This window comes from Methylomonas sp. (assembly GCF_023228165.1).
Lineage (GTDB): Bacteria > Pseudomonadota > Gammaproteobacteria > Methylococcales > Methylomonadaceae > Methylomonas.
Genome location: NZ_JALOBS010000024.1, coordinates 1 through 57,671, shown reverse-complemented (window position 1 = coordinate 57,671; position 57,671 = coordinate 1). Strand labels below are relative to the sequence as shown.

The 57,671-nt window shown below is 43.5% G+C and carries 53 protein-coding genes (1 of these 53 running past the window's edge); 14 read left to right on the top strand and 39 right to left on the bottom strand.

Annotation, left to right across the window (positions count from 1 at the left end; translation table 11 throughout):
• The 8 genes from M0R33_RS17310 to M0R33_RS17275 form a co-directional block, all read right to left on the bottom strand.
• Positions 1-291, bottom strand: partial view of a hypothetical protein gene (locus M0R33_RS17310; RefSeq protein ID WP_292572104.1) — the beginning only. It extends 753 nt beyond the left edge of the window; 291 of the gene's 1,044 nt are visible here — the first part of the coding sequence; its start codon is at positions 289-291; its stop codon lies off the left edge, out of view.
• A 7-nt stretch (positions 292-298) separates the two neighbouring features.
• On the bottom strand, positions 299-2,014 hold the full coding sequence (locus tag M0R33_RS17305; RefSeq protein ID WP_292572101.1) for a hypothetical protein: 1,716 nt from the start codon (positions 2,012-2,014) through the stop codon (positions 299-301).
• A gap of 41 nt (positions 2,015-2,055) precedes the next feature.
• Positions 2,056-3,294: a hypothetical protein gene (locus M0R33_RS17300; RefSeq protein ID WP_292572099.1), complete on the bottom strand. Its 1,239-nt coding sequence runs from the start codon at positions 3,292-3,294 to the stop codon at positions 2,056-2,058.
• Positions 3,295-4,341 carry a hypothetical protein gene (locus M0R33_RS17295; protein ID WP_292572096.1) on the bottom strand — a complete coding sequence of 349 codons (1,047 nt, stop codon included), beginning with the start codon at positions 4,339-4,341 and terminating at the stop codon, positions 3,295-3,297.
• Positions 4,301-4,702, bottom strand: coding sequence for a hypothetical protein (locus M0R33_RS17290; RefSeq protein ID WP_292572093.1), 402 nt, complete (start codon positions 4,700-4,702; stop codon positions 4,301-4,303). The genes M0R33_RS17295 and M0R33_RS17290 overlap by 41 nt, the downstream gene beginning before the upstream one ends.
• Entirely contained in the window at positions 4,699-5,853 is a 1,155-nt protein-coding gene (locus M0R33_RS17285) for a hypothetical protein (RefSeq protein WP_292572090.1), read from the bottom strand. The genes M0R33_RS17290 and M0R33_RS17285 overlap by 4 nt, the downstream gene beginning before the upstream one ends.
• Before the next feature lie 90 nt (positions 5,854-5,943).
• On the bottom strand, positions 5,944-6,774 hold the full coding sequence (locus M0R33_RS17280) for a hypothetical protein (protein WP_292572087.1): 831 nt from the start codon (positions 6,772-6,774) through the stop codon (positions 5,944-5,946).
• Positions 6,701-7,252 carry a hypothetical protein gene (locus M0R33_RS17275; protein ID WP_292572084.1) on the bottom strand — a complete coding sequence of 184 codons (552 nt, stop codon included), beginning with the start codon at positions 7,250-7,252 and terminating at the stop codon, positions 6,701-6,703. Before M0R33_RS17275 ends, M0R33_RS17280 begins: the two co-directional genes overlap by 74 nt.
• Positions 7,253-7,324: 72 nt before the next feature.
• Here M0R33_RS17275 and M0R33_RS17270 point away from each other — a divergent pair, with 72 nt between their 5' ends.
• Entirely contained in the window at positions 7,325-8,518 is a 1,194-nt protein-coding gene (locus M0R33_RS17270; RefSeq protein ID WP_292572081.1) for a hypothetical protein, read from the top strand.
• 85 nt (positions 8,519-8,603) lie between these two features.
• Entirely contained in the window at positions 8,604-9,290 is a 687-nt protein-coding gene (locus M0R33_RS17265; RefSeq protein WP_292572077.1) for a hypothetical protein, read from the top strand.
• A 941-nt stretch (positions 9,291-10,231) separates the two neighbouring features.
• Here the strand turns inward: M0R33_RS17265 and M0R33_RS17260 are convergent.
• Together M0R33_RS17260 and M0R33_RS17255 are read right to left on the bottom strand one after the other, a co-directional pair.
• Entirely contained in the window at positions 10,232-11,080 is an 849-nt protein-coding gene (locus tag M0R33_RS17260; RefSeq protein WP_292572074.1) for a hypothetical protein, read from the bottom strand.
• A gap of 130 nt (positions 11,081-11,210) precedes the next feature.
• Positions 11,211-12,047, bottom strand: a complete 837-nt coding sequence (locus tag M0R33_RS17255) for a hypothetical protein (protein WP_292572071.1) — start codon at positions 12,045-12,047, stop codon at positions 11,211-11,213.
• A gap of 110 nt (positions 12,048-12,157) precedes the next feature.
• Here M0R33_RS17255 and M0R33_RS17250 point away from each other — a divergent pair, with 110 nt between their 5' ends.
• Positions 12,158-13,504 carry a PIF1 family ATP-dependent DNA helicase gene (locus tag M0R33_RS17250; RefSeq protein ID WP_292572068.1) on the top strand — a complete coding sequence of 449 codons (1,347 nt, stop codon included), beginning with the start codon at positions 12,158-12,160 and terminating at the stop codon, positions 13,502-13,504.
• Between the two features lie 184 nt (positions 13,505-13,688).
• On the opposite strand, the gene M0R33_RS17245 is transcribed toward M0R33_RS17250, so the two are convergent.
• Positions 13,689-15,119 (bottom strand): primase-helicase family protein, encoded by a 1,431-nt coding sequence (locus tag M0R33_RS17245; protein ID WP_292572065.1) that lies wholly within the window; start codon positions 15,117-15,119, stop codon positions 13,689-13,691.
• A 125-nt stretch (positions 15,120-15,244) separates the two neighbouring features.
• On the opposite strand from M0R33_RS17245, the gene M0R33_RS17240 reads away from it, so the two are divergent.
• Positions 15,245-16,219 (top strand): hypothetical protein, encoded by a 975-nt coding sequence (locus tag M0R33_RS17240; protein WP_292572063.1) that lies wholly within the window; start codon positions 15,245-15,247, stop codon positions 16,217-16,219.
• On the opposite strand, the gene M0R33_RS17235 is transcribed toward M0R33_RS17240, so the two are convergent.
• From M0R33_RS17235 to M0R33_RS17190, 10 genes are all read right to left on the bottom strand, one after another.
• Positions 16,206-17,390, bottom strand: coding sequence for a Dam family site-specific DNA-(adenine-N6)-methyltransferase (locus M0R33_RS17235; protein WP_292572060.1), 1,185 nt, complete (start codon positions 17,388-17,390; stop codon positions 16,206-16,208). The genes M0R33_RS17240 and M0R33_RS17235 overlap by 14 nt on opposite strands.
• 93 nt (positions 17,391-17,483) lie before the next feature.
• Positions 17,484-19,553, bottom strand: a complete 2,070-nt coding sequence (locus M0R33_RS17230; RefSeq protein ID WP_292572057.1) for a hypothetical protein — start codon at positions 19,551-19,553, stop codon at positions 17,484-17,486.
• A gap of 84 nt (positions 19,554-19,637) precedes the next feature.
• Entirely contained in the window at positions 19,638-20,936 is a 1,299-nt protein-coding gene (locus M0R33_RS17225; RefSeq protein WP_292572054.1) for a hypothetical protein, read from the bottom strand.
• A gap of 194 nt (positions 20,937-21,130) precedes the next feature.
• Positions 21,131-21,556: a hypothetical protein gene (locus M0R33_RS17220; protein WP_292572051.1), complete on the bottom strand. Its 426-nt coding sequence runs from the start codon at positions 21,554-21,556 to the stop codon at positions 21,131-21,133.
• Between the two features lie 76 nt (positions 21,557-21,632).
• Entirely contained in the window at positions 21,633-22,130 is a 498-nt protein-coding gene (locus M0R33_RS17215) for a hypothetical protein (protein ID WP_292572048.1), read from the bottom strand.
• Positions 22,131-22,151: 21 nt separating this feature from the next.
• On the bottom strand, positions 22,152-22,685 hold the full coding sequence (locus tag M0R33_RS17210; protein ID WP_292572046.1) for a hypothetical protein: 534 nt from the start codon (positions 22,683-22,685) through the stop codon (positions 22,152-22,154).
• 124 nt (positions 22,686-22,809) lie between these two features.
• Entirely contained in the window at positions 22,810-23,838 is a 1,029-nt protein-coding gene (locus M0R33_RS17205; RefSeq protein ID WP_292572044.1) for a hypothetical protein, read from the bottom strand.
• Between the two features lie 119 nt (positions 23,839-23,957).
• Positions 23,958-24,893 carry a hypothetical protein gene (locus M0R33_RS17200; RefSeq protein ID WP_292572042.1) on the bottom strand — a complete coding sequence of 312 codons (936 nt, stop codon included), beginning with the start codon at positions 24,891-24,893 and terminating at the stop codon, positions 23,958-23,960.
• 42 nt (positions 24,894-24,935) lie between these two features.
• Positions 24,936-25,625: a hypothetical protein gene (locus M0R33_RS17195; RefSeq protein WP_292572039.1), complete on the bottom strand. Its 690-nt coding sequence runs from the start codon at positions 25,623-25,625 to the stop codon at positions 24,936-24,938.
• Positions 25,626-25,635: 10 nt separating this feature from the next.
• A complete protein-coding gene (locus M0R33_RS17190) occupies positions 25,636-25,965 on the bottom strand; it encodes a hypothetical protein (protein ID WP_292572037.1) in 330 nt (109 codons plus the stop codon).
• Between the two features lie 145 nt (positions 25,966-26,110).
• Between M0R33_RS17190 and M0R33_RS17185 the strand changes: the two genes are divergently transcribed.
• Entirely contained in the window at positions 26,111-26,611 is a 501-nt protein-coding gene (locus M0R33_RS17185; protein ID WP_292572034.1) for a hypothetical protein, read from the top strand.
• A gap of 639 nt (positions 26,612-27,250) precedes the next feature.
• Here M0R33_RS17185 and M0R33_RS17180 read toward each other — a convergent pair.
• From M0R33_RS17180 to M0R33_RS17170, 3 genes are all read right to left on the bottom strand, one after another.
• Positions 27,251-28,036, bottom strand: a complete 786-nt coding sequence (locus M0R33_RS17180; protein ID WP_292572031.1) for a hypothetical protein — start codon at positions 28,034-28,036, stop codon at positions 27,251-27,253.
• Positions 28,037-28,119: 83 nt separating this feature from the next.
• Positions 28,120-28,905 carry a hypothetical protein gene (locus M0R33_RS17175; RefSeq protein ID WP_292572029.1) on the bottom strand — a complete coding sequence of 262 codons (786 nt, stop codon included), beginning with the start codon at positions 28,903-28,905 and terminating at the stop codon, positions 28,120-28,122.
• A gap of 24 nt (positions 28,906-28,929) precedes the next feature.
• Positions 28,930-29,760 carry a hypothetical protein gene (locus M0R33_RS17170; protein ID WP_292572027.1) on the bottom strand — a complete coding sequence of 277 codons (831 nt, stop codon included), beginning with the start codon at positions 29,758-29,760 and terminating at the stop codon, positions 28,930-28,932.
• Between the two features lie 82 nt (positions 29,761-29,842).
• Here M0R33_RS17170 and M0R33_RS17165 point away from each other — a divergent pair, with 82 nt between their 5' ends.
• The 3 genes from M0R33_RS17165 to M0R33_RS17155 are packed head-to-tail and all read left to right on the top strand — an operon-like array spanning position 29,843 to position 33,250.
• Positions 29,843-30,943 (top strand): hypothetical protein, encoded by a 1,101-nt coding sequence (locus M0R33_RS17165; RefSeq protein ID WP_292572024.1) that lies wholly within the window; start codon positions 29,843-29,845, stop codon positions 30,941-30,943.
• A 40-nt stretch (positions 30,944-30,983) separates the two neighbouring features.
• Positions 30,984-32,093 carry a hypothetical protein gene (locus M0R33_RS17160; protein ID WP_292572022.1) on the top strand — a complete coding sequence of 370 codons (1,110 nt, stop codon included), beginning with the start codon at positions 30,984-30,986 and terminating at the stop codon, positions 32,091-32,093.
• A 38-nt stretch (positions 32,094-32,131) separates the two neighbouring features.
• A complete protein-coding gene (locus M0R33_RS17155) occupies positions 32,132-33,250 on the top strand; it encodes a hypothetical protein (protein WP_292572020.1) in 1,119 nt (372 codons plus the stop codon).
• A 36-nt stretch (positions 33,251-33,286) separates the two neighbouring features.
• On the opposite strand, the gene M0R33_RS17150 is transcribed toward M0R33_RS17155, so the two are convergent.
• The 5 genes from M0R33_RS17150 to M0R33_RS17130 form a co-directional block, all read right to left on the bottom strand.
• Positions 33,287-34,465 carry a hypothetical protein gene (locus M0R33_RS17150; protein ID WP_292572018.1) on the bottom strand — a complete coding sequence of 393 codons (1,179 nt, stop codon included), beginning with the start codon at positions 34,463-34,465 and terminating at the stop codon, positions 33,287-33,289.
• 662 nt (positions 34,466-35,127) lie between these two features.
• Positions 35,128-38,913 carry a hypothetical protein gene (locus M0R33_RS17145; RefSeq protein WP_292572016.1) on the bottom strand — a complete coding sequence of 1,262 codons (3,786 nt, stop codon included), beginning with the start codon at positions 38,911-38,913 and terminating at the stop codon, positions 35,128-35,130.
• A 650-nt stretch (positions 38,914-39,563) separates the two neighbouring features.
• Entirely contained in the window at positions 39,564-41,837 is a 2,274-nt protein-coding gene (locus M0R33_RS17140; RefSeq protein WP_292572013.1) for a primase-helicase family protein, read from the bottom strand.
• 128 nt (positions 41,838-41,965) lie between these two features.
• On the bottom strand, positions 41,966-42,268 hold the full coding sequence (locus tag M0R33_RS17135) for a hypothetical protein (RefSeq protein ID WP_292572010.1): 303 nt from the start codon (positions 42,266-42,268) through the stop codon (positions 41,966-41,968).
• A gap of 385 nt (positions 42,269-42,653) precedes the next feature.
• On the bottom strand, positions 42,654-43,019 hold the full coding sequence (locus M0R33_RS17130; RefSeq protein ID WP_292572008.1) for a hypothetical protein: 366 nt from the start codon (positions 43,017-43,019) through the stop codon (positions 42,654-42,656).
• 151 nt (positions 43,020-43,170) lie between these two features.
• Between M0R33_RS17130 and M0R33_RS17125 the strand changes: the two genes are divergently transcribed.
• Positions 43,171-43,680: a hypothetical protein gene (locus M0R33_RS17125; RefSeq protein ID WP_292572005.1), complete on the top strand. Its 510-nt coding sequence runs from the start codon at positions 43,171-43,173 to the stop codon at positions 43,678-43,680.
• 395 nt (positions 43,681-44,075) lie between these two features.
• On the opposite strand, the gene M0R33_RS17120 is transcribed toward M0R33_RS17125, so the two are convergent.
• Complete coding sequence (locus M0R33_RS17120; protein WP_292572003.1) at positions 44,076-45,767, bottom strand: hypothetical protein; 1,692 nt, start codon at positions 45,765-45,767, stop codon at positions 44,076-44,078.
• A 160-nt stretch (positions 45,768-45,927) separates the two neighbouring features.
• On the opposite strand from M0R33_RS17120, the gene M0R33_RS17115 reads away from it, so the two are divergent.
• Positions 45,928-46,509, top strand: coding sequence for a lectin MOA-related protein (locus M0R33_RS17115; RefSeq protein WP_292572001.1), 582 nt, complete (start codon positions 45,928-45,930; stop codon positions 46,507-46,509).
• A 39-nt stretch (positions 46,510-46,548) separates the two neighbouring features.
• Here the strand turns inward: M0R33_RS17115 and M0R33_RS17110 are convergent, their stop codons facing one another.
• The 3 genes from M0R33_RS17110 to M0R33_RS17100 all read right to left on the bottom strand — a co-directional run bounded on the left by M0R33_RS17110 (position 46,549) and on the right by M0R33_RS17100 (position 48,715).
• Complete coding sequence (locus tag M0R33_RS17110; RefSeq protein ID WP_292571999.1) at positions 46,549-46,977, bottom strand: hypothetical protein; 429 nt, start codon at positions 46,975-46,977, stop codon at positions 46,549-46,551.
• Positions 46,978-47,037: 60 nt separating this feature from the next.
• On the bottom strand, positions 47,038-47,970 hold the full coding sequence (locus M0R33_RS17105) for a hypothetical protein (protein ID WP_292571997.1): 933 nt from the start codon (positions 47,968-47,970) through the stop codon (positions 47,038-47,040).
• 370 nt (positions 47,971-48,340) lie between these two features.
• Positions 48,341-48,715 (bottom strand): hypothetical protein, encoded by a 375-nt coding sequence (locus M0R33_RS17100; RefSeq protein WP_292571995.1) that lies wholly within the window; start codon positions 48,713-48,715, stop codon positions 48,341-48,343.
• 134 nt (positions 48,716-48,849) lie between these two features.
• Here M0R33_RS17100 and M0R33_RS17095 point away from each other — a divergent pair, with 134 nt between their 5' ends.
• Positions 48,850-50,301 (top strand): F-box protein, encoded by a 1,452-nt coding sequence (locus tag M0R33_RS17095; RefSeq protein ID WP_292571993.1) that lies wholly within the window; start codon positions 48,850-48,852, stop codon positions 50,299-50,301.
• A gap of 13 nt (positions 50,302-50,314) precedes the next feature.
• Here M0R33_RS17095 and M0R33_RS17090 read toward each other — a convergent pair whose 3' ends face one another.
• Positions 50,315-50,737 carry a hypothetical protein gene (locus M0R33_RS17090; RefSeq protein ID WP_292571991.1) on the bottom strand — a complete coding sequence of 141 codons (423 nt, stop codon included), beginning with the start codon at positions 50,735-50,737 and terminating at the stop codon, positions 50,315-50,317.
• Between the two features lie 154 nt (positions 50,738-50,891).
• Positions 50,892-51,347 (bottom strand): hypothetical protein, encoded by a 456-nt coding sequence (locus M0R33_RS17085; protein WP_292571989.1) that lies wholly within the window; start codon positions 51,345-51,347, stop codon positions 50,892-50,894.
• A gap of 20 nt (positions 51,348-51,367) precedes the next feature.
• Between M0R33_RS17085 and M0R33_RS17080 the strand changes: the two genes are divergently transcribed.
• Positions 51,368-51,904 carry a hypothetical protein gene (locus M0R33_RS17080; RefSeq protein ID WP_292571986.1) on the top strand — a complete coding sequence of 179 codons (537 nt, stop codon included), beginning with the start codon at positions 51,368-51,370 and terminating at the stop codon, positions 51,902-51,904.
• 210 nt (positions 51,905-52,114) lie between these two features.
• Here the strand turns inward: M0R33_RS17080 and M0R33_RS17075 are convergent, their stop codons facing one another.
• From M0R33_RS17075 to M0R33_RS17060, 4 genes are all read right to left on the bottom strand, one after another.
• Entirely contained in the window at positions 52,115-52,618 is a 504-nt protein-coding gene (locus M0R33_RS17075) for a hypothetical protein (RefSeq protein ID WP_292571984.1), read from the bottom strand.
• Between the two features lie 299 nt (positions 52,619-52,917).
• On the bottom strand, positions 52,918-54,240 hold the full coding sequence (locus M0R33_RS17070; protein WP_292571983.1) for a transposase: 1,323 nt from the start codon (positions 54,238-54,240) through the stop codon (positions 52,918-52,920).
• 131 nt (positions 54,241-54,371) lie between these two features.
• A complete protein-coding gene (locus tag M0R33_RS17065; RefSeq protein WP_292571980.1) occupies positions 54,372-54,560 on the bottom strand; it encodes a hypothetical protein in 189 nt (62 codons plus the stop codon).
• A 73-nt stretch (positions 54,561-54,633) separates the two neighbouring features.
• Entirely contained in the window at positions 54,634-55,029 is a 396-nt protein-coding gene (locus M0R33_RS17060; RefSeq protein ID WP_292571978.1) for a hypothetical protein, read from the bottom strand.
• A 36-nt stretch (positions 55,030-55,065) separates the two neighbouring features.
• Between M0R33_RS17060 and M0R33_RS17055 the strand changes: the two genes are divergently transcribed.
• Both M0R33_RS17055 and M0R33_RS17050 read left to right on the top strand, forming a co-directional pair.
• Positions 55,066-55,614: a hypothetical protein gene (locus tag M0R33_RS17055; RefSeq protein WP_292571975.1), complete on the top strand. Its 549-nt coding sequence runs from the start codon at positions 55,066-55,068 to the stop codon at positions 55,612-55,614.
• 496 nt (positions 55,615-56,110) lie between these two features.
• On the top strand, positions 56,111-56,578 hold the full coding sequence (locus M0R33_RS17050; RefSeq protein ID WP_292571972.1) for a hypothetical protein: 468 nt from the start codon (positions 56,111-56,113) through the stop codon (positions 56,576-56,578).
• The last annotated feature ends 1,093 nt before the right edge of the window (positions 56,579-57,671 follow it).

Genomic DNA, 57,671 nt, shown 5'->3' with positions numbered 1-57,671 from the left:
ACTAAATGCAGTTTTCTCGTCTCCAATGGCGGATAATGCGGCGCCCGCTCGCGCCAAACGCGAATAAACGCCCAAAATATTATCGCCCATTGCCGAAACATTCAGCCCATCGGCGCCGAATGCGAGCGTTTTTCCATTCGTTTCAAAAAACAAAGAATCAATATTCGCGCCGATTCGCGTATTGCCGAATATCACTTTCGCGTCGGCATCCATTTGCTGCTCGCGTACAAATGCGACAGTCTTCACTGTGCCATATTGGCAACTCGCGCGTTCTCTCGTAATATTTAACATTTCTGTCTTAATGGATGAGTGAGATGACACCTGCCAAACTCATAATATATATTAAACCCGCACAGTCTGATATCGAAAAATCAATCGCGCCGGGAATGTTTTGCAAATTTAACCGCTGCCATGCGAGGACTTGGCGCGAATAAATGCTAAACGTGCCGTCAACTTCAAGAATGCCGATAGCTTTCCCATCGGCGGATATTGCCAATTTTGCAATTGCGGCATTTGTCGGAATTACCCAATTAACGCTATAAGTTCCTCCGCAAATATAATCGAGAATAACTGCACTTTTTCCTTGTGCGAAGACGATTGTTTCTGCGGATACAGAAACTGCAAGCGCATTAATCGCGGAATCGGCGGCGTAAATTTCGCGCGTTGTTTCGCCGAAAAAGATTGCAATAATTTTATTCTCGCTTGTTATCGCAAAGATAATATCGCCACTGCCGCTACACGCAGATAACACAATTGCGGGATTTGCGAAAATTGTAGTCCGCGTCCAAATATGTTCTGCGTTTTTCCGCGCGAGAATTAATTCAGTGCTTGTTTGGAATAATATTTGCGAGCCGGCATCAGTAAGCGACAGAGCGATTGCCGGCGCGGATAATGGGGAAAGTATTTCTTTTTGCCAGATTTCGCCATCGCGGAGAAACAGAATACATTGTTCATTAAGTGTAACAACTGCAATATTGCCTAATGCGTTCAATACAAAATGCATTTCGGCAGTCGCAGCGGGCGCAATTTCGATAAGTGTCGCAGGGCGTGATGCAATTTTTGCCGCGCTTGTAAATGCGACGAAAAGCGCCGGCAATTCTGCGAGTCCATTATCGCCGTGCGTTGTTGTGATAATGCCAATCGTATTGCATTTTGCGCATGCTGCAATGCGATGAAATTCGAAGCCGCCGATATTCGCAACGATATTCGCTTGTGAGATTGCAGGAAGTGAATAGACTGAATCTTGGCGAATCCAGGCTTTCTGCGATGAATCCCACAACACTTCGATGGTTGGCATGCCGCTCCACAAATGCACAGAGCCATATGGGTCGAGAGCGATAAGCACTTCGCGCCCGCGAATATGTTTTAGGCTAATTTTCAACGCGAGAATTTCGTCTGGGTCAAATTGCTGCGTTGGGCACGATATGGCGATATTCGCAATGGAATAATTCGTTTCGCCATGACTATTATCGAGCAGAATATCGCCGCCGTCTGCCGCAATTGCGACGCCACTTTGCACTATTTCTTCAAGATTAAACATTCGCGGCAAAATCGTTTCGTATGTGCGCGAAATGCTGCCATTTACGCGCAGTGTGCCATCGACAGTCACAGGAGTATCGGCGATTTGCGGCTGAATGCGGTTCACAAATATCACTTCTTGTTGTTTGTTTACGATATTTTCGTGCACATATTTCGTGATTGCCGCGCGTGTCATCACAGATTCAGCGTCAACTCCATCAACAGATTTAATAACAGAATCGCCGAGTTTAAATCCTCCGGGCAATTCAACGAAATTATCTTTGCCGAATTTCGCGACAATCACGCCATTTGATGAAATGCAAAGCTTCTGGGAGGTGTTATCAAAAAATAAGCCTATCTGCACTTGCCCATCTGGCGACTTTATTTGAATAGATGGCGTTTGTTGGCTTCCGCCGGAACACAATAATTCGCGTGCGGAAAGCTGTTCCGAGATTGTAAGGCGACTAAATTCTGCTGGCTTTATAGCAGTGCTCATGGCTTCGGTACTGCGTATGTATATATTTAGATATGTGATTGTTAATATTTTTTCAAGAAAGAATGCGAATCATAAATGATATCCTTCGTCGTATAAGCGGCAACAAAATCACGTTGCGTGAAATATGTGCAAGTCCAACCCGCAAATGGAATGGAAAACTGCGTGATTTGTGTAGCAGAAACGCAATTAAACGCATATACAACAATACGAATTAATGATTCTCCATCGCAATGAAATGCCGCCGCAATGCGCGTTCCATCGGCGTTCATCGAGAGCGAAACCGCATTTTCATTCTCTTGGGCAATATTGTGCGCGATTACGACACTTTTGCCGACCCACGGATTCGCCATATCAACGATTGCCAAGCAAGTTTCGATTGAATCCGCGAGAATGCATCGAAGAATAATGCATGAATACGCGGAATTGAGAGATATTCCCACAAAATTGCTTATTTCAGTGATTGGTCCGCTCAATAGATTGCTCATGCTGTTTCCGCGACATGCAAATTCGAAATAACGCGAAGAAAAGAGGTACCGGTGCGCTGCAATAAATGAGCGAATGACGCGATTCTTTATTTGAACCATTCCTTGCGATACTTGAATCGCGAGAGGCGAATTTTTTGTATTATTATAATCGGCGGATATTTGCGTCATTGGCGAGTTAAATGCAAGCCCTCTGCGGCAATATGCGATGCGCGTGTGCATGTCTTCGCGAATAAGCGGCGGAATATGCCAATTCAACTTGCAGTTTTGCCCGAGCTCAATTATGCTTCTGCCTGATATGCATCGCGCGACATTTCGCGCAGAGATAATATCGGATTGTTGCGTATCATCCAATAGTAAATCTCCGCGATTTTTCGCGGCGGCGAATGCCGTGGTCCTAAGGCAGATATTCATGCCGTCTAAATACTGCATCGTCGCTGGGCGAATGATTCGCGACCCACAGATTTTCAATTGCCTGCAAATCATATTCGCTTTCATCTGCAGACCCAATAATTTTCTGGGGACAATCTTTGCACATTTCGCGAAATTATCGCCAAGTGAGCAAATAAACACTTTTGTTTGCGCAGAATTGCCAGCATCAGTCACAGGAATGCCAGCAATTTTAAGCCCCCACGAAGTGGTCGAGGCTTTGCCGAGCGCCTTTCTCGCGACGAGATTTTCACGCAAAGAAAAACTACCGACGATTATATCGCCAACGACAATCTTGCATTTGCCATTTGCCGTTATTTGTGCGTGACATAGACATTTCGAGAATTGGCGAATTCCTGGGTTAGCCATTTATCTTAGATGCGGCTCTATATATGGTATATCCAATTTGGTGAATAATTCTCGCTCACTTCCAATCGCGATTTTCTCGATGATTCGCGCGTTTGCCTCTGTGCGCTCTCTTACCAATTCATTATTTTTTGTTACGGCAAGATTTCTTTCCGCAATGCGGTCTTTGACGCGCTGCACAAAAGTAAAAGGTCCAGTGTCGAATAAAAGCGTCACGTAGTGCGCGAGAAATGGAACATATTTAATATCGACGCGTACAATCCGCGTAGAGTTGTAGCGATAAAGAAAGGAAATATAATTTTTGGTGATTGTAATCCAACACACATAAGCAGGCGAATGCCGCAGGAAATTATGTAATTGCCTGCAAAATGTCGGCTCAAATGTAATTCCCGTTGTAACAATTAATTCTATGCCTTTGCCATTTGAGCCGCATTGATTATCTTCAAGAATAGATTTAGCTGGTAAGGTGGCTTTTCCACGGCGATATGGACCCGTTGGCGATATAATAAGATGGCGAATAATATAATCATTCATTTGCGAGGTTGCGTATTCGGCGTGACCACTATGTGAATATTCCATCGACTGCTTAATCAATTCCACGATTTGCGCGAGAATTTCACGTGCGCATAATGGCGATATTTCTTCCATTAGTTGCGAATGATACCTTAATCCGTAATTTTGAAGTGGCGAAATAGAAACTAATCCTTTTTGCTCAAGAAGACTTATATCTCGCGCAGATTGCGCACCGAATTTTATCCAGTCGCCAATCGAACTTGCTCCCGCGCCAAGAATTCGCGAAAGTGCGATTTGTGCAGAATATTTCTCGCGCAATTGCGAATCGTGTGCAACCCGCAGAAGCATCGTCGCCAATTTTGCGCAATCGATTGCAATCGTGGAAGAAGATGGCGGCGCGCCAATGACGTGCCAAAATAATTTAGTGTATATCTTAAAATGTCCCATTGCGTAAGCATTCATCGCGCAAAGAATGACGAGAGATTTGTCAAAATATTCACTTTTCGGTTGCTTTTGTATGTGCTGGTCCTGTTCCATCTGATACAATCTCGCCGCTGTGTTTATTATATTCACGCTCTTGGCGTATTTCGGCAAATGAGACTTTTTTTCGAGGAGAAAGTGGCGGATTTTCAATCAGTGTCGATGGAATCGTGGTCGGAACAATATGAAGTCCTATATTCTGAATGTCTGATGGTTCATTTAGCAATTGACTTGCATCTCTTTGCGTTGTTGCAGTATTTTTGACATGGCGATATTCATCGCCGCGTTCAATATCGGTGAACACGCGCTCATCCGGAGAATAATCTCGCGGATGCGCTGTTTCATTAGGAAAAATAAAAGTGCCTCCACTGAGAAGGCAAATAATGACGAATATTGCGACAATGATAAATTCAATCATTTATCGAGGCGATATGTTTTGTATATTTGCCCCGGCGCAATGTTTTTAACGTTGTGATACTCAGCAAAAACAGGATTAAGCATCATTTGGTGAATTGTTGGTATTTTATCCGCATTGGCTTCTATAACATCTCTGGCATTGTGCAAATACATTTGTGTTGGTTCGAGCTGGTTTAAAATGCCGATTATGTTGTATGTATTTTTGCCTCGAGTCTTGTCTGATAAAACTTGCCCGGAAATATTGTGGAAAAGTGCAACCATGTCAAACTCCGTTCGATGATAAGAAAGCTGGAGGTCATCGGAAAATGTGTTTAAGATTCCAAGTTCGGGAATTTGTCCAAAGCCGAAGTCGATTATCTTTGTTATCATACCGAAGAAAGGCACTTCAAACACGACTTTACACGGCTTATAATCATAAACCAGGAATCGCTGGAATAATGGCGTATAGCGGAAATCTTTGTCAAATTTAATCATAATATTTCCCAGATGCAAATCATAGTGGCAGAATTTCGGATATTTGTATTTCAAGGCGAAGTATGTGGAAATAACCTGGAAAAGTATGCTCTTAAATAACTCAATGCCGAGTATTGGTAAATCAATAATATTATTAAGAAGTTCCGACAATGATATGTCGCATCTCTCCATGACAACGAATGCACATTTGTCATAGTTAAGCCCATGATTAATAGATTCAATAAGCTGGCACATTGCGAATGTAAATAAATCTGCTTGAGATGAAGTGCCTTTGATTTTGAGCTGCATGCATTCGGACTTTTTTATGCGAAATGTCTTCGACGGGCGCTCACAAACGCGATGAGTAATGATTTCAAGAATTCCAGGCGAAATGCCGGCTTCAATTATCTCTTTTTTGAGCGTCGTTAAGATGCGGATTTCTGCATCGGTGTGTTGGAATTTTGTCGGACTTGGACCTGATTTTGTATAGAGTTCTGATGATGGAATCGCATAGAATGCCAATTTTACAAAGAATGGGACACCTTTATAGTTGCATTCGAATAGGGATGGATGACTATATGACGAAACTCTATACGCTTTGATAATCAAGTTCGCAAATTTATTAAGATGTTCGCAGTCAAAAAGCTTATCGGGGTCGAGTGTCGGTGCAGATATTTGTTTCTTTGGTGAATGTGGCATTTTCTATATATGAGCACGGATACTTGATTTGATGGAAAAGCGTGGTGATACACAAAAAAAGAATCGGTGCGAATGTCATTGGACATTTAATTACGTGACCGTCCACTGCCTGTGGCAATGAATGCACTGAACGCATAATGATGTCGGCTCATCGGCGCGCAAAATTGTGCGCTCCGTAAATATCGTGTCATTTCCACCACAGCGGCAATGAAATTCCTTTGATACTTTCGGCTCTACTTTCCTCGAGCGGCGTAATTCAATTTCGGCTTTTTCATGCTGTCCAACTTCTGGGCATAAATCATGCAGTGTGTATTTCGGAAATGTCGAAATTTCATCCAGCGGGCAATTTAATATGCGCGATACAAATGTCGCGGATTCATCGCAGGGCGAATAATCAAGCGCGGCAATCATTTTGTGAATCAATTCGGCATAATATCGAACGTGCTGCGGATTGCGCGAATCTAATTTTATTCCAACATTCGCATAATACATAGTCGCGGTCCTTATACAGCCGCGGTCTATTTCGCAGCAAATCTCATCTGCTTTTTCTTGCGATAAAGGAAGATTGAATTTTACGCAAGTCGCGCGAAGAACATCAAGAAGAAGTCCTCGCGCCGTTTTGCGCAGCCGCGATACTTCTTGCGGAGGGCAAGATGGCGCATTAGGCGGTGGTGCAACAGTAGTTGTCATTATTATATTAATCTTGATTATTGATTTCAAAAAGAAGGACTCACGCGCAAATTGCGCGCGATTGTTCTTCTTACGTGAATTGCGCGAATTGCGCCACAATGCGTATAGCCGCGCAAAAAAGAAATCAAGTATCCCTGCATCGATAGTAGTCCATACTTTAAAGCCCCGTGTACGCGCCAACGAGCCCCATCCATCCGCCTTTATCCTTCTCAAAATAAGCAGAAAACTCATTCCGCATCGTGAGAGCGGTATTCTTATTTGTGCTGGCGAATTTCGCGGAAAGCGCGTTATTAAGCGTGAAGAATTCTTCGAGAAATGACTTTGCGGCATTGAATAAATCACGGGCAATTTCTTTGACTCCGGCGAAATATTTCTCATTCGGTATCGGAATATCCAGATTATAATCAATTGGTACGCTTTTTAGCCCTAAATGAAGAATTGCCGGCGTTTCAGTAAAACTAATGGAGAAAGTCGCAGAATTCTGCAATTTATTAAAACTGCCGGCAGATGGATATTGCGCGGATTTTATATCTTGCTCGAATTCTGGCGCGTAGGCAATTAAAGCGCGTGCTACTGAAATGCCGACCATTTGTTCGCATGATTCGATGATTTGTTGTTTAGTTTTCGTCTCTTGCTGGGGATTCGCGCCGGAAGATTGATGATTTGCGTGTGAATCTTGCGGCAGAATTTTACCACAACATTGCGACATTTTGGCGTATATATAGTGGAGAATCACTCGCTTCAATTTAAGCGAATGATGAGGAATGCTATAATCTCGCAAATGGATAACCCTCCACAGCAATCGGCAGTGCCGGAAATGCCGCAGCATAAACAAGAATATTATCAGACTATCATCTATAATGGTGAATCTATTTTTGAGTCTTTTATCGCTGCTGCTGCAGAATCATGCCAAATGGTGCCGAGGCAATTAGTTGATTCTGCTCTCGAATATGTTACGCCGATTATCATTATTCTTGATGGCTGCGCATCGCAAGAAGATATCAAGAAATATGTGGGCTGCAAATTTGATGTCATTAAGATACTTATCCCCGGCGAAGAATTGTCCATTATTGGCGTGCCAGATGAAGATGCACCAAAGGAAGATTCTGCATGTATTAAATTTACGCCCGAAAAACTCGTCGACCATATTCTGCTGCGCCATAATTACACTATTTCGCATATTTTCGATTTGCTCGCAATGAAGTACGTGCGAAATTATAAGCCGCGATATCCTGAGACAACTGGAATGAATGCAGATTATTTTATTCGCGGATTGGGCGCCATTGGGATTATCAATTATACCGAATATTTCCGCACGATTACTTCATCTTTGATGTATAATGAAATTGCCGACGATATAATCAAAAGCGGAATTATTCTCGAGCAGCATATCGAGGATAAAGCGGCAATAGCCGCAAATCTATTCACAACATATAAGACAATTACTATTCGAGAAAAAACTTATAAAATCGGCATCGCGAATTCCTGTTATTATGGAGAGCAAATATTACGCGCGATGTTGCGCCAACCAATGAGCAGTGATGAAGTGATTGCGCCTACAATCGATATTCTCGGAAAGTCAAGCAAAGGATGCCACTCTTTTTGGCGGCAAATAGGCGGAAATGCGGATATCGCAATCGTTTACTTTGCGACGGCGGGCTCAGATGAATGTCGTTTCTTTGTTGATGGAAAAAACTCTGGCGAAGCTCGGCAAAGCCTCGACACCTCCGGTGGAGCTGAGATACATCTTTCGGACTTATTTGATTGCGGATTATTATCAAAAGAATACGATGGATTGATTTTGGGAAAGCCTCCCGAACAACAAGCAAATGAGGCAATGCGGCGTCTCAATCGCTCTGAAAAACATCCGCCGTTATCGCGCGAATTAGAACAGGCGTGCTTTATGGCATTTACAGCTCCGAGAGAAGTGCTGAAAAAGCTATGTGAAAAAATTGAAATCCCGTTTATCCTGTAATATAATAGCCAAAAGCAATCAGCTTCCCATAACTTCAAGGGAAATAGTAGGGTCTTCTAAAGAAATAATTAATAGCATATAACAGATGGCAGCTGCCGGAAAGGAAGACGTAAAGATGTCTCGTAAGATTGAAGAACTCTTCGAAAAGATTGAAACGACTATTGAGGCGAAGCTCGAACGAATTGATAAAACCATTGATTCGAAAATTCAGCCGATTAAGATAGAAGTTGAGAAAAATACTCACGGAATCCGCGATATGGACGCGAAACTCGAAATAATGAGGGAAAGTATCATTGCGTTGAGAGTCCTCGTCGAAGGAAATGACACGACTGGGAAAATTAAAGAATCGAAAGAAAAGCGCAAGAAGGCAGAAGCAGCCGCGGCGGCTGCTCCAGCAGTATGTGCGGCGGCAGCTTCCGCTTCATCTTCTGCAGCGCCGGCAACAGTGAAAAAAGCAAAAACGCCAAAACAATATTTCATTGAGCAATACAAGGTGAGCGAAGAATTCCGCGCAAGGTACATCATTCCAGCGGTAGTTGAAGCAACGCAAAAGAAAGAAGGATTCGCGGCGCTCAAAGAAAACGCAAAAAATATCGAAATTATGGATGCAATTTATTCGGCGATTACATCAATGCCGGATTACAAAGCCAAAAAAGAGGCATTCGCAGCTGAACATCTTAAATACAAAGAAAAATTCAGTTCTGCGGCATCATCCAAGGCGCCAGCACCGGCAGATGGCTGCGATGACAACGAATTCGTTGCCGATAGTTGAAAAACGCATTTGCGAATTCGCATTTATTTTTTTGTATTTGAGTCGATAAAAAAGAATGAAGAATTGTATTTTTGTAAATCTGATTAATTGCCGCGGCGAATTGCGCGATTTTTAAGTGTCATTTTGGCGCGGTTTTGGAAATGGCACAAGATGGCGCAAGAATTCACCGGACACAGATTGTTCGATATTGTTGTGTATTTTTTTATAATTTTTTGCTGAATTTCCTTGCCGAATGCTTCCGATAATATTGCGTATGAGCACCATGCTAAATGGCGGCTGCACCATATTGATGCTTTATTTTAATGAATTTCACAGATTCAAAAAAAGAAACCGCGAATACGCGCTTATTCGAGCGCCGTGTTACAGCGATAAATGGCGCGACTCATTGCACGCCGCTGATAACAGCAGCTAACGAATGCGCCAACGCTAAATGCCAGACTAAATATAATACCAAATGCGACGAATGCGGTAATTATCGCTGGTGTGTATTGTCGCGCAGAATCAATATAAATGTCGATATATCCGTTTATCTGCGTAGATTCGAGTAAATTCTCATTACTGATAACAATGTGTGTTCCGTTCGGCGATTTACAGTTTGCACTCCACTGAAGATTTCCATTTTTTGATGCTCGCATGCCGCAATCGGTTACATATTGTGTCGCCGGGCACGAATAAGTTGGCGACGGAATAACTGTAATTTCGCCGCTATTGCTTGTCAAATCATATTTCAGTGAGGAAAAAGACGGTAATGGACCAATTGTATAGCATCGAGCTGCAGGTAACGCGTATTGTCTGAATATAAAGCGATCCGCGATGGCGAATTTAGCAAGAAATGCGAAGGCGAAGATTATTGCCAATGAGTCATGATTCTGCATTGCTGCGGAAGTATCGTCTACTTTAATGGTAAAGTTGTTTTCAAAAAAAGAGCAACATGCGGCGTATTAATTGTTTGCTTGCCATTTTTCTGCCAATTCGCGTATCGCGTGATTTTTGCAGATAATGGCAAGTTCGCGCATTCTATTGAAATCAGTTGCGCCCCAATTTTTGGCGAGAATGCAAATGTTCGTGTGTTTATAAAATGCAGCCGCACTGAGCGCACTATTAAAATTTGTTGCACCCCATTCCTTTGCGAGATGGCAAATCGCCGATTGCCCGCCTACAGCCGCGAAATAAAGCATGCCATTAAAATCCGTTGCATCCTTCAACGAAGTTGTTGAGGCTTCACCGGAGGTGTCGAGCCTTCGGCGAGCTTCGCTAAGCCATTCTTTTGCAAGACGGCAAATAGATTCTTGTCCACTTTGCGCCGCACTGCTAAGCATCATTTCGAAATATCTCGCTCCCCATTCTTTTGCGAGGAGACAAAGTTCCGCATTCCCGCTTTGTGCAGCACCACCGAGCATTTCATTGAACGCCGTTGCTCCCCATTCTTTTGCAAGCACACATAATTCAGCATGCCCACCACATGCAGCGAAATAAATCATCATTTGAAAGTCTGTTGCTCCCCATTCCTTCGCGAGTGCGCATATTTCTCGACAGCCTCCTCGCGCAGCATATTGGAGCATCCAATTGAAGCTTCCCGCGCCTCTTTCCTTTGCGATTACACAACGGCGAATTTGTCCGTTTTCCGCAGCTTCACAAAGTAAATTGTTCGGCACATATTTGACTGGCGGCGAAATTACTGCCGCGAATCGTCCGCAAACTTCGCGAAGAACGCACATTTCTTCGGGATAACCATGCGAATAAATTTCACGGATGAGAAGGTCATCTAAATCGGCGAATAATTGCGCCATTATCTTTAAGAATCTTATCGGTTCAAAAAAAGAAATACGGATATTCTTTACATTGAGCCAAATTCAAAAAAAATAAAATACAACACCTCGCGCCGTGTTTTTAAACCGTGTTCATTGACTCCGGATATTATTAAATATTCCGCTCGAGATAATCGCAGTCAAAACCCCATTCTTTCGCCAAATTAATTATGTCCCTGTGTTTGTATTGAAACGCGCCGAGAATCATTTCATCAAAATAAGCAGCGCCCCATTCTTTCGCAAGGATACAAAGATTTTTATGCCCGCCTTCAGCAGCAGAACAAATCATGTCATCGAAACAATTTGCGCCCCATTCCTTTGCGAGGACACATAAATCTAAATCTCCGCGAAATGCGGCATAATGCAGCACTCCTTCAAAATCAGTTGCGCCCCATTCCTTTGCGAGTGTGCATATTTCTCGTTCCCCACTTTTCGCAGCGCATCGAAGCATTTCATCAAAATTAGTTGCGCCGTTATTTTTGGCAGTGATACAGTCCTCACGAGATCCGTATGTCGCAGCAGTCTTTAATTGACCACGGGCTTCATATATCGCGCGGCGTTCTTCATTAGGATAATATTCATCAAACACGAATACAAATTCAAATCCATCTGTTTTTCGGCTATTCGCCAGTGTGATAGTAAACCACCTCATATCGGCAAATTTAGTAAATGGCATTGCATCGAATTTATACACGCTCTCGTGATTTTTTCGGCAAGAGAAACCTTCGACGATTAATTTGCCGATTGATATTTTCTTGCCTTCAGCGACTTCATCCAGAATTTCAACCTCCAAACGCGCGCTTCCGGATGGATCGACTTCGTCATTCGCGCAATAAACGCGCAATTCACGTGGAAATATTTGCGAAATTGAAGCACCTTCAGTTACACATATAAGATTACCTTCGGCTCTGCCCGTGATTGGCACCTCGTGGATTATTCTGTGATCCATAGCGATTATATAGCAATGGCTAAGATGTCGTTTAAAAAGCTTGCGAGCTGCTTTATGTTTTACCTTTAACACAGTAATAAAATGAATAGTAATATTAACAAGAATAGGAGATGGCAGATCCACGATGCGAAGCGCTTGAAGCAACGCAGCGTCTAACCTTATCGCCCTCGCAAATGGCGGCGTTTGAATGCGCGCTGGCGGGCAAATCATTATTCCTAACTGGCTGCGCAGGAAGCGGTAAATCTTTTCTTTTGAGCAAAATAATCGAAGCCTTGTGCGAAAAATGCGGCAAAGAACGCGTTTTCACAACCGCGGCAACCGGAATCGCCGCATGTGCAATCGGCGGAACCACTCTGCATTGGTTCTTCGGCGTTGGATTGGCAAATGAAGAAATTGGCGATCTTATAAAAATTCTTAATCGCCCATATAAAAGAGAAGCGCGCGACAGAATTAAATCAGCGGCAGTGCTTATTCTCGATGAATGCTCCATGATTAACGCAGAATTATTCGATAAATTTGATGAAATTGCCAAACAGTTGCGAGGAAATCTTCTCCAGTTTGGTGGCATTCAATTAATCTGCAGCGGTGATTTCTATCAATTGCCGCCAATATCACGCGATAGCGGCGCATCACAATTTATTTTCGAAAGTGCACGGTGGCTTGCGTTAATGGAAAATCGTTTCTTCATTTTGCGCGAGATTTTTCGCCAGCGTGAGCCGGATCTCGTGGAATTCTTGGCAGAGATTCGCCGCGGCAGGATTACGCCAAAAGGAAATGCTTTCCTCATATCGCGGCGGAGAAGCACCAGCTGCGCTGGCGCGGAAATCGCGAATAAAGTCTGCCTTTTCTCGCGCCGCGATAAAGCGGAATCTATGAATATTAAAGAATTATCTGCGCTCCCTGCAGAATCCGAGAAAGTTTTCGATGCCGCGGATAGTGCTCGTGGAAATAATAGCCATCTTCTGGAGCAACTAATCGCGCCGGTAAAATTAGTGTTGCGCATTGGGGCGCGAGTGATATTGCTTATTAATAAAGATCAATGTTGTGGATTGGTTAATGGGGCAACTGGCGTTGTTACTGGATATACGCAAGATGGATATCCTATTGTGAAATATGAGGTTACGAGATTTGTCGATGGAAAAAAAGTAATCGCCGAAATAGATGATGTCGCCGAGCCGAATACGTGGCGAATCAAACAAGCGGGCAAAATAATCGCTCAGCGCACGCAGATTCCGCTCTTGCTCGCGTGGGCAATAACAATCCATAAATCGCAAGGAATGTCAATCCCGAATATTTGCGTCTGCGCGAGCGGCATTTTCGAAAAAGGGCAATTTTATGTCGCGCTTTCTCGCGCAGTGACGACTGATGGGCTGATTATCATTGGAAATTTGCCAGATGCGCGTTTATTGCGCCCTGATATGCGTGCCGCGCGCTTTCTTGAGAAAATCGCGAAATAGCACAGATTTGAAGAAAAATAATCCAACTGGAACTGGGGGCATTGTGGTTCTTTTTTTGTTAGAATTTAAGTGCGGGAAGATTTCAGTTCGGCGGAGCCGTCGAGCCCTCGGCGAGTTCGGCGGAGCCTCAACCGCTACGCGGGAGTTCGCAAAAAAATAATCTTGATTTGAATAAGTGTGCCATTTATCTGTGCTCAATAAGACCTTTTTCTGTTAACCAATTTATTGCGAGCGGCAAATTTATATCATATTTGCGATATCCGCTCGAAATGAATGACCTAATTCCGCATTCGGTTTCTGGCGCGTCATTCATCAATGACCTGATGCTTTTACTCATTTGTATCGAAGATATAATATGCGTGCCATTAGCGGCAGCCTGCTCTGTGTATTTTGCGTAAAGGTCCTGGTGCGTTATTAAGAATCTTATATTTCCTTGATTACGCGCATATTGCTCGCGAATAAAATTGCAGAAAAAGCGAATCTCCGGTGGAATCGGCTCGCGCGCTTCATACTCTTCTTCGAGCTCCGCCGAAGGCGTCGAGGCTTCGCCGAGCTCCTCTTCTTCTGTGTCGGTATTCGGGCGAATTGCAACCAAATCCAGGTCTTCGGTAGCTTCCGGTTCATTTTTTAGCATCTCAAATAGCAGTCGAAGTGCTTGTATATTTTTTGCGGCTGCAGCAACGGCGAAATAATACGAATCCGCTTGCCGTTGACAATGCACGGGTATTGCGAAAATACGTTCATCAACAGGAAGTGATTGCGCTCTCATCGAGCTTGTACACATTAAATAACGCGAATAATTTGGCATATCATATTGTGACCTATTTTTTTCACGCACCGTTAAGCCTCTTCGCGTAATGAGATATCTCATTCGATTCGCGAATCCTTCTGTTTCATGTAAAATATCCATATGACTTCGCGTTTCATCCGCCCTTGATAATAATATACCAAATTCTTCAAGACAAATTAGCAATTTATCACTAATTATCGAGTTAAATTTGCCAAAAATGGAATTCGGATTATCGATACTTATCGCCAATGATTTACCAAATAGATTTTCGAAAATACTGTATAAAAGCGATTTGCCTATTTGCTGAGCATTGCTGTGTAACACGAACATTATGCGAGATTGTTTGCCAGGAAATTTAACCATATCCGCAAACCATAACCACATATAGCGAAATAATATCTCATCGTTATTTGTCATTAGCCGTATGTGGCGAATCAGTAATTGGCATCCTTCACACGCGACAGTGTCTTCCGCTGGTGGAATTGGATATTGCTCAATATAAAACCCTAACCATCGATTAAATTCATCATCTCGGGGAATAAGCGGCGGAGGCGCAAAAGTTAATCGCGCATAACGCCGCCGATTTGGATCTTTTATCCATTTATTAATGAATCGAAATTTCTTCAAACTATGGTGCTCATCAAACTTTGAGTATTTTATTGGTCTATAAACGATGGAGAACGCTTGGTAAGTGCGCGCTCTTAATTCGTAATCATCTGGGCTATGGATAATCTCATAAACCATCGCATCTTCTTCACAGAAAAATACAGTCTGCTCGAATCGCGCCTTAGTGGACTCATATGGAACTAATTCTCTTCGTAACATTGGATCCATTTTATAGTGAACGCTCTATGTATTTCGAAAATACTCAGTTTCATATACGTGATTTATCACCGTTACTTATTTGTTTTGTAATAAGTTTCAGTCATTGTAATAATTCTTAACGACCAATGAATACTGTAAAAATTGAAATGCCAGTAAAGTATAAACATCATATGCAAAAAATGCCGTGTTCTATTTGCGGAAAGAAAGGACATAATAGAAAAACATGCGGTCAAGTTTCGCAAATTGTCACAATTCCGCGCATAATCCCAAAAATAGAAATACCAAAGAAACAAAGTGATACGCCTGGTCAAGTGACCGCCATATCTCAACTTATGGAATCATCGAGTAAAACTTCCAATGAAACAGTTATTATCTCATGTGCAAAACCATTAACAAGTATTTCAGATACCAATGTAACACAGCAAATATTATCAATCATTATCGATAAATTTATAAATGTGGTACAAAAGATAAATAATCCGCAAATTATTCTTCTTGCAAATCGCGAGGTACTTCGATGGCTTATAGGTGATTTATCATTTCTTCCTCAAAGTATTGCCAAAACAAAACAATTGATACAATCACAGATGAAAGCCAATGAAGATGTATGGGGAAGGAAAGTAATGAAAATAAAACGCCCCGATTTACAACTTGCGCAACAATGGACAAATAAATTTGGCGAATATATTTGCGAAGAATTATGTTTGTTACTTCATATGACACTTCTCAAACCGGAAGTAAAACAGCATCATAAACCAGATGTTGAAACAACAAACTTTATTTGGGAGGCAAAAGCCGAAACATTCTTTACTACTGGAACTGCCGGCGAAAAAATACTCGGAGTTCCATTCAAATATGCAGATATACCAGAATTATATGGAAAACCACTACGCATTATATGCATTGGTGGTGCTGAGAAAATTTGCCGAGAACAATATGGAAATCTTCCTGAATCTGACACACAAATATTCAACATATCGCACGATAAAGTACGGACAGTGTGTTCGCAAAAAATAAAATTTTTAAAGTTTTTCAAAGAGAATCAAATAGAATTTCTCGGCGCAAGCGACTTAATCGGCACTATTGCTAATTCGAAATGAGTAATTCTCGCGCTGTTGCAGCGGGATTTTGCGAATTAATAGCGCGCCGGCATATAATCTCGCGAATGCGAAATCGCGCGTCATTCACGAATGCATCGCATACTTTTTTTGTGGCGGAATTGCTTAACAATACGCGAATCTTTTTATCGCTGCATACGTGAATCATATCGAATAATCGCTGGTGCGTTGTATCATTAAATCCCGCCGCAGAATAAGATGTAAATGATGTTGCATTTTCTTGCACATAAGGCGGATCCAAATAGATGAAATCGCCGGCTGTGGCATCTTGAATCGCGGCGTCAAATTGGCGAACAGAGAATATTACCGGCTGAAATAACTCTGATAATCGCCGGAAATTCTCTTCTATTTCGCCCGAAATGAGAATCGCGTTTTTATAATGCCCGTATGGCACATTAAATTTGCCACTGCTATTCTCGCGATAAACGCCGCGAAAGCCGATGTGATTCAAGAAATAGAATTGCGCCGCGTGATTCGCACCATCGCCGATACGCTCCCCCGGAGGGGTCGATCCTTCGGCGTTCTCATTGAATCTGTCGCGGATGGCATAATAATATTCATCTTTACTTTGTTTTGCTGCGGCGGCTTTCGCATTAACCATTTGTGCCTCGGCAATATCGGGGCAATCGCTGAATTCATTCGCAATTTGTCGCAGCGCATCAACGAACGCGGGCAAACCGACTTGAATACATTTATAAAAATTAATAAGATGCGGATTGATATCACTCGCGAATATTCGTCCATTCGCGCGATTTTGGTAATCGGCGATGATGCCGTTGCTGCGTATTCGCTGTAGAAATCCAATCAGCACGCTTCCGCCGCCTAAAAATGGTTCGCGATACGCGAAGTGATTTGCTAAGAATGTGCTGATGAAATTTTCCGGAAACGCGCCGATGATTTCTTCGAGGATTTGCGATTTTCCGCCGAGCCATTTTAGCGGCGGATGAATATCTTCGCGCGACGCGAGACTCAAGCGCGATAATTTTTCTTCTAATCCGCTTTCGGCACTTTGCGCGAGATTTCTATCTTGCGAAATCGGCGCGCGAATCGCACATGGCGTTTTACGCTGATTGTGTTTTTGCAAATGACTGCGATATTTGAAAATCTTGCCGCATAACGCGCATGTTGTAGATTGCGCCACGGAGTCTGCCATTAGTATATCTTTGTTTAATTGTGATTTCAATTTATTAAAGACGATTCTCCGGTTTTTGCACCAAAAAATAATACTGCACCATTATTTAGCGACTTACTTACTTTCACGCGTCCATTTTTCAGCAAGTGCGTAAATTGTCTGCTGCCCATATTGGAGCGCAATGGCGCGCATCGTATCGATATCAGTTGCGCCCCATTCCATGGCGAGAATACATAAATCTCTTTGTCCGCCACGAGCAGCACCATAAAGCATTTCATTAAAATTTGTCATGCCCCACTCTTTCGCAAGAATACAGATTTTTTTCTTTCCATATTGAGCAGCAATGTAAAGCATTTCATTAAAATTTGTCATGCCCTCCAACGAAGTTGTCGAGGCTCCACCGGAGGTGTCGAGCACTGCGGAGCAGCGACCCCTCTGGGGGAGCCTTCGGCGGGCTTCGCCGAGCATCGCCTCCGGCGGCGACACTGCGTGGAGCCATTCTTTCGCAAGAGTACAGATATTTTTCTTTCCATATTGAGCTGCAACGCGAAGCATTTCATTAGTTGCGTCCTCCAATGAAGTTGTCGAGACTCCACCGGAGGTGTCGAGCCTTCGGCGAGCTTCACAGAGCCATTTTTTTGCAAGATTGCATGTGTTTTCTTTTCCATATTCCGCTGCACTGCGAAGCATTCCGGCAAAATCTGCCACGCCCTCCCGCGTAGCGCTTGATGCTTCGAGCCATTCTTTTGCGAGTTCGCAAGCGGATTCATCTCCTCCACTTGCAGCACCACGGAGCATTTCATCGAATGCCGTTGCGCCCCATTCTTTCGCAAGTTGGCATAAATCTAAATCTCCACAAACAGCAGCGGAATGAAGCATGCCGTCAAAATCGGTTGCGCCTAATCCTTTCGCGATTACACATAATTCAGAATGTCCTTTGATAGCCGCACTACGAAGCATACAATTAAAATCCGTTGCTCCCCAGTTTATTGCCAATTCACACAACACTTTATGCCCGCCAACTGCCGCATACGATAACATATAATTGAAATTAGTTGCGCCCCATTCCCTTGCGAGGATGCATAAATCTTCGTGTCCGTACCACGCGGCAATGCCGAGCATCTCATCGAAATTCGTTGCACCCCATTCCCTTGCGAGCGCGCATAAATCCCTTTGTCCGCCTTTTGTGGCTTCACTAAGCATCATATTGAAATTTGTGGCGCCCCATTCTTTTGCCAGAACACATAAATCTTTATATCCACCACACGCGGCGTAAAACATTTTGTCGAAATCCTCCCATTCATTGGCGAGAACGTACGATTCCTTATGCCTGCCGAACATAGCGTAAAACACTTCGTCGCAATGCACAATGCCCCATTCCCTTGCAAGCATGCACAATTCCTTATGCCCGCCTGCTGCTGCGCCATATAGCATACCACTAAAATCAGTCGCACCCCATTTTTTGGCGAGAATGCAAAGGTCAATGTGTCCGCCAATCGCGGCTTCATTGAGCATATCATTAAAATTAGTTGCGCCCCATTTTTTGGCGAGAACACATAACTCTTCATGCCCACAATACGCGGCTTCACTAAGCATGGTTTCAAAACGTTTCACACCCCATTCTTTCGCGAGAATGCAAACATTTTCATGCCTGCCATTAGTGGCTTCGATAAGCATATCATTAAAATTAGTTGCGCCCCATTTCTTCGCAAGAATACAAATTTCCGCATGTCCATTTTGCGCCGCCACATTAAGCATGTCACAAAATTCATCCTCGCCGAGCACCTCCTTTGGAGGCGAGGCTTCACTGAGCACCTCCTTTGGAGGCGAGCCTTCGGCGAGCTTTTTTGCGACGATACACAGTTTTACGTGATTATTTTTTGCTGCATTTATCAATAAATTGGTCAAATTGCGTTTTTCCCGCGGAATAGGCAATATCTCAGCAAACCGAGTACAAGTTTCACGCAGACGACGCATATCTTTGAAATCACCACCTTGCGTGTAGATTGCTCGAATAAGAAGGTCATCTAAATTAGTTAATGATGGCACTTCTTCTATTTTATTATCTTGTGGGATTGGCGTGCATGGCGTTTTGCACTGATTGTGCCTTTGCAATTGACTGTGATATTTGAAAATCTTGCCACATCGCGCACAATGAATAGGCGATGCTGCAGGTTCCGCCATCGTTATATTTTAGCTTAATCGCGATTTCAATTTATTAAAGGCGATTCGCCAGTTTTTCATCGAAAAAATAATACCATACTGCGCTTATTCTTCGGCGATTCGCGCATTTTTGCGCAGCCATTTTCTGGCAAGCGCGCGAATAGCGCGTTGTCCATATTGAAGCGCAATGGCACGCATCGTGCTAATATCAGTCGCACCCCATTCCACGGCAAGAATACATATCTCTTTTTGTCCACCGCGCGCCGCGCCACAAAGCATTCCATTAAAACCAGTCTCTCCCCATTTTTTCGCAAGAATGCAGATATTTTTCTTTCCATATTGAGCGGCAATATAGAGTAACTCGTCGAAATTCGTTGCGCCCCATTCCTTTGCGAGTATGCATGTGTTTTCATGTCCATATTTGGCGGAAACGCGAATAATCTCATTAAAATCAGTTGCGCCCCATTCTTTTGCGAGGGTGCAAGCAAATTCATTCCCTCCGCTTGCAGCGCCGTGAAGCATCATATTGAAATTTGTCGCGCCCCATTCTTTCGCAAGTTGGCATGAGTCTAAATTTCCATTAATCGCAGCACTGCGAAGCATACCATTAAAATCACTTGCGCCCAATCCTTTCGCAATTATACACAATTCGAATTTCCCCCTGACAGCTGCGCAGCGAAGCATATTATTAAAACTCGTTGCTCCCCAGTTCATAGCCATCTCACACAGGGATTTGTGTCCGCCGAACGACGCGTATGATAGCATATGATTAAAATTGGTCGTTCCCCATTTCATCGCGAGTAAACACAAATCTTTTTGCCCTCTTAACGCTGCATTACCGAGCATACCATCCAAATCTGTCGCGCCCCATTTCTTTGCAAGTTGGCAAATTGCCAATTGTCCGCCATATGCAGCATCACGGAGCATTCTATTAAAATCACTCGCTCCCCATTCCACGGCGAGGATACATATTTTCGATTTTCCTTTTTGTGCCGCCCAACCGAGCATTCCATTAAAATCAGTTGCACCGCGATTTTTGGCAATCGTACATCGCGCTTGTTGACCATTTCTTGCGGCAATGATTAGCAATTCATCTGGCGAACATCTTACTGGCTTCAAAAATATTCTCGCGAATCGCTGGCAAACTTCGTGAAAGCGATACATCTCCTCGGGATAACCCCAAAAATAAATAACGCGAATAAGAAAATCATCTAATTGCATAATAGTCAGTTCGCCTTCGGCTCGACCGCTACGCGGGAGTTCTTCCATTTTGCTATCTTGGGGAATTTCGCTAATTGTCGCGCATGTTATAGATTGTGCCGCCGAGTCGGTCATTAGTATATCTTGGCTCAATTGTGATTTTAATTTATTGAACGCAAGTCGCTCATCAAAAAATAATACCACATCGTGCTTATTCTTTGGCGATTATTCAGCAAACGCGCAAATTCACATAAAGTTTTTATGCCCGCCACATGCTGCATACAATGATGCCTCATTGAAATTAGTTGTGCCCTCCAACGAAGTTGTCGAGGCTCCACCGGAGGTGTCGAGGCTTCGCCGAGCTTCGCCGAGCCATTTCTTTGCGAGTGTACATAAATCTAAATGTCCGCTATATGCGGCACCATTAAGCATAAAATCATAGCATGTTGCACCCCATTCCTTTGCAAGAATGCATAAATCTCTTCGTCCTCTGTATGCCGCATTGCAAAGCATTTCGCCAAAATTAGTTGCGCCGAATTTTTTCGCGAGTTTACATATCTTCCGATATCCTTTTTGCGTTGCAATGCGGAGCATTTCATTGAAATTTGTTGCTCCACGATTTTCGCAATGACACAACGCGCGTATTGTCCGTTATTTGTGGCATCAATTAACAATTTGCCAGGTAAACATTTTTCTGGTTTAGGAAGCAATTCTGCAAATCGCTTACAAACTTCGCGGAAGCGATACATTTCCTCAGGATAGCCCCAAGAATAAATGGCACAAATAAGAGAGTCGTCCAGATGCAGTAGAGTCAATACTTCCATTTTATTAGTTTGTATACGCGCAGATTCAAAAAAAGAGCAACATCGCGCTATTTCACTCGAATCGGCGAAATTGGCATCACTGAGATTCTGCAATCCACTTATCAGCCAAATCGCATATTTCGGAGTGACGTTTCCTTGGCGCCATGAGAAGAAATACGCCAAGATACCCCGACGGAGACGCACAATCTTCCTCTTTACCATTTTCCGCATGAGCGAGCATTCCGGCAAAATCAGTTGCGCCCCATTCCCTTGCGAGAATGCATAATTCGCGATTTCCGTGGCGTGCTGCCTTGCGCAGCATACCATCGAAATCAGTCGCGCCGAAATTCTTCATAAGGACACATGTATCTTTTTGTCCTTTGCGTGTTGCAAATTTTAGTGCGCGATTAAAATCGGTCGCTCCCCAATTCTTCGCAATCTCGCACAGAGTTTTGTGTCCGCCAGCGGCTGCAAACCTAAGTATATCATTTGGATCTACAGTACTCAGCGTTGTCTCGCTTGTTTTATAAGTGCTCCAGTTTTTCGCGAGGACACATAATTCAATTTGACCATTTTCAGCTGCAATGTTAGCCATTGAACGAAATTCAGTTGCTCCTCATTCTTTTGCGAGCTTACATAATTCGACATGCCTGCCGGTAGCTGCGAAACGCAGCATTTCATTCGGATATACAATTCCCCATTCTTTCGCGAGAATGCAAATTTCTCGCCGTCCGCCATTTGCAGCAGCTGCTAACATCATGCTAAAATTAATACTATCACCGCCCCATTCCTTTGCGAGTTTACATAATTCTTCATGTCCATAATACGCAGCTTCATAAAGCATGCCATTATAATCATTTGAGCCCCATTCTTTCATGAGAGAACACAATTCCACACTACCGCTAATTGCTGCCCGACAAAGCACATCGTAATCTGTCGCACCTCGATTTTTTGCGATAATGCATCTGCGTATTTGCCCACTCTCCGCGGCTTCATTTAGTAATGTGTTTGGTTTGTATTTTTTTGGCTGCGGGATAATCGCCGCAAATCGCCGGCAAACCTCGCGAAGTCGATACATTTCCTCTGGATAGCCACATTCGTAAATTGCGAGAATAAGTGCATCATCAAGATAGAGTGTTAAATCCTCCATTTATTACTTATTAATTAATGCCGATTCAAAAAAGAATCAATTGAGCATCTCCGAAATGATTGGAATAACTTTTATCTCGGTCCTTTCGAGAAATATCAAGAATGCAGCAATAAATTCAGAGAATTTATCGCGCTTGATGTTGTGCTCTTAAATTTGTTAAAAATTCGCGAATCGTAGCTAACGGCGCCTCGTCAAGCCTTGGTATGGCAGGCAATGACTCGTGCATCGTTCTATTAATATCATCTCTGGTATTTATTATTTCCATTACTTGTTGGAGCGTTTCGGCGGAATTCGTCGCACCCCAATTTTGTGCGATGATGCAAATATCCAATTTTTCATTTACCGCGGCATGACTCAGCATTCCGTCAAAATCCGTCGCACCCCATTCCTTTGCGAGTATGCAGAGCTCTTTATTTCCAGAAAATGCCGCGTTTCGTAGCATTTCATTAACGTCTATTGGGTCTTCCGGCGGAGTTGTCGAGCTAATCCAATCACGCGCGAGGATACACATTTCTATATCTCCAACGGCAACGGCGAGACGAAACATTCCCACAAAATCAGTCGCGCCCCAACTTTTCGCCAGTACACAGAGTTCTTTATTCTCTGCGAGCGTTGCACTGCGTAGCATTTCATCAAAATTAGTTGCGTTCTTCTCTGGCGATGTCGAGGCTTCATCGAGCCATCTCTTCGCAAGGAAACAAATCTCCATTTGTCCGTCTCTCGCAGCGTAGCTGAGCATTTCCTTGAAATCAATGGTACTTCCGCCCCATTCACGTGCTAACGCGCAAATTTCCGCTTGACCGGTGAGCGCGGCTGCGTAAAGCATTTTATTAAATTGTTTTGCGTGCCAACTCTTTGCGAGCGAACAGATTTGGCGCCATCCATTTCCTGCGGCGCAAAGGAGCATCATTTCGAAATCAGTCGCACCATGTTCTTTTGCGAGCATGCATCGGCGCATTTGCCCCTTTCTCGCAGCTTCGGCGAGCAATATATTAGGGTTGTATTTCACAGGCGGTGAAATTATCCTCGCGAAACGCCTGCAGACTTCGCGAAAGTGGCACATTTCCTCTGGATAGCCGCATTCATAAATCGCGTGAATAAGTGTATCATCGAAACTATCAAATAGAGAATCCATATTATTATTTTGATGCACAGTCAATTCAAAATAAATCAACCCATGCTAGCCATAATCGCCGCTGAAATCTGGTCAAATCACACTCGCATAAATACATTTTTTTATCTTCGCGAATGGCGCGCAAAAAAAGAACCGAACTACTGAGTTACTTCTGCGCTCCATTTGTCCGCCAATGCACACAAATCCTTATTTCCCTGTGCCATCGCGATGAAGCGCATACTATTGAAATCCGTCGCGCCAAAAGACTTCGCAAGAAGACATAGTTCATAGCAATTTATCGATGCTGCGCGGAATAACATCATATTAAAATCTGTTGCCCCGAAAGATTTGGCAAGGATGCACATTTCGCGATTTTTCCAGAGTACGGCGGATTCTAGCATGCCATCGAAATCCGGGTTCGCTGAAGGCTCCCGCGTTGCGGTCGAGCCTTCAGCGAGCTCCACCTTTGGTGTCGAGACTTCGTCGAGCCACTCGTGCGCGAGGAGACACATTTCTGTACTTCCAACGGCTGCGGCAGTGCGAAGCATGTCGTTGGCATCAATCGTTATCCATTCTTTCGCAAGGAAACAGACTTCTCGCCGAGAATGGCGCACAGCTATGTGGAACATTCTATCGAACTTTGTTGCGCCCCATTCTTTTGCGAGTCGGCATATTTCGACTTGTCCACCTTCTGCTGCTCCGCGCAGCATTTTATTAAATTTTGCCGCTTTCCACTCTTTCGCAAGACGGCAAAGCTGAATTTGACCGCCTTTTGCAGCGCCGAAAAGCATCATATTGAAATTGCGCGCACCATAATTTTTCGCAAGTAAACAAATTTCGCGACAGCCGATTTCCGCAGCGCAACACGTTGTATAATCAAAATTCTCATTTGCGAGGGCATATCGGCGCGGCTGCCCCTTTATCGCGGCGTCATAAAGCATGCGAATTGGCGTGTATTTCGTCGGTATTGGGATTAGCGCGGCAAATCGTTTACATGTTTCACGAAGGCGATATATTTCCTCAGGATAAGCACTCACATAAATCGCGAGGATAAGAGAGTCGTCTAAATATTCAAGCGAAAACTGCAATGCCATTATTATCCTTCTTGCGCGGATTTCAAAAAAGAGAGAAAATCTTCAGGGATTTCGCTCAATTTCGCGTGAATTAGCAGTCGCCTCAATTTCTTCGTTTATCCGTTGTTCTGCCAGTTCGCGCATTTCGCGCAACCACGTCTCTGCTAATTCGAGCAATTCAGTGTTGCCACTTTGCATTGCATTCCACCGCATCAAGTAGATTCCAGTCGATGTGACGCCCCAATTCTTTGCAAGAATACAGAGCTCTCGGTTTCCAATTTCGGAAGCCGCATCCAACATTCCATCAAAATTAGTCGCGCCCAATTCCTCTGCAAGTGCGCAGAGTTCTTGGTTTCCGCGTTGTGCCGAGATGACTATCATAAAATCAAAACCAGTTGCCCCGAAAGATTTGGCAAGAATACATAAATCGGCGTTTTCTCGTATGGTCGCGATATGGAGCATTGCGTCAAAGTCAGTTGCGCCATTCTCTTTTGCGATAATACATCGGCGTATTTGATGCATTCCCGCGGCTATGTATAGTAAATTATTCGGGTTATATTTCGTTGGCGGCGGAATTACGTTCGCAAAACGCTTGCAAACCTCGCGAAGGCGGTACATTTCTTCTGGATATCCCCAAGAGTAAATTTCGAGAATGAGAGCATCATCCATGTCCATTAAAGATGCATCGCCCATTTTATTATTTTGTAGGCGCGCAGATTCAAAATGATTATACACAAAAAAAGCACACTTCATCGCGCGCGTATTACGGTTGCTGCATCCACTTTTTCGCAAGGACGCATAATTCTTCATTTTGGTGTAATGTCGCGATACGCAGCATTTCGCCAAAATCGTTCGCGCCCCAACCCTTTGCGAGAAGACAAATTTCTACGTATCCGCCATCAACCGCGCTGCGAAGCATGCCATTAAAATCATTCGCTCCTTGTGTCTTTGCGAGAAAGCACGCATCTTTTTGTCCTTCTTTTGCGCCGTGACAAAGCATTGCATTAAGATAACTTACATTTTGTTTATCAGCAATGGTTCTCCCCATATTTCCACTTTCAGCAGCGCAACTGAGCAAATCGCTGATATCCATCGTATTGAAATATGTGCACCGTCATTTAAAATAGTGACAAATCATCATTCGCGAATTTGGAAGTTGAAGGGGGCGATTGCCCCATCTTCTTTTGAAAATAGGATGTACATTCTAGTCAAGAAGTATACTTTACAAAGGAAAGTTCATGGCAGTATTGCCGCCGACTCTTATTGTCTCAATTCCGCAGCGCTATAAACAAACGTATACTATTCCGGATGCCGCAGATGATTCGCCGAGCGCGCAAAAACTTTCTACTGCTTATTCGAAAGCGGATATCGTTGCCAATTTTGTCAAAGAATACATGGATGATAAAACGCGCTGTTGTGGTGGCGATTTATTCTACATAAGATTTTTATTTGAACAAAATGCAAAAACGATACCGGCAATAGACGAATTTGGCGAATCCCCATTGACGCGCGAAATTATGGCAAAAGGCTTCGATTTCACCGTCATCGCGACTATATTCCGGCAAAATGAAGACGAAGCGACAACGCTATCTTCGGCGTGCATTTCGCAATTGCAATCTATGACTCCAGGGAGGCACAAACGCTTTAATGTCAATATTGACCCACTTCCACAGCAGATATATATCAGCGAATTTGTGGGCAAACGCTTTACGAGAGAAACTCAGATATTTTTCTTTTGAATTTCGAAATGATAGAAGTAACAGAAGTATAGCATAAAGGCTTCGCGACTATTGCTCAATAAAGAGTCAATATATACACTCAATAAATATGCCCTGCGACAAAAAAAGCACTTCGCAAAATAGTAACAATATGGAATGCGAAATAGAACCCGTCGTTCATGCGCGGCAAATAGCTGAGTATGTTGCAGAATATATCTGCGATGGAAATCGCTGTAATTGGGCAAACTATTTCATCATCCAATTTACGGATGAAAAAGAACCAACTGTTTTAGTATGTTTCGCGCGCAATAGTACGTCATTTTATCTCGACACAGAGAGATTGGCGCGCGATATTGAAACGCATGATTCCGGATTTCTAATATCCGCATTTTGCTACGCACGAGACAGAGATATAAAAATAGTTTCAAGTCTGCAGCTGAAAGTTTGCGAGCCGGTGGCGATATCACTTTCTCCACTCGATGAGCAGATTTACGAGCCGCATGCGGCGTACATTATAGAACACATAATGTAGTTCGCCGACCGCTTCGCGAGCTCCACCGAAGGTGTCGAGCCTCCGGCGAGCTCGCGCATATAAAATCAATCGCGTTTTGCACACGCGCAATTAACAAAAAAATGAATCGCCAATGAGCGATTATTTTTTTAATCCACCGCCATATCCGCCAGGGAATCGCAACGAAGATAAACTTCTGCGGAGTCGCCTTTGCGGATTATACATCCTTCGCCATTGTAAATGAGCGAGCCGATATCATATCCCCAAGTGCCGAAACGCCCGCTTATTCTTTTGCGCAGTGTGTCGTGCATTTTTTCCCCATATTCCGCTTCGAGGCGAAATATCTCTTTATAAACAGCCGCATGTGCGTAATAAAGCGAAACCAGCGTCATTGGCACTTCTTCGCTGAATTTCACGCAAAAAGTAGCCACATCATCCAGCGGGAAATCAACGCAGATAAGTATCTGTGTGTTTTGAGTTAATCCCACTATTGGTTGGCGAAGTTGGCGAATTATTTCCAGCGCATTTCGCGCCGGTGAATGCTCCATAATTTTCGAAAGTTCTGCGATTGTGATATCTGTACAATATTTTTTGATTTGCCGATTTAAAAATCCCTCGGAGAGATTGTTTCGCTGATATTCATCGAATAATGGTGCAATAATTCTCACATCATCGCGTTTTCTCCCTGATAAATCGACAATCTCGCGGAGTGCAATCTTCCAGATGGCAGAATGAATTTTCTCTTCGAAATCATAAATATCTTCGAATTTTTCGCTGGGATAGGCAATGTACGCCCCGAGAGATATCGAAGTTTTTGTGCAGCCGTCGGGAACTGTTTCTGCCGGCGGCGCATTGGCGAGTGTTGCTAATTTATATATGCTTTTATGCTCAGGGATATATTCCATGCTCACAATGCCGCGAGGAAGATTCGCCATCTTTATATCCAAAGCGCGCGTTAATTCAAAAAAATAAGAGTTTGAGAATGATTCGATGAAACGACCCTCCCGCACTCTTTTTATTAAGAATCGCAGTCAAGATAGACTTCAATCCATTCTCCGCTCAGCGTCGGATCGCGAATAATATCTCCGTCTCCATTGTAGATAAGGTCGCCTAAATCGTGACCCCAAATGCCGAAGTGCGTGCATGCATTCCGCTGAGCGCCATCTATCTCGCTCGATTCGCGCTGTTTTTCGTACTCTGCTTCAAGCCGATATATTTCTCTGTAAACCGCGGAGTGCACGTAATAGAGAGTTAACAGTGATATTGGCAAATCTTCGCCGAATTTTACGCAAAAAGTTGCCATGCCATCGAGCGGGTACTCAATGCAGAAATTTATACGCGTTTCGCGAGTTACTCCGGCGATTGGCTGATTAAGTTGGCGGATTACATCAAGCGCTTTCTGTGCGGGCGCGCATTTCATAATTTCCGAAAGTTCTGCGATTGTAATATCCAATTCGCGTTCCTCGATTTGTAAATTTAAATTTGCCTCGGAAAGATTACCCCGTTGATATTCATCGAATAGCTGCGCGATAACCTGCACGTTATTGCGCTTTTTTTCGGATAATTCTACGTTATGCTCATCCGCGAGATCATCGAGTGTGGTTTGCCAAATAAGCGAATTAACGCTCTTTTCGAAATCGTTAATGTCATTGCATTGGTCATTCGGGTATGCGATATAGGTACCCAAAGCAATTGGAGTTTTACGGTCGGCTGGAATGGTTTCGCCCTCGGGTGATGCACCATATGCGCATTCATATTCTGGAATGTATTTAATGCTTACTATGCCACTGGGAATCTTTGCCATCTTTATATCAATGTAGACGCGATTTCAAAAAAATACGCTTTGGCACGCGTTATACGGATGGCAATGCTGTGTAAATTTTTTCCAGCATGAGCCTATAGTACGCGAATTCATCAAAATAAAATTTTTATCGCCGCGAAACAGGATTCCGCCAGATTCGCAGGCTTCGGAATATTGCCGCCCTGCATTATAAAGCATAGCGAGTGATTGAACATTTTGTTCATCAGTTGCGTTTTCGTCAATTTCTAATTCAAGCGCCTCAATTGGGCGAATTTGCAGCGATTCTATCCCGCCAGTAATGATATATTTTAATCCACTATGGTGGCAATCATCGATGCGCGCCGCGAGCACTGTGAAATTTGGATAAACTTTTTCTTCACCGGCAACAATTGAGCCGGCTGCAACATCAAGGCTAATTAAATCCTGCTCGGGAATCCACCGAATCGCGCTAATTCCGGCGATTTTCACGCATTCCATTAGATGATGTACTAATCTCGCAACACTAATAAATTTAACAACTCGCGCGGTGCCGAGGCTCTGCTGAGAGTTTGTCGCCTCGTGCTCGCCACTCATTTGCGCGAGAAGAATGCCGACGATGCGATTGCAATTGACGATTCGCACTAATTCGCGTTTCGCGAGCTCCACCGAAGGTGTCGAGGCTCCGCCGAGCTCCACCGAAGGTGTCGAGGCTCCGCCGAGCTCCACCGAAGGTGTCGAGGCTCCGCCGAGCTCGCCGAAGGCTCGACCGCAACGTGGGAGCTCGCCGAAGGCTCGACCGCAACGCGGGAGCTCGCGCAAAGCGCTCGAGCCAGAGGCGAGCTTTTCTATTGTTTGATTATAAGTGGCTGTCGTTGACATTTCTATATATTCTTTGCGCCGATGCTATTCAAAAAAAGAAGCTGGAGGAGATTATTTTTTGAAAGGAGTTATGCGAAATATAATGGATTCCATCACTCTTTCGCCTTTCGCCTGGCAAGGGGTAATCGAGCAAATTGCCGATTATCGCACTCTTTGGCGCGTGAGAGCAGTTTCACGCGATTTTCGCGATATCGCGGATAAGATTATTGCGAAGAAAAGCAGGTTTACGCTCGATCTGGCAATGGCAAAACGCGAATCGTCATGCAGCCACTTATATTTTCGAGATGTTGGCAGATATTGTACGTGTGCCGATATTACACCTTTGGTGAAATCGGGCGATTTCGCGAACAAATTTTATGACAAGGTGTTCCGCGGCGCTTGTTGTTTTGGAAGGACGGATATATTCGATTTAATCCACGAACTGTTGAAATTGTATTGCTTTGTCGATTTTGTTAAATATGCGTGCAAATATCGCAGAATCTCTATCATGAGTCGTTGGTTTATTCATATCGGGAATACGAAGAATATTTGTATGAGATTATTCCCACCGGGGAAAAATGTTTCGGCAGATGCAAATAGAGCTTATCTCGCGTGGCATCACGAGACTTTCTCCAGGCGTGACGATTACGCAGTAACAATCGCAGCATATGCGGGGAAAATTGGTGATGCGTCATTTTTAGAAAAAAATGGAATAAAGGCAGATGAAAGACTTGATACGCTATTTTGCATAAATGCAATCGAATATGGACACGTCAGCGCTATTAAACATCCGATTGATTGGCACGATGAAGAGTGGATCTTGCGTTCGGGCGAAGTATACAAAAGTCTCGATAGGGATTTAATCAAGACTTTTGAACTTATTCATGGTTATTCCATTAAAAATCGTCACGGTCATACATTGCCAGCCGCGATCAAGAGAAATAGACAAGACATTATTGAATGGATTTTATCCGAAACTGAGACGCTCGGAGACCTCTCTGATATGTTGTTTTTCGCCGCGAAGAAGAGAAATTTCACTGCCATTTGTGCGATTTTGGCAAAAAGCGATCCACCATCCACTTATTTGCATGTTGCAGCGCTGCGTAATATTTTAGAACGGGTCGAATATTATGGCGATATGTTTGTTATCGGGAATCTCAACAAGATAATCAGCGAATTAAGCGCAACATCGCCGGAGCATTAATCTTTTTTTTGAATGGCGCATCTCGGAGATTAACTGAATAATGGATATTTGCACGCTTTCGCCATTTACTTGGCAAGAAATAATTGAGAAAATCGTCGATTATCGCGTGCTTTGGTGTATTCGAGCCGTTTCACGCGATTTTCGCGATATTGCCGATATGCTTATCGCAAAGAAAAGCCGGTTCACGCTCGATCGCGCACTGGCAAAACGCGAATCGCCGTGCCGCTATTTATATTTCCAGGATGTCGGCAGATATTGCACTCGCGCTGATATCGCGCTTTTCGTAAAATCGGGTGCAAAACTGAGTGAATGTGAATATATTATTCGGGGTGTTTGTAGTTTTGGAAGAATCGATTTGATTGATTTACTGCATACAAGTCCGTTGTTACTCGAATTATGCGATTTTACTAAGCCGGCGTGCAAATATCGCAGAATTTCGATTATGCGCCGATTATTAGATTATTACGCTGGAAGCGAAAATAAATGTATGAAACTATATCCGCCGGGAAACGGTGTTTCAGCGGATGCGAACGCGGCTTATCTTGCATGGCACAAAGAAACTTTCTCCGGAAGATTTATCGATTACGCAGAAACAATCGCGGCATATGCCGGAATGATTGGTGATAGAACATTTTTAGAAAAATGCGGACTAACGATGGATAGCGCAAAATACAAATTATTTTGCTTTAATGCAATTAAATATGGACATACGAGTGTCATCGAACGCCCAACCAATTGGGAAGATTGTTTTTGGAGCTCTCATTCAATCGAAATATACGAAAGTCTTGACAGAAATCTAATCGAGACTTTTGAGCACAATTATGGTCGCGATGTTAGCAATCTTCATTATCATACTCTACCAGTCGCAATCAAGAAAAATAGGCAAGATATCATCGATTGGATTTTATCGGAAACCGAAATAACGAGCATTCCCACTGGTTCACTTGTGAACGCGGCAAAGAGAAGCAATTTCGCAACTTTTTGCATACTTTTAATAAAATGTACCCTATTGCCGGGAGCTCCAAAAATACTCAGTGCAACGCTGCGCGCTATTTTTGAAATAATGGAATACCGCGGCGATACGGACGCTATAGAAAAACTCAATAAATTACTAAATGGCGAGCCAAGCACAACTTCGCAGGAACATTAATCTTTTTTTGATTTCGGTATCTAAAAAAACAATAAAGAATGGGTGCGATTTCGCCTTTTGTTTGGCAAGAAATCATTGGGGAGATATCCGATTACCGCACTCTTTGGCGCATGAGAGCTGTTTCGCGCGATTTTCGCGATATTGCCGATGCGCTTATTGCAAAGAAAAGCCGATTCACACTCGATCTCGCGCTGGCAAAACGTGAAACGCCATGTTCATCGCATTATTTCCGGGATGTTGGCAGATATTGCATTAGATCAGATATCGCGCCGCAATACAGAATATATCGCAATGGTGCGAATTACAACATTTTTCGCGGCGCCTGTGATTATGGGCGCACGGATATTGTTGATTCATTTCGCAATGTTACGCAACAAGCATATGATCCACACAAACCAGTAAAATATGCGTGCAAATATCGAAGAATAGCAGTTATGCGACGGCTAATTCGTCATTTTGGATTTAACACTTGCATGATACTTTTTCTGCCGGGTAAAGGCGTTTCTGCAGATGCCGATGCCGCATATCTTGCGTGGCATCATGCGACTTTTCGCAAACATATCAATTACGCGGCGGCAATCGCATCGTACGCGGGAAAGACCGGTAATCTCGCGCTTTTGGAATGCAACGCATGTAGAAATTCTTCAATAAATCTAAATCACTACTTCTGCGAAAGTGCCCTGGAATGTGGTCATCGCGAATTAATCAAACAAAACGCCGCTGGGAGAGACTGTATTGCCAAATGTGATTTGTGGACGGTGTGTCATAGTCTCGATAAAGAACTAATAAACGAGATAGGACGTCATATGTCAAGTCCAAATAATATCAGCGACATGATGCATTATTGTTTACACGCGGCGATAAAAAGAGACAACCATGGCATAATTGATTGGATTTTGACATTTGCAGTTGAAATTAATTACACTTTCGAAATCATTTTCGCGGCGAAAAAAAGAAATTTCATTGCACTATTCAAAATACTCGCGAAATGGAGCACGAATATCGTGTACGCGCGATTAACAGCCGATTCGCTGCGTTGCGCTTGGGCGCGCACTGAATATTTCGCAGACTCAAGGATAAATGCGATTTTCAGCAATGCGATTGCCGATTTGCAAAACGCAGACTCGCGCGATGACATTCCGATGGAAATCGAATAACAAGAAAATAGTCGCGATATCGGAAATTTACTACTTTTAATCGCGATGCGCAGTGGGGCAATACGGCGGCTCTGTGCTATGCGCGATTTGTTTTTTCGCGACTGCTTCGGGTATTATCATACCAATATATTCTTTCGGGAAAATCCAATCGCAGTGTTGCTCGCGAAAATTGCTCAAGAACTGGCGGCTTAAAATCGCTGCTTTTTGCTCGAAAATTGTCGATTTTGTTGCCCCAGTGAGTGCCGCCACGCAAGACATCATATGACTATCAATTAAGATAATGCGGATTGCCGTCATGTAATTCGCGAAGAAATATTTGCGCGATTCAAATGTAATCGGAATCGCGGGAATTGCTTCATATGCGAGTGAATTAAATACATCACACACCGGCTCATCAGCCGCGTAAATTGTCCACTTCTTGAAGCGAAAATCAGATGGCAAATTCGCGAAGAACGGGATTACGCGCGCGGCGGCACCGAGCGTCTTTTTTGCGAAATCTGTGAGACTTTCATCTGATATTTCGCCCGCGAGAAATTGCAGGCGATTATGCTGGAGAATTGGCGATTTTTCGGCGGATTGTTTCTCGAAAAGAAATCGCCAAGCATAATCGCCTACAATCACCGCAGAATTGCCAAATGCCGCAGGAATCGCATCGAATACTTTTTTGCAAAGTGAATGCCCGGCTGTTATCCATTTTGGCGATGGATGTTTCGCGATTAGTGCGTCGGCAATTTTCGTAAATATTTCGAGATTGTCCAGGAATTTCCCAATTTGTGCGGGATTGTACAGCATTTGCGCGATTCTGATTCCCTGCAATTCGCCGGATAATACAAGATATTTACCGGTCTTTACTGGTGTCATTATCTTTGCTAAATCCATTCCTCGATATTTTCCGAGGACATGCCCAAATGCAATCGCGCGCTCTTCGATGGAAATCGTATATTCGCGATCGCGAATAAAAGAAGTAAGAATAATACTATCTTTGTCGAGGAGTTTCTCGTTGACATTTGCGAATAGTGCGTCCGTCAAATCGCGCATATTCTTTGCGAGATTATCGCAGTATAAGTCGATTGGCGCCCATTCATTTGGCGCGGTATTCAGCGTCGGATAAAGGCAACTCAATCCAAATTTGCCGCCAATTGTGAGTTTTCGTGCGGCTGCGAATTCGAAAATCTTCTCGAAATACGGCTCGAAAAGGGCGCGGTCGAAACTCACGGAATAATGCTCGGCGAGCGGAATCAGATATTGCGCGATATTTAGCCGGCTATACATTGTGTATATTTGATGGCGGTAAACGTGTTGTATAAAAAAAGATGAATCACAGGGAGCGAAGTGAGAATTGATTATGTCTTATATTCGTGCAAGCGATGAAGGATCGCATCGGGCGAGAGCCCGGCAACAGGAATGCCTTTTTTGCGCGCCATAATTTCGAGATCAGTCAGGCTTCTTGACGAAGGTTCCTGAAGTTGTCTTCTTGGAAGGGTCGCCGCCACATGTGGTGCGAAATCGCTGGTTGCTATGGCGGCTAATCTTTGCGCACTAATAACCGGCTCGCGCCGTGATTCTCTGCGTTTGCGCGGTTGTGCGGCTGTGGCTTTTTTGCGAGAACCGCGCGATTTGCGCTGTTGCGCACTTATGTTGCGGGTACGGCTTTGCCGAGCTTTTCCGCCTATTTTCTTGCGTGATTTTCGGGACTTTCTACTCGACTTCCTGCGGCGAGAATGCCGACTTTGTGGCATATTAAGTGTATATTTGCGCAGCGCAGAAAATATTTCGCATTTGTCATTTATAAGACGCCATAAGTATCACATGATGTTTTTTCGAAAGAAAAAAATAATATGCGGAATTGGAATAAATGCGTGTCGTAGATATTAAATTCATAGCACTGGTTTCTCCATTTCGAGAGTAGTGCCCACCCCCATCGCGACGAGTTCGTTGAGGAACAAGTTCGCGACCCAACTCGAAGGCACACTGACGATGTCCGCCATCTCGTTGCAAAAGGCACATTCGAAGATGTTCTCGGTGGTATTGACAATCGCTCTTTTCCCGCAGTTGCGGCAAACATAGATCATACAGCCATCTGAGCATTCGTAAAATTTCTCGCAGAGCGCACGCATTGAACCCTGCGCTTCAATTACATCATTCTCCATCTCGCTTATTTTTAACGAGCCGTCGTTCTGTTTGCCGCCAAATGGCTGATGGCTCAATGCATTTGTAGGTCCTACCCACGCTGCATATTGGTCCATATCCGCAAATTTCTGATGCCGCTGATATACGGTCGGTCCAATGAAGATTTGCGTATCGAGCCAATCGCCACTCATTCCATTATAGAGCCTGCGCTGCCCGCCGTACTTGATTCCGAACTTTTCTAATTCTGCAATTGCGCGAGAAATATCAAATCGCTGAAAACACGTTGCATCAATATGGCAGCCCCAACATGCGCCAAGAGTGCCGAGCATTGATTCAATGAGTTGATTAATTGCCCTTCTTGCTGGAATTGAGTGCGCATTCACGAGAATATCCGGGCGCATTCCTGTTTTTTCTTCGTATGGCATATCGCATTCTGGCACAATATAAGAAATAATCCCTTTATTGCCCATTCTGCTGCTCAATTTATCGCCAACAATCGGCGACTTCTCTTGCCGCCAGCGTACTTTCGCGAGTGGATGCTGGTCAGATTCACAGAGAATCACATTATCCACGACTGCCGGTGTTTCCCAGCGATACACAATGGATTTATCAACAAATGATGGCTTTCCTGTTTCATGCGTTTTTTGGATTACGGCGGTTTTCGCGATGAGCACATATCCTTTCTTTATTTCCGTGCCAATTGGCGGCATTCCATCGCGCCCTAAGTGACTATAAACGGCTTCGTGACGCCTATCTGCGACGTTTTCTGCCGGCGGCGGCTCAAAACGTTCGCCTTTTTCTAATTCCGAAAATTCGTAACTATAAAATGCCCCGCTATACATTCCGCGAGCGCGAGAAGAACCATTAAATACCACGGAATCTTCTTGATTACGCCCCGTATGCACTATAAGCGCAACAATCGCATTAAGCCCATTCGGATTCATTAGCGAATCGGAAAAACTCGAAACGATTGGATATTCGCAATAATATTGCAGCATTGTGTTTTTGTCAACGCGATAAGGATAATTCAGCGTGAACCAATTGCTCGAACTGCGCCGATGGCAAGTCCACATTGTGGAGCGCGCTGCATTCGAGCAATTAACAAGCGGCGAAGAGAGCATTACAACGCCGAAAATCGCCTGCTCGATTTCGCAATGCGTGTAGCGCATCGTAATGCTATGCGCATCTTCGCGCAGAACATCGATATTCTTCGCTACAAGACAATTTTCGAATTCATCCGGCGTAAGATATTCAATTACGCCTTCTTCTGCCAGTTTTTCCATTGCGATTTCCGGCTTCATGTTGTGCAGCATTTCGACGTGCTCTCTGCGAATCGCCAACCACTGATGGAATTTCGAAGTCGGCGGCGGCGCTATTCCTTTCTTTTTTGCTTCAAGGCATTCCGCATCATACTCTTCGAGATTATTAAAGACGAGAAGGAATGGGCGCACTAAACGCCCGTAATCTGTCCAAAAATAGACTTCGCGGAGATTTATGTCCCAATAAATGGATGTATGCCGATGGATTAACTCCGGATGCTCTCTGCGAAGTTTGCGATAGCGCGCCACAAGCAAATGGTCTTCCGTGCAGCAGCCGATCCAATCGCCATTGACAAATACGCGCGACAATTTATTGCGAACTATTTCCTGCGTTGTTACGGCATCAACAGACATAATCGCTTTATCCTCGCGAATAAGAGTCTTTAGCATTATGCTGGAGCTCGCATCCGTAATTGTTGTCGCAATTGTGATTTGCTTACTAATTCCGACTTTCATTCCCGAATCTGCGCTTTGTGAGACATCAATAAAGCCGGCATATGTGCTATGAACGCGACGAATCTCATCGGCGCGTATATTGTGTTTATTCGGTCCAGCGTTTTGTACCGAAATAGAACCATTTACGGAAATAGAATGCGCATCATTCTTGCGATAAAATGCCTGTGATGCCACACGATTCGTCACGGTTTGTTGGCGAACTTTCAGAATTTTATTGCCGGTGGAAATCGCCTGCGATAATAGCTGGTGAAGTTTGTCTTCCGCGAGAACGCGACTCACTTGCTCGCTCATTCGCACTTCTGAGAAACTTGAACTCTCGAATGCCTTGCGCAGGCGCTTACGAATTTCATGCACAACGGCAATATTGAAATCCGTTTTAAATGCTTTCGCCAGTGAAATTCCGGCTGCATGCACGCGCTTCGTGCGATATGAATCGCGGTCTGTTTGCTCCATAATTCCCAGTGCAACGAGAAGCAGTTTATAAATCAAATATCCGAGAAGTCGCAGTTTGCGCCCAACATCGGCATCCGATGCGCCCATATGTTGGAAAATCCGCGTATTGCATATATTGCGCATCTCTTCGGCGGCTTTTCTCTTGAACTCCTCATTTTTCATTTCATCGCCATGGCGCGGAATGGCTTTCGCTTTTGCCGCGAGCCATAGTAAAATCTCCGCTGTGTCATATTCATGGACTATTTTTGCAGAACTTTCCACACTTTGCTCAGATTCGGCGCCCGGACGCTGCTGTGCGGAATGCGTGCCAATGCGCGTCTGCGCCAAATATGCGCGATCTATGACATCAAGAAGAGTAGTCGTAATTGGGTCGGTCAATGTACAATCGCCAACAATCGTATTCACGATGTCGACATCGCTCGTCATTCCGAATGCGCGAAATATCACGTAAAACGGCACTGTGAGTTCCTGCTCTTTTTGATTTGTTTGGAATTGCACTTCAATAGCGCCGGATGTTGTATAGATGACTGTCAGTTTATTAGAATTTTCAAACGCATCGCCGAATTTGCTCAAGAAATTGAGCCGCGCAACTTCATTCTCGTACATATTTTTGAAGATGTGCGCAAGGTTGCTCGTGATATTCTCCAGGCAGTCAACACTCCATTCGCCGCCATTCAAGATAAAATAGCCAAGAGCGTCATTTGGGTCTTCTTCCATTTCGATTAATGCTTCGCGCGAACGTCCTGCTGTCGTGCAGAGGTCCGAGCCGACCATACATTGAATTTGCGCGAGATGATGCCCGATTAATTTCTCTTCGATGCGTTTTTCTGAATGCGGAGTGCCGACCATTACCGCGGTTGCAATCATGCTAACATCTACAGTAGTTCTAATTGCGTAAGTAAGCGACATTTTGCGCGCATAATTCGGCGTCAACAATTCAGGCAGCCCGGAACGCACTTTGGCGATACTGGGGCTTTCGCACTTGACATTTGAAAATTTAACTTCAAAGTGAATAGATTCTATTGATTTATCTTCTTGAGTGGCTTCGCGCGTATTTTTTATCACGCCTTCGATTTTGAAGATATCCGTGATAATTTGCCGAAGTCCGGTGTGGTAGAAGAAATTCATTGAGCGCAGATGATGCCCAGCCGGCTTTTTGCAAAGATAAGCACAGCGGAGAAGCGCCATCAAATCCTGCGATGTTACGCCGCTATCGGTTTCGCGCATTTTCAGGACACCTCCGGCGTCGGGCGTTGCAGTCTTCTTTGGGGCAGGGTCATCCTTATCTTGTGCTTTAGAATCCATCTATATCTCTATAAGAAGTAAATTTGAAATATCAATTTATTCAGCGAAAAGGCGGCGAATATTGCGGTTGATAGAGATTCACTCTGCACGGGAAAATGGCGACGATGGCACTTTTCTAAAAAAAGGAAATGGTCGCCTTTAACAGAACCGAGCCGCTGCTACCCTCAGCCATCATCATTTTGGATTGTAGAAAGGTGAAGAGAATTGTAGAGAAGAAAAAGTTCCTTCTCTACAGTCCCGAACCACTCGCCATAAAGAGGATTTAACTTATATTTCTTTATACATCTCTCTCTTTTTTGGAAAGAAGAATAGAAGAGGAGAAAAAAGCAACTTCAATGGGGCGCGGCGAAAAAAATTTACGAAAAATCGCGAGTGATTAAAAGGGAAAAAGTTCGTTTTCTTCTCGACACCCCTCTACACTGTAAAAAAGATGTGCAGCGGCGATTAAAACGCCAATTCTCTTCATGGCGATATCCTCTTTGAAAGGTGGTATGAAGAGAATTGTAGAGAGTTTTATTTTTTGTCGAGTTAAGCAGTTTATCGGCGTTTTCACGCAAAAAAAACGAATCCAGCAGGTGTTCGCAGAATTTTTTACGAATCCATTTCGATATAGCCGATTTCCATGAGCCAATTCACTGCCAGCGGTAAGTTTATTTGCGGCATCCGCCAGACATATAAGACCTAATTCCGCATTTATCTTCCGGTACATCATTTATCATTGATTTGATATCCTTACCAAGCTGTATCGGTGATACGATGCCGGTTAATCTTCCAGTAATTTGTTCAAGATAGTGCGCGTGTAAATCCCGGTGAGTGATTAAAAATTTCTCGTTTTCCGGAGTGCGCGCATTTTGCTCGCAGATAAAATCGCAAAAGAACCGAATATCCGGCGAAACATTTAATTCACGCATGTCGCAGAAAAATTCCGTTTTCGGGCGAAATGTCGCAAGATTTAATGTCGCGGTTACTTCCTGCTCATTTTTGAGCATTTCAAAAAATCGCCGGAGTACGCTTTTATCTTTGGCGGCTGTGACGAGTGCGAAATAATAGGCATCCGGTTGTCGCTCGCATTTTACATCAATGGCGCATATACGCGCATCCCCCATTTCGACTGGCAGCGAATTCCGCGAATTGGTACACACTAAATAACGCGCAAGACTGGGCAATCGGTATGTAGGCTTGTTTTTTTCGTTGACGACATCTTCTCGCCGCGTGAGGAGATTCTTTAATCGCTCTTGATTATCGCTGGATATGGCTGTTTTCTTTAGTTCTTCGAGGCAAATTAACAGTTTTCCGCCGATATTTGCGTTAAATTCGCCGAGGATTAAATTTGGGTCGTCAACACTAATCGCCAGCAATTTACCAAACAAATTCTCGAAAATCTCGAATAATAACGATTTGCCGATCTGTTGCGCCTTACTGCGCAAGATAAGCAATACGCGGGATTTTCTTCCGGGAAATTTGACCATATCAGCGAACCACAGCCACATGTAATGGAATAACGTTTCATCATTGTTCGTTAATAGCCGCATGTGGCGGATTATCAATTCGCATCCTTCACGAGCGATACAGTCATTTTCCGGGGGTAGCGGGTACTGTTCGATGCAAAATCCCATCCATTGGTTAAATTCGTACTGTTTCGCAACAAGTGGAGGAGGCGCAAATGTAACCCGCAAATATTGTCGCTGATTTGGGTCTTTAATCCATTTATCCGTAAAGCAGAACTTTTTCAAATTATGGTGGTCATCAAAGTCTATGTAAACCAGCGGTTTATAAACGAGTGCGAAATCATTATAAGAGCGCGCTATGAACATATATTCATCGGGAGTGATGATGATTTCGTAAAACAACGCTGTGCTGCGACAGAAAAACGCCGCCTTCTCGAAAGATGCTTTGACTTGCTCGTATGAATCGATTCCCTCCGATGGGTCAAGTAGAGACGGGTCTAAATTCATCGGCTTGATGAGCAATTTCACCGGAATGTTTAATTCGCGCGCAATCGCGGATTCCCAACTGCGAAGATGCGCATCAGTCAATTCACGCGTTCTGCGAATATGGCAACCATCAAAAATTAGTGCACCGACTTCAAATCCACCATCCGCGGCTTGTTTGATAATAATCTCTAATGCCATGCGTTCAATATTTTGACAAATAAACGCGAAGATGGTTGGTTTTTCATCATGTCCGACGAGTTTCTTCATATAGTCGAAATGATTTTTGAACTTACATGCACGCGCATTATCAACGAAGCGCCTTATATCGGCGAAATCCTCGTGTGCCGTAATTACCCGGATATTATTTTTGACCTCATCGAATAATTTGCCATAGCGCGAATTAATGAGCACGGATGGCTCGATATTGTGGGTCATCGCCCAATATTGAACGGAACCACCATAAAGAAGCGAAATGAAGAGGATTTTCACCTCATCGCGATTGACGACTTGCATTCCACCACACAACGAAATCACATTGTTGAGGCAATCTTCGCGGCAATTGACATAATGTTCAGTCTCCGCATGGGGCAATTCATATTTTTCGAAAAGTGCCAAAGCAATTGTCGGATGCGCGTTGACTATATCGAGGTCGTAATATAGTTCAGAAAACAGGTGATTACGAATTTCGCACGGCATGGTCGCGCCAGACCAGCGTAGAACTTTCTTTGTATCAAAGTCGCCAATCGAAGGGTACAACCGTCCAAATGCCGCGCGAAAATGGTTCACCGAGACGCGATGAATCGCATGAGGCGCCTGAATTGCATCGCTTCCTGATGGCGGTGCGTCAGATGCATGTTCCGAGGCATTGAGGTATAGTTTCAGAAAATATTTAGCTTGCGCATTTATCTTGCCGCGCAATAGAGTCTCTGCGATGTCGCGACGAAAATACTCAAAGACAGTTGGTCCGCGAATTTTCTTTTTTTCTGCCATTTAAAAAATTTTCCCGCGTTAAAGTAGATGGTCTCTGGTTTGTATGAGTGATTCCGCACTCGTACGATTTTTTTGTCTATGCGCGCTATATATAAATATCAGCAATAAAAAAATAATTTGATAAATAATTAAATACCCGAAGCATCCTTCATTTTTTTGGCTGCATAATGCTGCTGGCGATTTACGCGTTTATCTTCTTTGGTTGGGTTTTTATGCCTCACAAATGCAAACCCGCCCCCGTGCTTTGCAACATCAACGCGCTCCGCGAATCGTTTACTCGCTGCTGTTATCGCCGCCACCCTCTCTTCTTCGGTAAAATATTTTCGCGGACGACCGCGGTGCCTCGGAGCCGCCGGCTCGGCACTTTGTTGCGGAAGTAGTATTGTTTTTTGTAAAATTTCTGTACTTGGGTCGATGTCTTTGTTTGCCATTTATTATCACTTATATAAATTACAAAAACAAGATTTAATGAAAATATGAGAATATTCTCGCACATAATGGATTCGGAAAAATATCATTCAATCAAACTTGGTCCATCAATATACCGCTGCAGAAAACCCCGTTCTACGGGCGTAATTTTGCCACGAATGAGCTCGCCAAAGGCTCGACACCTCTGGTGGAGCTTTTGCGCGACAGAACAATCGAAAAATTCAATATTTTGCGGACCCACTATTGCACGCGGAATCGCCATTTAAAACTTTGCGATTAATTAATGAGGCAGCAGGGAATTATCACTGCTGCTCTCGGGTTTTACTTGTTTTTTTCTTCTCGGGATGGTGATATATTTATGCGAACAAAAAAATATATCAAAAGTTATTATTTTTTTTCTTTAGTCGCCGCATGAAACTTATCATGAGTGCGGTTGTATTCGTTTTGATATGCGAGTATCTCATCACGATGAGAGGCGTAATACCGCTTCATGGCATCCCGATGTTGCAGTTTTTTTCTCTCAAGTTTATCTTCGGGTGTCGGTTGATTTTCAATTGGCACGAGATGCCCGAATTGATGCGAAATTACTACAAGACGTTTGTAATATCGCTTTGATGATTCCATTGCCGCAACATGGCGTTCCTCTGGCGTATTGTATTTCTTAGGTCGTCCGCGTTTAGTGACTATCGTAGTTTCGTCAGGAATCGTCTCACTCTGGGCGCTTTCTTCGTGTATTTCTGTTGTTTCTGCCATTCGCTATCTATATATTGATTTGAGTACTTTTTTATGCGAGTTTAAAAACGTATAAACTGATGCCGCTTAAGTCTCAATTTAGCAGAAACGCATGTATCTCTCTATAGAGAGTAAATTTGAAATACAGATATTCTAATAAGGGATAGTTTTAATGGCGCAAGATTCCGGCACCGCCTCATCCGCTTCGCAAGAACCATATCAAATACAAAGAAGATTAGTCAAAGTATTGATGGACGCAACAGCAGTATCCGCGCAATGGGCGAACGTGCCTTCGGCGAGTCGCCAGCGAATTTCTGTAAAAGATTCCAGTTTTTGCCAAATGTCAATCGCGGATTATATGAGCGAGTATCGGTATCTTACGGATCGCATTGCGGCGAATTTGGAAAATTACATGCAGATTGCGGCGCCAACAGCGGCGAAAATCGTGGAATATTCGCAACGCGAAACCACACATTCACGCGGCGAAGAATATTCGCGCAATGTGCGACATAGAAATATCTTCGGCGACCATAAAATGATGCGAGATGAAATAATAGTCTTTAACAGAATTCAGAGTGGCAGTAAAGACGCGGATAAAATTCTATTTGAGTTATTCGTCGCATTTACACAATTATTAGCATTAAAAGAAGGAGGACGATGCCAAAGCGATGCGAGGATGTAAATTCTCCCATCATTGGCGAGAGAGGAAGATTATCTTTTTTGTCTATTCTTCATCAAATGCGCCAATGACGCCGATGATTTGTATTGATTTGGAATAGTTTCAAAGAAGAATAGATTCAAATCCAATAGAACAATGAAATGATATGCTTTTATTTGATTGGAGAATCACAGTTGCGTTTTTCTAATATGAAATAAAAGCAAATCAACGGTGGTCATTGGCGCGATTCGTGCTCGCAAAATTACAAAAAAATGTAGAATACGCGCCACTCAGCGCGCACGCATAATTAACACGAGATAAGATTCTGACTTTTAATCAGCAAAATGGCGGAGAAATCGCTGGCAGCGTTTTATTCCGCATTCTCGCGGCATAACAAAGTGTCGCATTGATAAATCGGTTCAATAGTACGTATCCGAGTCGGAGCTATCAGTATCTATTTCGGATTCCGCACCCCATTCTCTTGCGAGGGTGCACAGTTCCTTGTGCCTAATTAATGTTGCGATACGTAACATCTCGTCAAAATCATCGGCGCCCCATTCTTCTGCGAGAATGCAGAGACCGACGTTCTTTCTATCCACGGCTGTGATGAGCATCTCATTAAAATTTGTAGCGCCCCATTCCTTTGCGAGAATGCATAAATCTTCAAATTCATCGCCTACAGCTTCGCTGAGCATCTCATTAAAATTTGTAGCGCCCCATTCCTTTGCGAGAATGCATAAAGATTTATATCTACGCATCGTCGCAATGCGTAACAGCGCATTAAAATCAGTTGCGCCCCACTCCCTTGCAAGAATACATAAATCTTTATATCCTTCAGATGCAGCTTCGCGGAGCATCTCATTAAAATTTGTCGCGCCCCATTCTTTTGCGAGAATGCATAAATCTCGATATCCGTTATATGTAGCGTTTACGAGCATCTTATTAAAATTTGTAGCGCCCCATTCTTTTGCAAGGAGACAAATTTCCACGTGTCCGCCAAACGCAGCATAAAACATTCCGTCAAAATTGCTTAATTCCTCATGCGCGTTGCCCCATTCCTTTGCAAGAATACAAAGTTCGATTTGCTCGCCTTCTGCAGCACCGCAAAGCATATCACTAAAATTAGTCGCGCCCCATTCCTTCGCGAGAACACATAAAGCTTTATATCCGCGTTGCGCTGCTTTGCCAAGCATTCCATTAAAATCGGTTGCACCCCATTCCTTCGCGAGAATGCATAAATCTTTATGCCCACCGAGTGCCGCGTATTCGAGCATCCAATTGAACGCTGTGGCGCCCCATTCCTTTGCGAGAATGCACAAATCTTTATGCCCACCCTTTGCTGCACGAAACATTCTGTCAAATTGAGTTGAGCCCCATTCATTTGCGAGAACGCAGAGTTTCTCTTGCCCACCTGTTGCTGCAGAGTCAAGCATTCTGCCGAAATCTTTCGCACCCCATTCCTTCGCGAGAATGCATAAATCTTCATGTCCGCCGAGTGCTGTAGATTCAAGCATTCCGTCAAAATCATACGCACCCCATTCCTTCGCGAGAACACACAGCTCCTCGTGCCCGCCTTTTGCTGCAGAGTAAAGCATTCCGTCAAAATCACACGAACCCCATTCTTTTGCGAGAACACACAACTCCTCGTGCCCGCCCTCGGCGGCTGCGTTCATCATCCAGTCAAACTTGAACGCACCCCATTCTTTCGCGAGGATGCAGAGCTCCACATGCCCATTTCGCGCTGCAGAGTCGAACATGATATCAAAATCATCTGCGCCGAGCTCCTTGGCAGTGATGCACAATTTCAGGTGATTATTTTTTGCCGCGTTCGATAGTAGATTGTTTGCAATGCGCCTTTCCCGTGGAATAGGAAATAATGCCGCGAACCGAGAACAGGTTTCACGTAGATGGCGCATATCGCTGAATGCACAACCTTGCGTGTAAATTTCTTGAATAAGAAAGTCATCTAAATTAGTTAATGACAGCGCAACTTCTATTTTATTATCTTGCGCAATTGGCGCGCATGGTGTTTTGCGCTGAGAGTGTTTCCGTAATTGACTGCGATATTTGAAAATTTTGCCACATGATGCACAGCAACGCGAATCTGTCATTATATCCTTAGCTCAAATGTAATTTCAATTTAATAAAGATAATCGGCTTCAATACGCGCGATAAGTCAATTTTGCGGATATTCGAAAAAGATACCTTCCTTGGCATCTTTTTTGTCGGTCATAAATATATAATTCGATATTCCGCCATATTTCTAAAAAAATGAATCACCAATTTTCTGAGAAATTCGCCGGTGATTTCGCAACTACGCTGAGCACACATCATGATGCAGCACTCGCCAAGATTCAGCGAGGATTATCTGCCGCGCATTCGCGTGATTTTGCCGCTATGAAAACTCACACAACCGCAGGCGATTCGCGGTCGGCGATAATTTCCGCAGATGAAATTCGGCGAGTCATTCACGAATCGCCGCTTTTCACTCATGAAATGCATATCACTCTCGCTGATGCGCAATACGAATCCCCATCTCAACAAGAAATGGCGACTTTTCTCGCGCAAATGAAGCCGAGTTATGATAATCTTGTATATCGCCCAGAAGTCTTCGATTGTGACGATTTTGCCCTGAAATTCGCTGTTGACGCGCGAACTTGGTGGGCTGAACGCGCGAATACGGCGAGCGGAATATCTGTGGGTGTTATCCATGGTGTTTTCGAAAAGAAAGTCGGCTGTCACGCAATTAATGTATGGATAGATGCGCAAAAAAAGATGCGCTTCATTGAGCCGCAGAATTGTGAATTTCTTTTCCCGGAGAAGAATGCCATTAGTTGGTTCTTTTATATGTAAGATTATGATGCATCGCGCACTGGCGAGACGTTGAATGTTTTATTTTTTGGCAGATTTGCGCGCAATATCTCCAAGCTCATCGCCCAAACTCGCCGCCATTTCCAGTGTTAACATTTCTGCCGCGCATTTACCAGGCGGAACAAAAATACCGGCACTGTTCAGCATTTCTGTTGCGCGACGTTGCACAAGTTCATCTAATTCCGCAGTGGAGACATGCAATGCAGCTGCAGTCCCTGCTCGCAGTTCATGCGGATGTTGCATGCTTAGAGCAGAGTCCATTGTGCATTTCATCATTTCCATTGCGAGTGATTGGTTCGTATCGAAAAGGAATTGCTCTGGTGTTGTATTGACTGGCATTTCTAATTTCTCTCTTTTAATAATATTCTGCGCGCATGCACGCGCTATGAGGCGCGCTTTTTCCTTTGCTAAATTTTCGCCATTCCCTAAGCGCTGCGTTTCGTTTTCCATAGATTGGGGAGTATTATTAAGTATAGTATTAAAATTCAAAAAAAGATGCACCCCGCGCTACTAAGTAAGTTGTATAATAGCCGTGATTAGCCGCAATGTGCGCTTTGGCACGCGATTCGCACTTTTACGCGAAATCCCGCAACAAACCCGGCGAATCATTTCCATTCGCGCCGCACTTTCGCCGCCGACAAGCGCGGCATTATCATGTACACACTCTTCGACATTCGCACTGCGGCAATCATTGAGAAGAATTTCGACAAATATATCTCGCGCATCGAAATCAGCAATCCAACTGCCGAATGCATTGCTAATCCACTTACGCGAATCCTGGAACGCTGCGAGAATCGGCAGAATTACTCGCACAACGCCCGCGCGAATCACAGCATCCGCAAACGCGCGAATGACGACTTCTTGGCGTGTTTCGTGATGAGACTGGTGCAATTTTTTGTTCCACCAAAGAAAATTCAGGCAAGTACATATCCAATATATGGGAATATGTGCGATTTCACACGATGCGGAGGAGGATACCACTGCTTTAAGACTGAATATATTATTGTAAATCGCCGGTATATCGCCGGATGCGAAAAGTCCTCGCAAAATCGCATCAACAACAAATTTTCGCCCGAAAAAGCTGCAAATCGCATCACATGCAACTTCGCCGAATAACATTGCTGTGTCATCGCTATTGAAAATCGCGCGTACGACATTCGGCGCAGTCGGAAGCGAGAGGTGCTCGTTCTTTTGAGGAGCCGCAGTTAGCAAATCTAAAGAGAACGCGGTTCCATCATCTTCTGTTAAAATTATTGTTTGCCCGATGCGTTCCAATATTTCCGCACTTTTCTTTGTAGTAAAATACGAATCGACTGCATTTTGCCAAACGCGACAAACTCTTGCGCATCTGATTATCTCTGCGATATGATGATGTTGTAATAGATTATCAAATATTAATTTCAATGCTGCTATATCGCGCGCTATGATTGCCTTGCGCGGCATTTGCGCGCAATTGTTTATTCTATATATGATTGTGCACGGTGAATCACAGATACAAAAAAGAAAGGTAGCATTTTTTTAATCTTGAATCGCGCCTACTTCCATCCCTGAATCTACACTTTATGAATTGTCGATGAATCCAGTGCAAACGCAATGAATGTGGCGTATACCATTGGCGCGTGTATTGAGATTATTTGGTTTACTCTCTCGCACAGAAATTAAGCCGCCTATGGGAGCGAAATACGATTCATTTTTATGGAAAAATGTCCTGCGATAGGATGCAATTTGTTGGCGGATTTCAATCGGTAGAGATTGGTTCTTGGTTGTCATTTGTTATTATCTTTTCGAACTTCACATTCAAAAAATTAAAGTCTCATTCATCTCGGAATTTCTCTAATTTTGCCGTGATTGGAATACTGCGAGCTCCACCGGAGGTGTCGAGGCTTTGCCGAGCTTGTCGTGCGTCATAACTTTGCCAAATCTGCGCAAAAGTTAATCTATCACAGTATCCGCTTTTTTTCGTGGCGATTAACGAAGAACGATGCTTCGCAACAATGCCGGCAAAATCATTCGCGCCATACACAATCGCGAGTTTACAAATATCTAAATTGCGCGTTTTAAATCCTATGCAATATAATTTATTAAAATCGAGACCCTTATTCCCGATGAGGTTGTAGCAAAGTGTGATGTTTCCTTCGCGCGCAGCAACCATGAGCAAGTCATTCGGTGACGGCGGACTTACTGCCATTATTATTTTTGCAATGAATTAATTCAAAAAGAATAACATCTACGAAAGCGTATTGTAAGTTATATTTATTTTTGATTAATGCGATTTCGAATTCAAATAGTGCATATATTCAACAAGAATACAATCGAAGATATATGGCGGAATCCGATGGGTTAGCAGTAAATTATTCGTCCCTTTGCTATATTTTTGGCAACTTGCGCCTTCGCGATTTGCGCGCGGCGTCAATTGTTTGCAAATATTGGAATAACGCAGTGCGTTTATTGGTGCCATTGCTTTCATCTCGCGAACTTGAAGAATATATTCTTGCCGCAGAAAATGTCGCCGCGATTCATAAATTATTCGATTATATTCGCCCTTGCGATGAGTTATTTCATTACGCTACTGGCAAAAAAACTACTCTAATCGGAATGCTCATATATCACGCGCATCGAAATATGCGATTATGTTTATCGCCAATTATCGCAGAAATTTCGGGCGGTAATTTAATTCTCCAACATGAAATCCAGAAACGCGTCAAAAAAGTCTATGAATTTCTTCTCGAAACATATGTCGCCGAGGGAAAATTATCAGCCATACAAATACAAATCGCGAAATGGATTGACAATCAATGCAATTTCTACGCAGAGAATAAAACGAAAAGTATTCTTTACAGGCTAATCGCGCATTGTATTAATAATCTTGATTACTGCACCTTTCGAGAGTTTACACCCAACGCCCGTGATTCGCGCAGACACTCGGCAGAGCCCCGTCCACTGTACGGATGCTTCGAACCCTGGGAGATGCTTAGAGGTGTTTATTTAGAAGGATTACGCGCGCATGGATTCGTTGAAAAATTAATTGGCGCTTTATCGACATCAACAAATATTTCTGAATGTCGCCAAGAATTAACAAAAGAAAGAGTAATATTCTGGTTAGAAATTATGTATAATGTTTGTTCGCTTAGCGAACCAGCTTATTGCTTTATTGAACGGATTGAATTATGCGCACATATTAGGCGCGACGAGTTTCGCGAAATCATGCGAATTTGGCTTCCATTACATTTCGATAATCCCCATACGTTCGACTTATATCCGGTATTTAATTTATTGCCAGCACAATCAGATATCGACATTGATAGTGATACTCCCGATTCGACACCGGAATTTTCTTGTTTCACATTGCAGGACGCGATGTTAGTTTTGGAAGATAGTGGATTTAATTTTATTCCTTTATCGCGCGCTCATCCGATTATAGGCACAATAGAAAAATTCATTTCGCAGGATATTATCAACCAAATGAAGTCTAATTACATTAAGCGCGATAGCCCGTATTTTCTTGCGGCATTGGAATTTATCGGCAGAAATATGCAATTTTTAGCACCGGAGTGTGAAATATCGCGATGCATGCTTCTTCGAGATTTCGAGATGATTATCTTTATCTTCGATTATCTCGGCATTGAATTTTCGATGAACGATATTGCATCAGAAATTATTGAGAAACTGGAACCAAATTCGGCGAATTCCGCCGCGCAAATTACTGTTTCTGCGCGTTTGCGCGATAAATTCGATGCGGCATATGCGGCGGCAATCAGTCGTTCCAAAAAATAAAGAAATGATTCAATTAATATTCGATTTCTATTTTTTTAATCGCGCCGGCGAACACATCGCGCACGTCCAACACAAATGCGCGCTTATTCGCCGATTCGCCAATGCCGCGTAATTCAAACACTTCTGTATAAGTTTTGTCTTGCGCGAATATGCGAAATAGCGCGCTCCCGAGACATATTGAACGCCGGAGAACATCTTCATCAGTAATCGAAATCGCATCCCATGCGGATATTTCGCATCGCGCGCCATTCAAAAATAGAACAGCAATATTTGCATTGTGCGGAGTATAATCCACTTGGCAAATGTGGATTGATTCGCCGCGGTTATTTGCCGCAATTAGCCAATTTCCGAGCGCTGCGTGCGCGAAAATGAGTTCGCCATGGATTCTTGCGGCTGTCTGCGCATAATCGCGCTTCGTTTCGAGGAATATTTCCATTTTCGAATCTCCGTGAGGCGATTGGAGCTCGCCTTCGGCTCGAGCGCTTTGCGCGAGTTCCGCCGAATCTATTTTGATTCCTGAGTATCGGCTTTAATCAAAAAAAAGACGGTGAATTATTTTATCCAAACAATGTGCGACATTCCCGGCGATTTTATGCCCATTCAAAACGAATGAAAACGCCGGGTTTGCCGCTGGTCCATTCGATCCATTGCGGATTTTTTTCATTTTCCGCGCGGAATGGATGATCGCGAAGCGCATCATTGAGAAACTGTTTGCTAATGATACGGATTTTGCCTACATCACTGTTAACTTCCGTGCCGATGGTGACATCTCGCCACTTCGTCAGTTCTTGTTCAACGCGCGTTGTTGCGCACCATCCGCGGTCGTCTAATTGGCGCTGAATGTCTTCCCATTCTTCTTTTGGGAAAGTCATATATGGCGTTTTGCTGCGGCTTGCGCCATTTCGCGCCATTGCGCGCGGTGCCCTGTTGCCGGCACAGTATTTATCAAGATAAGCTGCAATCACCATAATAATGACTATTATGAATGCGAAAATCATTTTTATATTTGTGTTAAATAGCAAAATATTTTGAATTTCGTTATCCAAGAAGTATTAGAGCATTCAGAATGTTTAGCAATGATTTGGTTTATCTCTTTAGTGGCGCCAAGTTGCCTGAGGAACCACCTAAAATCATTGATGGCGAAATCCATCAATATAATCTTTTTGAACAGTGTGCGGAACTTGAATTAATTCCTAAAAAAGAACACCGCTTTCAATATTACTCCGGCTCGGGTCACCCATTCCAATTATTAGAAGAATCTGAATCAGGCGATGAAGAATTGTTGAAGCGCAGTGGACAATCTTATAGGAGATATGGAGCGGAATTAATCGAATTGCGCGTCTTGCGCGAAAATGCGCCGAATGCAAATTCAGAAGCAATTTTTCGTGTCGGATTCGCAATCGATATTTCCGACCATGGAACTTCAGTTAAGTATTTCACGGAACACTTTATTTGCGCGACCGAAAAAGTGTTTCCGATACACGAGAAACTTAAAATGTTAGACGGCGCTATTACGACAATCAGAGCAGTTGGTCAATTTCCGCCCGGTGTTCGCGTGTTTCTCATCATAAAGGAAATAAAACCCTGCGACAGCAAGATATAAATCATTCAAAAGAGAAGTCTTTTTTGTGTCATTTTATTTGCATAAATGGAAAAGTGTTTCCTATACATGAGAAAATTAAACTGTCGATGGATCATGCGGCGTTTACGGTCAAAGTAGCGAGCCACTGCCTATCGATACGCGCATATTTCTTGTTATTAGGGGTAAAGAAAATGCTGATTAGTCAATCGCAGAAAAAAGAAATTTCTTTTTTCACGCTTGTGGCGCTTCGTTACAAATTGGTGATTCGCATTCACTGTCATCTGACGACAAATCTGATTGTTCATCGAAATCCTCTTCTTCAGATTCGACACATTCACTATTACCCTCTTGCGGCAATGGTTCGGCGGCTGCTGCTTGGCATGTTTCGACAGAACTTTGTGCCGGATGTGTGGAAGTCATCGCGATTGATGCGATATCGCTAATTTGTGTTAGAGATGGAGTTTCTTCTTTGCTGGTGAATTCTCTTTTTTGGATTACATCCCGATGAATGCCGTTTATATCGCAGCCGTCATAATAAAGATAAATAACTTCTATTGGTTGAATTGCGTGGGGGTCTCTAACTATTTCTTCGAGTAAAAGACGGAGTAATTGCTCATGGCGCTGTTTTGGTGTTGCTTTTTTTGATGCCGCGCAAATCGCGGCAAATCTATAGGTGTCCGGATTAAAACGAATAAATATCGTCGGCATTCCAAGAGAATTTGCAATATTAACCATTCTGGATTGCTCGCAAACACACGGACGATCGCGATGTTGCCCTTCATCGCATTCAATAATAACGAAATGTGTTTGCGCATCAAATAGAAAATCCGGGCGCTCTTTTCCGCAGATACTATTTTCAATTGTTTTGTCCGTTGAGACCGTTACATCAAACTTGATATTTCTTGAAAAGAATAACTATCCGAGGCTTATCCGTTTATTTACCTTTCAGCCTCTTAATGAGGCTAATCAGCAAACTCCCGTGAATAAGCAAGTTTTTGACGACTTGTAACAAGCCGAACGTATAGCGTTATTTTTTATGCCATACATCGAAGTAATATATTGCGAGCACCATTAACATCCCTGCCGATACTCGAATGGCAGTTGGCGCAATTGTAAACCTCATCTTTCCCGAGATTACTTTTGCATTCGCCACAGTGGCTGCACAATTTTGAAGTAAAATGTTCGTCAACAACAGTGAAATTCCTGCTATATTGATGACATTTGAACGCCAATCTTTCACGAAATTTGAAGAATGAAAGAGCATAAGCAATGCGTTTAGACTTATCGGAAATACCTCCCTGAATGCCATTACTTGAAATCCCTTTGGCACTTAAATCGCCAATCAGAATCGTTTCATAGTTTTCAGTAAGATATTTAGCAGTCTTCCAATGCAGCTCGGTAATCATTCCTTCAATCTTTCTATGGCATCTACATTCTATTTTCTGTTGTTTCTTTTTTGATTTGCAGACTTTTTTGGCATTATCGATCCTCTTGAGTTGTTTGCCAATTTTATCGTACGCCAGTTTTTTGCCACAAATCGCTACAGAGCCCTTTTCCGATACACCGGTCATAAAAGTCCGCAATCCTGGATCGAGTGCAATAATGTTGTAATCAGCCTTCGTTTCTTCTGCCGCGATTGATTCGGGGACAAGAAGCATAAAATTATTGTAGACCCTGTTGAATAGAACCTTGCATTCCGATGTTATTCGGCTGGTCTCAAATGGCAGATTATTGTGCGTGAGTTGTATCTTGCCGAATATCTTCTCACACAACGTGTTATTCCTAAAATAAGATTGTTCAATATCGATCAATAAGTGTTTTTTGCTTACACGCCACTTTCTGATCCTAAAATGAGAAATATTCTTTGCGCGAATATTGGACAATCCAGATTTATAATTGGCACATGCCAGTTTTATTGCCCCGTCAAGAGAGTGTGCAACTATCTTCGTGTTTTTCGCGAAACGCGGATGTTGAGACTTTAGCCGGATTTCTTCTTTTATAGTTTTTAGACTATTTGTTCGAATATGAGTCCATGAAATGGTTTTAGGACGCGTTGTATTAATAAAATCGATTGTGGCGTTGTACATCTGAACATAAGCATACATCCATCGTAACATTATTTCCCGTTGTTCATCGTTCAGTGCCAAACTTACTTGCTTACAGCGGATCAGTTCGCCTTTTTTCGCATCAAACTGGGAGCTGACTTTAATACGATTTTTCCGCCTCGTGGCAAAATTCGTCTCTGAAATATTAAACCACGTCTTCTGACTTTCTACATTTTGCGGGGGAAGAGTCTTTCGTGTCTTGCCGAATGTTTTGACGGACTGTTTCTTGATTATATCCTGCAGAACTTGCATGCTGGCTCATCTGTCTATAAAAAAATATACCCATCTACATTTAGATGGAGAAGGAAAAGCCATGTGGATAGATTTTAGTGTCAATTCTTTTCAAGAAATATCAACCTTTTTGCTACAAGTTGCAACCCTTTTCAGAGATAGCCGACGAATAATCCTGGCATCAATAATCCGAAGAGCCAATAGATAATCACCAATGGCGCGAATGATGACACGATTTTCGCAGCTGTTCCGCCGAGCGTCATGCCGACAATGCTGCAGATAATCATAATCATGATTATCATCACAATCATTTGCCCGAATGTAATTGCGCGAAGAGACATTTTATGTTTGCGTTATATATCTTTATCGAAAAAATATTCTAAAAAAAGTTGACGAATCCGCGGCTTTGCGTAATTATTTTTCGCGCAATGCAATAATCGTCATGATTTGCCGCATAACTGTCAGATTAGCATAACAAAGAATAACTATAATGATAAGTAAGATAAAGATTATGATTCGCTCATCAATGCCAAATGGAGTGCGTTTTATTTCACTGCCGGAAGAAAATCCTTCCACAACACCACCATCACCGCTTTGCTGAATAGGCGCTGCATAATATCCCGAAGATGATGGATATCGTGGCGGATAAGTCGGCGGATAACGCTCCGCGTATTCTTCATTTGGCTGACCATGTTGCCGATTTGCTGAATCCAACGCCATTTCCGCGGTAAACTGCGTTTTAGACGGCGCGCGCCATGTCGAGGGCGTGCAAAATTCGCCGTGCTCATAGGCAATAAAATCATCTTCCATTTCTCTTTTGTATATAAAACAACATCAAGAAATAAAATGAAGAAGATTAGCCGCATCGCAATATTTCAGGATATTAAGCTAAAAGACTTGGAGACGACGATTCAAGATGAAAGTATCGCCTCCAGCGCATGGGGAATTTCCGATTTTCGCGCGGCGCAACAAAAGCAGCAGCCGCAGAAATTCGATGAATTGCGCAAAGTTTTCTATTCGGTAGATCAATGGGTTCAGCACACGAATCTCCTTTGTTGGTATTGCTCTGACGAAATTAAAAGTTATCCAAAATTCATTCCCGTTGTGTTGAAATCTACTTTGAGCGGTGAACAATGGAATACGCTCGGCTATTTTTGCGAATGGAGTTGCGCTGAAGCATATGGGGAAGCAAATTGCCGCGATTTGCTCAATATGTGGGATTTGCGTAATCACATCGCGATTATGCGCCAGAAATTCGATGGCGGTGCCATTCATCATGTTCCGCCGTCAATCAGCCCAACGCGAATGAAAAAATATTGCGGCGAAGAAGGATTAACGGAAGACGAATATCGCCAAGAACTCCAGCATATTCGCAGCCAATTTGCGCGAAAATAAGCTCGCCGAAGGCTCGACCCCTCTGGGGGAGCTCCCGCGAAGCGGTCGAGCCTTTGGCGAGCTCGGCGAAGCCCCGACCGCTGCGCGGGAGCTGTGAAATTCATCAAAAAAAGAATCTCAATCTTTGATTCGCATGCGCCTCATTGCAACTTCGGCGCAATTTCCGCGGAGTGGTCTTCGGCGAATTGCGAATTAATAAAGTAAACAAGAATAAGTGTTATTATGATAATGATTAACACAGAGATAAGCCGACTTCCAAATGCAGTCTGGACATAATCATGAATGATAAAAACATTCAAATAGATGAGTATTCCCTGCAAAAGAATATACGGGTTAACCGGCATTGATGAGTATTTAAGACCAATGCCCTGACAATGCGGGCATGTTGCAACAGTTAGTTCGCGTTCGCTTCGTGACATTATATATTATTCCTCGCGCGTATTTTTTTCATCGCGATTTTAAATCTGCGGATTTAGCAACAAATATATAATCGAACATGGGCATCACTGTGAATGGCGCGCCAATAAATCAGCGGCAGCAATCATCTCCAGAAACGCTTCAAAGTGTGTTCGACGCAGATTGTTTTCCTTTTGTAGCGCTCGGCAGCGCATTGACGCGCATTCTCGGAAAAAATCCGGAGCATAAACTCCAGATTTTGAGCATTGAAGTCGCACGCGACAAAGTAAAAATATTATTCCGCGATAAGAGAATTATCAGCGGCATTGCAGATGGCAAATTATTGCCCGATATGGCAAATGAAGCAGTCGTTTCCGTCGATTTATGCCGAGAGCAAACGCTTGAATTACTTCAGCGCGGGCAAATTCCGCCAGAAGTAGTTCGCCAATGGTTCGACATGGGCAATTGCGCATATGAAAACTGTCGCGATGGCGGTCTTCTCGAAGGGGAACTCGCCGGAGGCTCGAGCGCTTCGCGCGAACTCACATCCCCCCATTCAACCTCCTAATTAAGAAATTCTGCATTTTCATTTGTTATTTTTTTGGAACAATCGCGCACTTGCCGCATTTATCGCCACTCGCCCGCTTCGATTTGTTCCATTTCTAAGAAAAAACAATTCAAATAAAGATTAAGATTTAACTACATGATTTCGCTTATCGGAGTTTGAAATAGTTTTCAAGAGAAATATGGCAAATTCATGCGGGTGAGTGGCGACTATGCGCGGCAATTGGCGAATGAGTATCGCGTTTTGCGCTCTTATTTTTTTGAAATCCGTTTCGCAAAAGTAAGAAATAGCTCGGCAAAGCCTCGACCGCGAAGCGGGAGCAATAAAAAAGCAACCAGCGCAACGAGATATGCCACGCAGTCCGCGTTCATCTCATCGTTGCATACATAAACTTCCTTACAATGCGCGGAGAATACATGCTCCGCGCGATATTGTAGACTCTACACAAAGTAGAGAAATAATCGTGGCTATTCAACTGGATGAAAATAACAGTTGTAGCTCGCCTTCGGCTCGACCCCTCTGGGGGAGCTGCACTTTTAAAACTATCGACAATAATTCGCAAATAGAAAAGAACTCGCCGGAGGCTCGAGCGCTTCGCGCGAATTCTTTCTCGTTCGAGGATATGATAGCAAATTCTGATGAAATATCCATCTTTGAAACGATGATTGCCAATTCGGCAATCTTTTCCTGGCTATAAGCAGATTTTCACGCTTCACCCCGACCTCCAAAATCAACAATCGCGCATCGTTCGCAGATTGTTCGCAAATTATTCGCGGATTGTTCGCAGTTGTTTGTTTTTTATTTCGCGAGAAATAGCGTCGACCAATTCAAATAATAGATAAATAGAGAATGATATTCCCTAAAAAAATAATACAATAATTGATTACTTTTCTTTGTTTCTATCGATATTATTTCGCGTGAAATCCACCGCAAATCAATGCGAACAATCAGCGAATATAATGCGCAAAATCAAATGGTGGCAAAAGCGCCACTCGCCAATATTTGAATAAACGCATCCGCAAGGTCGCTGCGCGGAAGCGCCATTTTCAGATTTCGCGATTTTACCCAATCTTCTTTTGCGATGGCACAATCACTT

Coding starts and splice junctions, on each gene's coding strand:
- M0R33_RS17305 (WP_292572101.1), bottom strand. CDS start 2,014: ATGAGCACTGCTATAAAGCCAGCAGAATTTAGTCGCCTTACAATCTCG.
- M0R33_RS17300 (WP_292572099.1), bottom strand. CDS start 3,294: ATGGCTAACCCAGGAATTCGCCAATTCTCGAAATGTCTATGTCACGCA.
- M0R33_RS17295 (WP_292572096.1), bottom strand. CDS start 4,341: ATGGAACAGGACCAGCACATACAAAAGCAACCGAAAAGTGAATATTTT.
- M0R33_RS17290 (WP_292572093.1), bottom strand. CDS start 4,702: ATGATTGAATTTATCATTGTCGCAATATTCGTCATTATTTGCCTTCTC.
- M0R33_RS17285 (WP_292572090.1), bottom strand. CDS start 5,853: ATGCCACATTCACCAAAGAAACAAATATCTGCACCGACACTCGACCCC.
- M0R33_RS17280 (WP_292572087.1), bottom strand. CDS start 6,774: ATGAGTTTTCTGCTTATTTTGAGAAGGATAAAGGCGGATGGATGGGGC.
- M0R33_RS17275 (WP_292572084.1), bottom strand. CDS start 7,252: ATGTCGCAATGTTGTGGTAAAATTCTGCCGCAAGATTCACACGCAAAT.
- M0R33_RS17270 (WP_292572081.1), top strand. CDS start 7,325: ATGGATAACCCTCCACAGCAATCGGCAGTGCCGGAAATGCCGCAGCAT.
- M0R33_RS17265 (WP_292572077.1), top strand. CDS start 8,604: ATGGCAGCTGCCGGAAAGGAAGACGTAAAGATGTCTCGTAAGATTGAA.
- M0R33_RS17260 (WP_292572074.1), bottom strand. CDS start 11,080: ATGGCGCAATTATTCGCCGATTTAGATGACCTTCTCATCCGTGAAATT.
- M0R33_RS17255 (WP_292572071.1), bottom strand. CDS start 12,047: ATGGATCACAGAATAATCCACGAGGTGCCAATCACGGGCAGAGCCGAA.
- M0R33_RS17250 (WP_292572068.1), top strand. CDS start 12,158: ATGGCAGATCCACGATGCGAAGCGCTTGAAGCAACGCAGCGTCTAACC.
- M0R33_RS17245 (WP_292572065.1), bottom strand. CDS start 15,119: ATGTTACGAAGAGAATTAGTTCCATATGAGTCCACTAAGGCGCGATTC.
- M0R33_RS17240 (WP_292572063.1), top strand. CDS start 15,245: ATGAATACTGTAAAAATTGAAATGCCAGTAAAGTATAAACATCATATG.
- M0R33_RS17235 (WP_292572060.1), bottom strand. CDS start 17,390: ATGGCAGACTCCGTGGCGCAATCTACAACATGCGCGTTATGCGGCAAG.
- M0R33_RS17230 (WP_292572057.1), bottom strand. CDS start 19,553: ATGGCGGAACCTGCAGCATCGCCTATTCATTGTGCGCGATGTGGCAAG.
- M0R33_RS17220 (WP_292572051.1), bottom strand. CDS start 21,556: ATGGAAGTATTGACTCTACTGCATCTGGACGACTCTCTTATTTGTGCC.
- M0R33_RS17215 (WP_292572048.1), bottom strand. CDS start 22,130: ATGGCTAACATTGCAGCTGAAAATGGTCAAATTGAATTATGTGTCCTC.
- M0R33_RS17210 (WP_292572046.1), bottom strand. CDS start 22,685: ATGGAGGATTTAACACTCTATCTTGATGATGCACTTATTCTCGCAATT.
- M0R33_RS17200 (WP_292572042.1), bottom strand. CDS start 24,893: ATGGCATTGCAGTTTTCGCTTGAATATTTAGACGACTCTCTTATCCTC.
- M0R33_RS17195 (WP_292572039.1), bottom strand. CDS start 25,625: ATGAAGTGTGCTTTTTTTGTGTATAATCATTTTGAATCTGCGCGCCTA.
- M0R33_RS17190 (WP_292572037.1), bottom strand. CDS start 25,965: ATGGATATCAGCGATTTGCTCAGTTGCGCTGCTGAAAGTGGAAATATG.
- M0R33_RS17185 (WP_292572034.1), top strand. CDS start 26,111: ATGGCAGTATTGCCGCCGACTCTTATTGTCTCAATTCCGCAGCGCTAT.
- M0R33_RS17180 (WP_292572031.1), bottom strand. CDS start 28,036: ATGGCGAATCTTCCTCGCGGCATTGTGAGCATGGAATATATCCCTGAG.
- M0R33_RS17175 (WP_292572029.1), bottom strand. CDS start 28,905: ATGGCAAAGATTCCCAGTGGCATAGTAAGCATTAAATACATTCCAGAA.
- M0R33_RS17170 (WP_292572027.1), bottom strand. CDS start 29,760: ATGTCAACGACAGCCACTTATAATCAAACAATAGAAAAGCTCGCCTCT.
- M0R33_RS17165 (WP_292572024.1), top strand. CDS start 29,843: ATGGATTCCATCACTCTTTCGCCTTTCGCCTGGCAAGGGGTAATCGAG.
- M0R33_RS17160 (WP_292572022.1), top strand. CDS start 30,984: ATGGATATTTGCACGCTTTCGCCATTTACTTGGCAAGAAATAATTGAG.
- M0R33_RS17155 (WP_292572020.1), top strand. CDS start 32,132: ATGGGTGCGATTTCGCCTTTTGTTTGGCAAGAAATCATTGGGGAGATA.
- M0R33_RS17145 (WP_292572016.1), bottom strand. CDS start 38,913: ATGGATTCTAAAGCACAAGATAAGGATGACCCTGCCCCAAAGAAGACT.
- M0R33_RS17140 (WP_292572013.1), bottom strand. CDS start 41,837: ATGGCAGAAAAAAAGAAAATTCGCGGACCAACTGTCTTTGAGTATTTT.
- M0R33_RS17135 (WP_292572010.1), bottom strand. CDS start 42,268: ATGGCAAACAAAGACATCGACCCAAGTACAGAAATTTTACAAAAAACA.
- M0R33_RS17130 (WP_292572008.1), bottom strand. CDS start 43,019: ATGGCAGAAACAACAGAAATACACGAAGAAAGCGCCCAGAGTGAGACG.
- M0R33_RS17125 (WP_292572005.1), top strand. CDS start 43,171: ATGGCGCAAGATTCCGGCACCGCCTCATCCGCTTCGCAAGAACCATAT.
- M0R33_RS17120 (WP_292572003.1), bottom strand. CDS start 45,767: ATGACAGATTCGCGTTGCTGTGCATCATGTGGCAAAATTTTCAAATAT.
- M0R33_RS17115 (WP_292572001.1), top strand. CDS start 45,928: ATGAATCACCAATTTTCTGAGAAATTCGCCGGTGATTTCGCAACTACG.
- M0R33_RS17110 (WP_292571999.1), bottom strand. CDS start 46,977: ATGGAAAACGAAACGCAGCGCTTAGGGAATGGCGAAAATTTAGCAAAG.
- M0R33_RS17105 (WP_292571997.1), bottom strand. CDS start 47,970: ATGCCGCGCAAGGCAATCATAGCGCGCGATATAGCAGCATTGAAATTA.
- M0R33_RS17100 (WP_292571995.1), bottom strand. CDS start 48,715: ATGGCAGTAAGTCCGCCGTCACCGAATGACTTGCTCATGGTTGCTGCG.
- M0R33_RS17095 (WP_292571993.1), top strand. CDS start 48,850: ATGGCGGAATCCGATGGGTTAGCAGTAAATTATTCGTCCCTTTGCTAT.
- M0R33_RS17090 (WP_292571991.1), bottom strand. CDS start 50,737: ATGGAAATATTCCTCGAAACGAAGCGCGATTATGCGCAGACAGCCGCA.
- M0R33_RS17080 (WP_292571986.1), top strand. CDS start 51,368: ATGTTTAGCAATGATTTGGTTTATCTCTTTAGTGGCGCCAAGTTGCCT.
- M0R33_RS17075 (WP_292571984.1), bottom strand. CDS start 52,618: ATGGTTAATATTGCAAATTCTCTTGGAATGCCGACGATATTTATTCGT.
- M0R33_RS17070 (WP_292571983.1), bottom strand. CDS start 54,240: ATGCAAGTTCTGCAGGATATAATCAAGAAACAGTCCGTCAAAACATTC.
- M0R33_RS17065 (WP_292571980.1), bottom strand. CDS start 54,560: ATGTCTCTTCGCGCAATTACATTCGGGCAAATGATTGTGATGATAATC.
- M0R33_RS17060 (WP_292571978.1), bottom strand. CDS start 55,029: ATGGAAGATGATTTTATTGCCTATGAGCACGGCGAATTTTGCACGCCC.
- M0R33_RS17055 (WP_292571975.1), top strand. CDS start 55,066: ATGAAGAAGATTAGCCGCATCGCAATATTTCAGGATATTAAGCTAAAA.
- M0R33_RS17050 (WP_292571972.1), top strand. CDS start 56,111: ATGGGCATCACTGTGAATGGCGCGCCAATAAATCAGCGGCAGCAATCA.